The 57,254-nt window shown below is 55.6% G+C and carries 53 protein-coding genes and 4 pseudogenes (2 of these 57 running past the window's edge); 34 read left to right on the forward strand and 23 right to left on the reverse strand.

Annotated features, from left to right (window positions below; all coding sequences use genetic code 11):
• Positions 1–557, forward strand: partial view of a DUF927 domain-containing protein gene (locus FY206_RS18775; RefSeq protein WP_077064245.1) — the final stretch only. 1,510 nt of this gene lie to the left of the window's left edge; only the last 557 of its 2,067 coding nucleotides appear in the window; its start codon lies beyond the left edge, outside the window; it ends in the stop codon at positions 555–557.
• A gap of 385 nt (positions 558–942) precedes the next feature.
• On the opposite strand, the gene FY206_RS18780 is transcribed toward FY206_RS18775, so the two are convergent.
• A complete protein-coding gene (locus tag FY206_RS18780; protein ID WP_077064244.1) occupies positions 943–1,350 on the reverse strand; it encodes a helix-turn-helix domain-containing protein in 408 nt (135 codons plus the stop codon).
• Between the two features lie 371 nt (positions 1,351–1,721).
• On the opposite strand from FY206_RS18780, the gene srlA reads away from it, so the two are divergent.
• From srlA to FY206_RS18810, 5 genes are all read left to right on the forward strand, one after another.
• Complete coding sequence (gene srlA, locus FY206_RS18790; protein ID WP_077064242.1) at positions 1,722–2,243, forward strand: PTS glucitol/sorbitol transporter subunit IIC; 522 nt, start codon at positions 1,722–1,724, stop codon at positions 2,241–2,243.
• Positions 2,240–2,614, forward strand: a complete 375-nt coding sequence (locus FY206_RS18795; protein WP_077064241.1) for a PTS glucitol/sorbitol transporter subunit IIA — start codon at positions 2,240–2,242, stop codon at positions 2,612–2,614. The genes srlA and FY206_RS18795 overlap by 4 nt, the downstream gene beginning before the upstream one ends.
• Positions 2,611–3,591 carry a PTS glucitol/sorbitol transporter subunit IIB gene (gene srlE / locus FY206_RS18800; RefSeq protein WP_077064240.1) on the forward strand — a complete coding sequence of 327 codons (981 nt, stop codon included), beginning with the start codon at positions 2,611–2,613 and terminating at the stop codon, positions 3,589–3,591. Before FY206_RS18795 ends, srlE begins: the two co-directional genes overlap by 4 nt.
• A 10-nt stretch (positions 3,592–3,601) precedes the next feature.
• The gene (locus tag FY206_RS18805; protein WP_077064239.1) at positions 3,602–4,624 is read left to right on the forward strand and encodes a Gfo/Idh/MocA family protein; all 1,023 of its coding nucleotides are present in this window, start codon (positions 3,602–3,604) and stop codon (positions 4,622–4,624) included.
• Positions 4,625–4,900: 276 nt separating this feature from the next.
• Positions 4,901–5,908 (forward strand): lipase family protein, encoded by a 1,008-nt coding sequence (locus FY206_RS18810; RefSeq protein ID WP_077064238.1) that lies wholly within the window; start codon positions 4,901–4,903, stop codon positions 5,906–5,908.
• 206 nt (positions 5,909–6,114) lie between these two features.
• Here the strand turns inward: FY206_RS18810 and FY206_RS18815 are convergent, their stop codons facing one another.
• The 3 genes from FY206_RS18815 to FY206_RS18825 form a co-directional block, all read right to left on the reverse strand.
• On the reverse strand, positions 6,115–7,131 hold the full coding sequence (locus FY206_RS18815) for a zinc-dependent alcohol dehydrogenase family protein (RefSeq protein WP_077064237.1): 1,017 nt from the start codon (positions 7,129–7,131) through the stop codon (positions 6,115–6,117).
• A gap of 116 nt (positions 7,132–7,247) precedes the next feature.
• The gene (locus tag FY206_RS18820) at positions 7,248–7,790 is read right to left on the reverse strand and encodes a carboxymuconolactone decarboxylase family protein (protein WP_077064236.1); all 543 of its coding nucleotides are present in this window, start codon (positions 7,788–7,790) and stop codon (positions 7,248–7,250) included.
• Between the two features lie 18 nt (positions 7,791–7,808).
• Positions 7,809–8,627, reverse strand: coding sequence for an SDR family NAD(P)-dependent oxidoreductase (locus tag FY206_RS18825; RefSeq protein ID WP_374206932.1), 819 nt, complete (start codon positions 8,625–8,627; stop codon positions 7,809–7,811).
• Positions 8,628–8,882: 255 nt separating this feature from the next.
• Between FY206_RS18825 and FY206_RS18830 the strand changes: the two genes are divergently transcribed.
• A complete protein-coding gene (locus FY206_RS18830) occupies positions 8,883–9,833 on the forward strand; it encodes a GlxA family transcriptional regulator (RefSeq protein WP_077064250.1) in 951 nt (316 codons plus the stop codon).
• Positions 9,834–10,063: 230 nt separating this feature from the next.
• Here FY206_RS18830 and FY206_RS25645 read toward each other — a convergent pair.
• The 5 genes and pseudogenes from FY206_RS25645 to ptsG all read right to left on the reverse strand — a co-directional run.
• Positions 10,064–10,308, reverse strand: a pseudogene (locus FY206_RS25645) (hypothetical protein); the annotation flags it as partial.
• A 20-nt stretch (positions 10,309–10,328) separates the two neighbouring features.
• Positions 10,329–10,964, reverse strand: coding sequence for a 3-hexulose-6-phosphate synthase (gene hxlA, locus FY206_RS18835; protein WP_077064234.1), 636 nt, complete (start codon positions 10,962–10,964; stop codon positions 10,329–10,331).
• A 23-nt stretch (positions 10,965–10,987) separates the two neighbouring features.
• A complete protein-coding gene (gene hxlB, locus FY206_RS18840; RefSeq protein WP_131825681.1) occupies positions 10,988–11,551 on the reverse strand; it encodes a 6-phospho-3-hexuloisomerase in 564 nt (187 codons plus the stop codon).
• Complete coding sequence (locus FY206_RS18845; protein ID WP_077064232.1) at positions 11,551–12,393, reverse strand: glucose-6-phosphate isomerase family protein; 843 nt, start codon at positions 12,391–12,393, stop codon at positions 11,551–11,553. The genes hxlB and FY206_RS18845 overlap by 1 nt, the downstream gene beginning before the upstream one ends.
• On the reverse strand, positions 12,390–13,916 hold the full coding sequence (gene ptsG, locus FY206_RS18850) for a glucose-specific PTS transporter subunit IIBC (protein ID WP_077064231.1): 1,527 nt from the start codon (positions 13,914–13,916) through the stop codon (positions 12,390–12,392). Before ptsG ends, FY206_RS18845 begins: the two co-directional genes overlap by 4 nt.
• Positions 13,917–14,138: 222 nt before the next feature.
• Between ptsG and FY206_RS18855 the strand changes: the two genes are divergently transcribed.
• The gene (locus tag FY206_RS18855; RefSeq protein ID WP_077064230.1) at positions 14,139–15,818 is read left to right on the forward strand and encodes an SgrR family transcriptional regulator; all 1,680 of its coding nucleotides are present in this window, start codon (positions 14,139–14,141) and stop codon (positions 15,816–15,818) included.
• A 107-nt stretch (positions 15,819–15,925) separates the two neighbouring features.
• Here FY206_RS18855 and FY206_RS25860 read toward each other — a convergent pair.
• Positions 15,926–16,089: pseudogene (locus FY206_RS25860) on the reverse strand (IS3 family transposase); the annotation flags it as partial.
• A gap of 86 nt (positions 16,090–16,175) precedes the next feature.
• A complete protein-coding gene (locus FY206_RS18860; protein WP_049077549.1) occupies positions 16,176–16,712 on the reverse strand; it encodes a dihydrofolate reductase family protein in 537 nt (178 codons plus the stop codon).
• Between the two features lie 228 nt (positions 16,713–16,940).
• Here FY206_RS18860 and FY206_RS18865 point away from each other — a divergent pair, with 228 nt between their 5' ends.
• Positions 16,941–17,783 (forward strand): hypothetical protein, encoded by an 843-nt coding sequence (locus FY206_RS18865; RefSeq protein ID WP_077064229.1) that lies wholly within the window; start codon positions 16,941–16,943, stop codon positions 17,781–17,783.
• 520 nt (positions 17,784–18,303) lie between these two features.
• Here the strand turns inward: FY206_RS18865 and FY206_RS18870 are convergent.
• Together FY206_RS18870 and FY206_RS18875 are read right to left on the reverse strand one after the other, a co-directional pair.
• Complete coding sequence (locus tag FY206_RS18870) at positions 18,304–19,308, reverse strand: IS110-like element IS4321 family transposase (RefSeq protein WP_077064228.1); 1,005 nt, start codon at positions 19,306–19,308, stop codon at positions 18,304–18,306.
• Positions 19,309–19,484: 176 nt separating this feature from the next.
• Positions 19,485–20,138 carry an AbiV family abortive infection protein gene (locus tag FY206_RS18875; protein WP_045890576.1) on the reverse strand — a complete coding sequence of 218 codons (654 nt, stop codon included), beginning with the start codon at positions 20,136–20,138 and terminating at the stop codon, positions 19,485–19,487.
• A 1,251-nt stretch (positions 20,139–21,389) separates the two neighbouring features.
• Between FY206_RS18875 and FY206_RS18880 the strand changes: the two are divergent.
• The 7 genes and pseudogenes from FY206_RS18880 to FY206_RS18910 form a co-directional block, all read left to right on the forward strand.
• Positions 21,390–21,698 (forward strand): annotated as a pseudogene (locus FY206_RS18880) (integrase arm-type DNA-binding domain-containing protein); the annotation flags it as partial.
• 222 nt (positions 21,699–21,920) lie between these two features.
• Positions 21,921–22,402: pseudogene (locus FY206_RS18885) on the forward strand (Hcp family type VI secretion system effector).
• Positions 22,399–22,875: a DUF2778 domain-containing protein gene (locus tag FY206_RS18890; RefSeq protein ID WP_077064227.1), complete on the forward strand. Its 477-nt coding sequence runs from the start codon at positions 22,399–22,401 to the stop codon at positions 22,873–22,875. Before FY206_RS18885 ends, FY206_RS18890 begins: the two are co-directional and overlap by 4 nt.
• Before the next feature lies 1 nt (position 22,876).
• Positions 22,877–23,116 carry a hypothetical protein gene (locus FY206_RS18895; protein WP_032642925.1) on the forward strand — a complete coding sequence of 80 codons (240 nt, stop codon included), beginning with the start codon at positions 22,877–22,879 and terminating at the stop codon, positions 23,114–23,116.
• A 117-nt stretch (positions 23,117–23,233) separates the two neighbouring features.
• A complete protein-coding gene (locus FY206_RS18900) occupies positions 23,234–23,419 on the forward strand; it encodes a hypothetical protein (RefSeq protein ID WP_045890575.1) in 186 nt (61 codons plus the stop codon).
• A 423-nt stretch (positions 23,420–23,842) separates the two neighbouring features.
• Positions 23,843–24,199, forward strand: coding sequence for a hypothetical protein (locus FY206_RS18905; RefSeq protein ID WP_032642927.1), 357 nt, complete (start codon positions 23,843–23,845; stop codon positions 24,197–24,199).
• A gap of 103 nt (positions 24,200–24,302) precedes the next feature.
• Positions 24,303–24,863, forward strand: a complete 561-nt coding sequence (locus FY206_RS18910) for a YceI family protein (protein WP_032642929.1) — start codon at positions 24,303–24,305, stop codon at positions 24,861–24,863.
• On the opposite strand, the gene FY206_RS18915 is transcribed toward FY206_RS18910, so the two are convergent.
• The 3 genes from FY206_RS18915 to FY206_RS18925 are packed head-to-tail and all read right to left on the reverse strand — an operon-like array spanning position 24,855 to position 26,708.
• A complete protein-coding gene (locus FY206_RS18915) occupies positions 24,855–25,646 on the reverse strand; it encodes an anti-sigma factor family protein (RefSeq protein ID WP_032642931.1) in 792 nt (263 codons plus the stop codon). The genes FY206_RS18910 and FY206_RS18915 overlap by 9 nt on opposite strands.
• Positions 25,643–26,173, reverse strand: a complete 531-nt coding sequence (locus FY206_RS18920; protein WP_045890574.1) for an RNA polymerase sigma factor — start codon at positions 26,171–26,173, stop codon at positions 25,643–25,645. The genes FY206_RS18915 and FY206_RS18920 overlap by 4 nt, the downstream gene beginning before the upstream one ends.
• A 7-nt stretch (positions 26,174–26,180) precedes the next feature.
• Entirely contained in the window at positions 26,181–26,708 is a 528-nt protein-coding gene (locus tag FY206_RS18925; RefSeq protein ID WP_032642933.1) for a tetratricopeptide repeat protein, read from the reverse strand.
• Between the two features lie 758 nt (positions 26,709–27,466).
• On the opposite strand from FY206_RS18925, the gene FY206_RS18930 reads away from it, so the two are divergent.
• The 6 genes from FY206_RS18930 to FY206_RS18955 all read left to right on the forward strand — a co-directional run bounded on the left by FY206_RS18930 (position 27,467) and on the right by FY206_RS18955 (position 43,371).
• Entirely contained in the window at positions 27,467–37,597 is a 10,131-nt protein-coding gene (locus tag FY206_RS18930) for a BapA/Bap/LapF family large adhesin (RefSeq protein WP_045890573.1), read from the forward strand.
• A 78-nt stretch (positions 37,598–37,675) separates the two neighbouring features.
• A complete protein-coding gene (locus FY206_RS18935) occupies positions 37,676–39,079 on the forward strand; it encodes a TolC family outer membrane protein (protein ID WP_032642938.1) in 1,404 nt (467 codons plus the stop codon).
• The gene (locus FY206_RS18940) at positions 39,076–41,274 is read left to right on the forward strand and encodes a type I secretion system permease/ATPase (protein WP_032642940.1); all 2,199 of its coding nucleotides are present in this window, start codon (positions 39,076–39,078) and stop codon (positions 41,272–41,274) included. Before FY206_RS18935 ends, FY206_RS18940 begins: the two co-directional genes overlap by 4 nt.
• Before the next feature lie 10 nt (positions 41,275–41,284).
• Entirely contained in the window at positions 41,285–42,454 is a 1,170-nt protein-coding gene (locus tag FY206_RS18945; protein WP_100249862.1) for an HlyD family type I secretion periplasmic adaptor subunit, read from the forward strand.
• 259 nt (positions 42,455–42,713) lie between these two features.
• Complete coding sequence (locus tag FY206_RS18950; RefSeq protein ID WP_032642944.1) at positions 42,714–43,013, forward strand: type II toxin-antitoxin system RelE/ParE family toxin; 300 nt, start codon at positions 42,714–42,716, stop codon at positions 43,011–43,013.
• A gap of 10 nt (positions 43,014–43,023) precedes the next feature.
• Complete coding sequence (locus tag FY206_RS18955; protein ID WP_032642946.1) at positions 43,024–43,371, forward strand: HigA family addiction module antitoxin; 348 nt, start codon at positions 43,024–43,026, stop codon at positions 43,369–43,371.
• A gap of 20 nt (positions 43,372–43,391) precedes the next feature.
• On the opposite strand, the gene FY206_RS18960 is transcribed toward FY206_RS18955, so the two are convergent.
• The 3 genes from FY206_RS18960 to FY206_RS18970 all read right to left on the reverse strand — a co-directional run bounded on the left by FY206_RS18960 (position 43,392) and on the right by FY206_RS18970 (position 46,085).
• Entirely contained in the window at positions 43,392–43,910 is a 519-nt protein-coding gene (locus tag FY206_RS18960; RefSeq protein ID WP_032642948.1) for a DUF6622 family protein, read from the reverse strand.
• An 85-nt stretch (positions 43,911–43,995) separates the two neighbouring features.
• Positions 43,996–45,177 carry an aminotransferase-like domain-containing protein gene (locus tag FY206_RS18965; RefSeq protein WP_032642950.1) on the reverse strand — a complete coding sequence of 394 codons (1,182 nt, stop codon included), beginning with the start codon at positions 45,175–45,177 and terminating at the stop codon, positions 43,996–43,998.
• Positions 45,178–45,197: 20 nt separating this feature from the next.
• Positions 45,198–46,085, reverse strand: a complete 888-nt coding sequence (locus FY206_RS18970) for a LysR family transcriptional regulator (protein ID WP_032642951.1) — start codon at positions 46,083–46,085, stop codon at positions 45,198–45,200.
• Positions 46,086–46,182: 97 nt separating this feature from the next.
• Between FY206_RS18970 and FY206_RS18975 the strand changes: the two genes are divergently transcribed.
• On the forward strand, positions 46,183–46,785 hold the full coding sequence (locus tag FY206_RS18975) for a short chain dehydrogenase (protein WP_032642952.1): 603 nt from the start codon (positions 46,183–46,185) through the stop codon (positions 46,783–46,785).
• Here the strand turns inward: FY206_RS18975 and FY206_RS18980 are convergent.
• Both FY206_RS18980 and FY206_RS18985 read right to left on the reverse strand, forming a co-directional pair.
• Positions 46,782–47,513 carry a class I SAM-dependent methyltransferase gene (locus FY206_RS18980; protein ID WP_032642953.1) on the reverse strand — a complete coding sequence of 244 codons (732 nt, stop codon included), beginning with the start codon at positions 47,511–47,513 and terminating at the stop codon, positions 46,782–46,784. The two genes, FY206_RS18975 and FY206_RS18980, sit on opposite strands and share 4 nt — an antisense overlap.
• 122 nt (positions 47,514–47,635) lie before the next feature.
• Positions 47,636–47,794: a YqaE/Pmp3 family membrane protein gene (locus FY206_RS18985; protein WP_032642954.1), complete on the reverse strand. Its 159-nt coding sequence runs from the start codon at positions 47,792–47,794 to the stop codon at positions 47,636–47,638.
• 179 nt (positions 47,795–47,973) lie between these two features.
• On the opposite strand from FY206_RS18985, the gene FY206_RS18990 reads away from it, so the two are divergent.
• The 3 genes from FY206_RS18990 to FY206_RS19000 all read left to right on the forward strand — a co-directional run bounded on the left by FY206_RS18990 (position 47,974) and on the right by FY206_RS19000 (position 49,063).
• Positions 47,974–48,273: an ArsR/SmtB family transcription factor gene (locus FY206_RS18990; RefSeq protein ID WP_032642955.1), complete on the forward strand. Its 300-nt coding sequence runs from the start codon at positions 47,974–47,976 to the stop codon at positions 48,271–48,273.
• Positions 48,274–48,282: 9 nt separating this feature from the next.
• On the forward strand, positions 48,283–48,804 hold the full coding sequence (locus FY206_RS18995; protein ID WP_077064225.1) for a rhodanese family protein: 522 nt from the start codon (positions 48,283–48,285) through the stop codon (positions 48,802–48,804).
• Positions 48,805–48,883: 79 nt separating this feature from the next.
• A complete protein-coding gene (locus tag FY206_RS19000) occupies positions 48,884–49,063 on the forward strand; it encodes a YodC family protein (RefSeq protein ID WP_032642957.1) in 180 nt (59 codons plus the stop codon).
• Positions 49,064–49,101: 38 nt separating this feature from the next.
• On the opposite strand, the gene stpA is transcribed toward FY206_RS19000, so the two are convergent.
• Positions 49,102–49,506, reverse strand: coding sequence for a DNA-binding protein StpA (gene stpA / locus FY206_RS19005; RefSeq protein ID WP_032642958.1), 405 nt, complete (start codon positions 49,504–49,506; stop codon positions 49,102–49,104).
• Positions 49,507–49,999: 493 nt separating this feature from the next.
• Between stpA and alaE the strand changes: the two genes are divergently transcribed.
• The gene (gene alaE, locus FY206_RS19010; RefSeq protein WP_032642960.1) at positions 50,000–50,449 is read left to right on the forward strand and encodes an L-alanine exporter AlaE; all 450 of its coding nucleotides are present in this window, start codon (positions 50,000–50,002) and stop codon (positions 50,447–50,449) included.
• 32 nt (positions 50,450–50,481) lie between these two features.
• Here alaE and FY206_RS19015 read toward each other — a convergent pair whose 3' ends face one another.
• Positions 50,482–50,826: a DUF2002 family protein gene (locus tag FY206_RS19015; protein ID WP_023333165.1), complete on the reverse strand. Its 345-nt coding sequence runs from the start codon at positions 50,824–50,826 to the stop codon at positions 50,482–50,484.
• Positions 50,827–50,986: 160 nt separating this feature from the next.
• Between FY206_RS19015 and FY206_RS19020 the strand changes: the two genes are divergently transcribed.
• From FY206_RS19020 to proW, 7 genes are all read left to right on the forward strand, one after another.
• On the forward strand, positions 50,987–51,313 hold the full coding sequence (locus FY206_RS19020; protein WP_032642961.1) for an ElaB/YgaM/YqjD family protein: 327 nt from the start codon (positions 50,987–50,989) through the stop codon (positions 51,311–51,313).
• A 243-nt stretch (positions 51,314–51,556) separates the two neighbouring features.
• A complete protein-coding gene (gene nrdH / locus FY206_RS19025) occupies positions 51,557–51,796 on the forward strand; it encodes a glutaredoxin-like protein NrdH (protein ID WP_032642962.1) in 240 nt (79 codons plus the stop codon).
• Positions 51,793–52,203, forward strand: a complete 411-nt coding sequence (nrdI, locus tag FY206_RS19030; protein WP_032642964.1) for a class Ib ribonucleoside-diphosphate reductase assembly flavoprotein NrdI — start codon at positions 51,793–51,795, stop codon at positions 52,201–52,203. The genes nrdH and nrdI overlap by 4 nt, the downstream gene beginning before the upstream one ends.
• Positions 52,176–54,320 carry a class 1b ribonucleoside-diphosphate reductase subunit alpha gene (nrdE, locus tag FY206_RS19035; protein ID WP_032642966.1) on the forward strand — a complete coding sequence of 715 codons (2,145 nt, stop codon included), beginning with the start codon at positions 52,176–52,178 and terminating at the stop codon, positions 54,318–54,320. Before nrdI ends, nrdE begins: the two co-directional genes overlap by 28 nt.
• A 9-nt stretch (positions 54,321–54,329) precedes the next feature.
• The gene (gene nrdF / locus FY206_RS19040) at positions 54,330–55,289 is read left to right on the forward strand and encodes a class 1b ribonucleoside-diphosphate reductase subunit beta (protein ID WP_032642967.1); all 960 of its coding nucleotides are present in this window, start codon (positions 54,330–54,332) and stop codon (positions 55,287–55,289) included.
• A gap of 333 nt (positions 55,290–55,622) precedes the next feature.
• Positions 55,623–56,834 carry a glycine betaine/L-proline ABC transporter ATP-binding protein ProV gene (gene proV, locus FY206_RS19045; RefSeq protein ID WP_032642969.1) on the forward strand — a complete coding sequence of 404 codons (1,212 nt, stop codon included), beginning with the start codon at positions 55,623–55,625 and terminating at the stop codon, positions 56,832–56,834.
• Positions 56,818–57,254: the beginning of a glycine betaine/L-proline ABC transporter permease ProW gene (gene proW / locus FY206_RS19050; RefSeq protein ID WP_100249861.1), read on the forward strand. It continues 628 nt past the right edge of the window; only the first 437 of its 1,065 coding nucleotides appear in the window; it begins with the start codon at positions 56,818–56,820; its stop codon lies off the right edge, out of view. The genes proV and proW overlap by 17 nt, the downstream gene beginning before the upstream one ends.

The raw sequence follows: 57,254 nt of genomic DNA on the forward strand, positions 1-57,254 counted from the left end.
CAAAAGAGCTACTTCGCCACTACCAGACCGCCCTGATGCCGGAGAATGCCGGAAACCAGGTGCAGCGCATCGTGGCCCGCTTTGCGCTGCTGGCGGTGGCCGGAGAGATAGCGACGCTGCAGGGCATCACGGGCTGGCAGGAAGGCACGGCGTATGAGGCGGTCCGGATCTGCCTGCACGCCTGGCTGAACGAACGCGGCCATATTGCTAACCAGGAGGATGAAGGCGTGCTGACGCAGATCAAGCGGTTCATTACCGCGCACCAGTACAGCCGTTTTGCCTCGTGGGACGGCCCGGACCGCCCGCTGAATATGGTGGGCTTTCGCCGGGTGGAAAAAGATCCGCTGACGGGTGAAGAGCACACACTGTTTCACATCCTGCCGGAGGGCTGGCGGGAAATGTGCCGGGGATTCAGTCCCGCCAGAGCGGCCAGGTTATGTCAGGAAGCAGAATGCCTGCTGCCCGGCAGCGACGGGAAATACCAGTCGCAGGTTCGCCTGCCGGAGATCGGCAAAGCCAGGGTCTACCGGCTCACCTCCCGCATCCTCAGTATCTGAGTGCAGTCTCGCGTGTCTTAAAAAAAGGTGGTACAGGGTGGGACAAGTGGTACACGCAGAGCTGGCGCGGGTTACAGCGTCCCACTTTAGATAATCTGGTTTAAAAAAGTGGTACAAGGTGGGACCGCCGTTGCTGAATCTGTCCCACTTTTCCGACTGGTATTTTTCAGGTGGTACAGCGCAAAGCCACGGCTGGCGCGGTTGTACCACTTGTCCCACCTGTACCACCTCAAAAACAGAAGGAATGAAAATGGCGAAAAGGGACTGCAAAGGCAAAGGCTGAAAGGAAGGGAGAATAAGGGGAACGGGCTTGCCCTTAAAGAACGGCAAGTAGTAATTTATAACAACGGAAAATCTAAAAGCTGGCAGCAATGATTATTCGAATTTAATCCTGCTTCTTCGCGAGGTATTTTTCTTCCTGTTCAAGCAACTTCGTTACCGTTTCAGATACTTGTTTCAGGACTATTTTACGCTGCATAGCCGATAAGAATTTGAACATGTCGTTTAGAAATTCAAGATCTTTTTCAGCAGAGTCTTCCGGGGTTTGAGTATCTTCCTGCTCTTCAAGTAACCATGCCGTACTGATACCTGTCGCACGGGCGATCTTAAGCAACACATCAGCCTTAGGAAGATTTTGCCCATCCACATACTTCTTAACCATTGGTTCACTGACCCCAATCTTTTGGGCCAATGAGGCATTGGTATGCTTTGTCAGCAGCATGGCCTGCGCCAGTCGTCTGCCAAACTGGATTTTGTGATCTTCTTCGCGATTCTTGTTTTCTGTTTTGTCCATCAATCTAACCAGAAGAACAACTCTTTGATATTCAAAAAGTAATTAAAGATCACCAACAAATAAGAAAGTTAATATTTTTGTTTAAACTTAACTTTCTTATGTTATAGTGATCTGTACAAATTGCAGACTATCACCCTCTGCAAACCCAACTGCTGAGCATCGCACACTCAGGGCTGAATTGCCACGCATCCGCTCGTCCTGAAAACCGCTCAGTTCACAAAAACACGCCACAAGCGGGGATAACAAAGAAAGCAGTATGAGCCATAGCTGTTTATCGCCATTACCGGAGCCCCAGACGCTTACGCCTGTCATGCCTTAACCTCTGTCCGATAAGTCTGTGCGCTCCGGGCCTTTTACCCGGAGGACTCCTTATGTGGACAGTCAGCCTCGCTGAGGCGTTTATTCATGTATTCCAGACCGCAGGCAAAATCTTCCTCGACATGATGACCAGGCTTATCCCGATGCTTATCTGCCTGCTGCTGGCCATCAACTTCCTGATGAAGCTGGTCGGGACCGTCAGAATGGAGAAGGTCGCCGCCCTGCTCGGCCGCTCGCGCATTCTCACCTACGGCGTGCTGCCGGTACTCGGCTGGTTCTTTATGAGCAGCCCCGGCGCGCTGACCCTCGGTAAGCTCCTGCCTGAGAAGAGCAAGCCTGGTTATGAAGATGCCCTCGGCACCACATCCCATCCCCTCACCAGCCTGTTTCCCCACGTGGTGCCGTCGGAGTTGTTTGTCTGGCTCGGCGTCGCCGCCGGGGTTAAGGCGCTCGGCCTGCCCGTTACTTCGCTGGCGCTGCGCTATATCGCCGCCGCTATGCTGATTGGTTTAATCCGCGGGATTATCACCGAGTACCTGTTCCTGCGGCTCAGCAAGCGGGGGAATGCGCCATGATGATTTACTGCGCGCGTATCGTCGCCATCGGGCTGTTTGTCGCCGACGGCCTCACCGACAAGATGCTCATCACCTTCGACAGCAACGGGCCTAAGGACTGTCTGGATTACTCGCTATCACTGGAGCCGTCGTTCCGGGAAGAGATCCTGATGATACTCCCCGGCGACCGCCTGATGCTGGCAGGGCATGATTATCTGATTACTGCCGTCGGCAAGGGGGCACAGCAGGCGCTGTTTGAACTCGGTCATCTGACGCTGGTGTTCAATGGTGACCTGAATCCCTGCCACGTCGGGGCGGTTCATCTCTCCGGCCCGGTGCCGAACCTGCGTGACCTGCACGGTAACCTGGTGATTGAGGAGGGACGCCCATGAACACGGTGCTTATTCCGCCCGGTCCCGGTGGCTACGGTAAAGGGCTGTGGCTGCCCGTTGGCAGCGGCAAAAAAGTGCTGTCGCTGACCGGACGCGAGATTCATCCGGTGGCGATAGAAATTGGCGCACTCACCGAATCGGAAGTGGTGAACGGCTTCGCCGATATCCCGCCGGATAACGACATCCTGTGCGTGGTGATTAACTGCGCCGGGTCCCTGCGCTGCGGCCTGTATCCGCAGAAGGGCATCCCGACCATCAACGTGCTGCCCACCTGGCGCGCGGGGCCGCTGGCGCAGTTTATTAACGAGGATAACTACGTCTCCGGCGTGACGATGGAGCAACTGGTTCTGGTGGATACGGCCGAAGCGCCGGACGGTGAACCGGAGTCCGTGCCTTTCGCTGCACCACGGGTCATCACCACTCCTCCACCTGCGCGTGGCGCGGAGAAGCTGGTGCGCATGGTCGAGCAGACCGGCATCGCCGTCGGCCACGTTATCGCCCTGCTGTTCGCCGCCAGCCGTGAAGCGGTGGACGTGTCGCTGCGCAACGTTATCCCGTTCATGGCCTTTGTCTCGCTGCTGATTGCCCTGGTGCAGGAGACCGCGCTCGGCAGCCTGATAGCCCACGCCCTGACGCCGCTGGCGAACTCGCTGTGGGGACTGGTGCTGCTGTCGCTCATCTGCGGCATTCCGTTCCTCTCCCCGGTGCTCGGACCGGGGGCGGCCATCTCACAGGTGATTGGCGTGATGATTGGCACACAGATTGGCGCAGGGGCGATATCTCCGGCCTTCGCCCTGCCCGCCCTGTTTGCCATCAACGTGCAGGTTGGCTGCGACTTCGTGCCTGTTGGCCTTTCGATGCAGGAGGCAAAACCGGAAACCATCGCGAAGGGCGTCCCCGCCTTCCTGCTGTCGAGACAACTGACCGGACCGCTGGCCGTCATCATCGGCTGGTTGTTTTCCCTGGGCTTATTCTGAGGACTCAATGATGAACAAAATCAGAGCCGCCGTGGTCGGCGCAGGTATCTACGGCAGACACCACATGAACGCGTACCGCCATAACCCGGATACCGTACTGGTCGCCATCTGCGACACCGACACAGAACGCTGCGACGACCTTGCCATGACCTGTGGCGTGATGGGTTACACCCGGCTGGAAACGCTGCTGGAAGAAGAGGCTATCGACGTTGTCTCGGTGGCCACTCCGGACCCGTACCACACCGAATCCATCCTCACCGCCCTGCGCCACGGCAAGCATGTGCTGGCGGAGAAACCGCTCGCCACCTCAGTACGCGAGTGCGAGCTTATCGTGGAGATGGCGCAGCAGCGGGACCTGCTGGTCGGCGTCGATTTCCACAAGCGCTGGGACCCGGCGGTGATGCGCATTAAGGCTGAACTGGAAAAACCAGAAGCCGGGCGTATCCTGCGCGGGCATATCAGCATGGATGATGTCATCAGCGTACCAACGGAGTGGCTGGACTGGGCAGGCGCAAGCTCCCCGGTGTGGTTTCTGGGTTCCCATTGTTTTGACCTGATGCGCCATCTTTCCGGTCAGGAGGTGGTGTCGGTGTTCGCCGTCGGGCAGAAGCGCCTGATGGCTGAATGCGGCCTCGACACCTTCGACAGCGTACAGAGCCTGCTGACGATGGCCGACGGCAGTTCGTGGGTGGTGGAAAACTCGTGGGTGCTGCCGGAGGGCTTTCCGAAGGACAACGACGGGCGTATCGATATTCTCTGCGAGGCAACCTATATCCGCAGCACTTCACAGCATCGCGGGCTGGAAATCACCACGCCGGGCATGACGCTCACGCCTAACAGCTATTTCATCAACTACCGCAACGGCGTCGCCAGCGGCTTTGGTATCGACCCCATCAATGATTTTGTGCGGGCGGTCAGGCATAAAGCGCCGTATCCGGTCACCGCAGTGGACGGACTGGCGATCAGCCGGATTTGTGAGGCGGTGCATCACAGCCTGGAGAGTGGCAAACCTGAACGCCCGATAACGCCATAACTTCAAGGGCTGTACCTTTCTGCTATATCAGACTGGTAAAGCCCTTAACCCTGCAAGCTAGTCAAAGCACAGCAATAATTAGAAAGCATGGTTAGCTTTGAGCGAGGAGCGGAAGTTGGCAGTTGCTCTGACAGCCCGATTGTGGCATCACTCAACCTTGCGCGAATTAATCAACGGAGAGGAGGCAACAATCTCCGATGATTGCAGAACAATAAAATTTTAAAGTTGGGTACAAAATGGCCGATAATAATTTCAAATTGTCAAGAGGAGTCATGTATGAATATTGAGAGCTATGATGACGACATCAGTAAATTAATAGTAGACATCAATAAGGCTAATTGGGATGATGAATGGTTTGATCCAGTAAAAGCACACATCTGCTGTCGCCTATCACAATTATCATATCTTGCAATACCTAAATATGAATTTGAAAAAAGAGGCAGGTTTAAAATCATTCCAAGTGAAGAATTTCAACGTATAATGCGTGGTGGGATTACAAGTGCTATTCTTACAGAAGAAAAAATTTCCAGATTGATATCGCAGATAATAGATAATGATGGAGCACCAAACGCATTTGTTATATCTGGAACACAACTTGTTCATGTTGGTGTGAGAGTTAATAATATAATTTTTGTCGCTGTGCGTGGGACCGCACAACTATATAAAAGCTCCAAATTATATGATATTGGTTTAGATTTAAATGTCAGAAAGGTACGTATATTTGATAACATATTTCTTCATAAAGGGTTTTATTCTGCCGCAATGGAGAACCTTCAATATTTATACAAAAGAATCCACGAACTTGCCAATGGCAGAAGCGACGTAAAGGTCATATTTACTGGTCATTCTCTTGGTGGTGCTATTGCGGCGATTTTAACTAATCATTTCCAGCAATTGTTACCAAATGCAGATCGGGCATATTATCCATTTATCGCCAGGAAATGGACCAAACATGATAGAATACCATATAGATATAATTTATCGTTACATTCATCATATACATTTGGTACTCCACGCATTATGAACCTGGCAGGTGCTTCTTATTTAATGTCTCCATATACAATATGCCATACCGGTGATATCATTGCTAATATGCCACCAAAAATTTTAAACTATGCAGATTTTACATTTCGTCACGAAATGGATTTGGATACTTATTCATCTCGTGAAGTTACAAAAAAATGGTCATGGAAAAACGCACCGTTAGTGAAACGTGTTTTATCGAAATTTAGATACCATGACATTAGTAATTATGTATTAACATGTGAGCATTTAATTAAATGAATCTTGTAAGTAACTGATGTAATTAGCTAATTCAATTCAGTCGCGATTCGCCTGAGTGCGGCAGTTCCCAACGTTATCACGTCCGCTTAGAGCGAACAGCAGACCTTCACAATTTTCTTTCACAACCGACAGGGCAAAACTCATACCTGTGTGTATCCTTGAGCCTGGATCAGCCCAGAGGGGCTTCACATTGGCCCCGCCATCACCTACCACTCCACGGTAATTTTTCCAAAGTGTTTTTTGCCTGCCATATGGCATAAAGCGTCTACTATGGAAGACAAGCCAGTAAACTGGTCTGAAATTACCGGACGAATCCCGGTCTGGTTCATGGCGCTGACCAGATCCTGCTGCATGCGACGGCTGCCAACGATCAGCCCCTTTAGGTTTGCTTGTTTCGCCATTAGCATAGCAGTTGGCACTGTTCCTTCAGTACCGGTCAGCACACCAATCAAAGCAATATGTCCGCCAATCCGTACCGCCTCTATCGACTGCGTCAGCGTCCCCGGGCCGCCAATTTCAACGATAACATCGGCCCCCCGACCGTTGGTTATCTCTTTAACTGTTTTCCCCCACTGGGGGTTGGTGCGGTAATTGATGAGGTGATCGGCACCAAGCTCTCCCAGGCGTGCCAGCTTTTCGTCTGAGGAAGAGGTGGCGATGACTTTTGCCCCCATACTTTTGGCAATCTGCAAAGCTGTAACCGATACGCCGCCCGTTCCTAAGGTGAGAACCGTGTCGCCCGCCTTTAATTTTGCATCTACAACCAGAGCTCGCCAGGCTGTCAGCCCCGATGTTGTCAGCGTGGCGGCTTCCGCATGGCTCCAGCCCTGAGGAGAATGCGTAAAATGCGAGGCTGGCCGGATAACGTATTCTGTAGCAAACCCATCACATCCATCACCGGGTGTAAGCTGGAAGTCACCCACTGATTCAAAAGGGGTGCCGTCAGGCCATTGAGGAAAGAAGGTTGAAATTACCCGGTCGCCCGGTCTGAATTCACTGACGCCTTCACCCGTTGCTTCGACGATTCCGGCACCGTCGGCCATCAGAATGCGCTGATCTGCTGACGGTACCGCTCCGCTGGCAACCAGCAAATCGTGGAAGTTTAACGAGGTTGCGTGTAGTGCTACACGAATCTGACCATAACCCGGTTTTCCAGGATCCGGCAGCTGTTTTAATCTGACATTTTCAAGCCCGCCAGGGGAGTTCAGTACGACTGCTTGCATAATTTACGCTCCGCAATTGCCAACAACTTAGCCGTTGTGACTCTGTCTATGATAACAGGCTAGATTCTTGTTCCGGCCTATGCCGAAGCCGATGCAACCTGTAACGCTAATAACGCTTAAAGAGGCTGAACGGAAGGGAAGTCTATCTCCGTGTCGTTAATGCGATTAATCATATTAGTGAATAATATGGCAGTAACGACGCCCACTGTTTCAACAACCTGCTGGTCGCTGAAACCCGCCACTTTAAATGCACTGACATGCTGTGCAGATACCGTGCCGCGTGTAGAGACCAGCAGCTGCACGAATTTTACCAGCGCATCAATACGTACATCGTCCACCAGAAAACCCTGACGCAGCTCCCGCGTCTGGGCTTCACTGAAACCTGCCTTTACTGCCAGTGGGGTGTGCGCTGCCAGGCAGTAATCACAGCCGCTTTCTTCACTGACCGCGAGGTTTATTGCTTCTCGCTCACGTGCATTCAGGCTGCTTTTAGCCAGAACGGCGTTGAGCTGCAGGGTCTGGGCCAGAAGTGCAGGGGCATTGCTGCCGATAGTAAGGTAGGCGTTTGGTACTTTACCCATCACCTGTTTGATACTGCGATAAAGTTCGTCGGTTTTCCCACTTGCTTCGTTAACGGGGACAGTATGTAAGCGACTCATATATTCGTATCCTGTTAATTAATGTTTTGATGAAGGTGTGAGATAGCGAGCCGCCGGCACGTTGTGTGAAAAGTCTTCCATAATGGCCTGACGCGCCCGCTCCCAGGTCTCAAGACGACTTTCATCATGCAGGGATGGAATTGTGATTAACTCCCCCTGCATAAACCCTGACAGCGCCGCATCGACCATATTTTCAGCCTGCATAACAATGCCGGGATCAACCTGACTCAGAGGAAGGCCGCCGTTTTCCCAGAACGGTGTGGCCGTGGCGCTGGGTAATACTGCCTGAATCTGAATACCTTTATCGGCTAATTCATGGTGCAGTGAACGGGTGAATGCCAGTACGTAGGCCTTGCTGCCACCGTATACGCCATTCAACACTTCCGGCGCTATTCCGACAATGGACGCAATATTGATGATAGCCCCACGCCCACGCGCAATGAAGCCTGGCACCACGGCGTAAGTCAGGCGGGTAAGAGCAACCACGTTCAGGTTAATCATGGCGGTCATCTTTTCAACATCACTGTCAACCAGCGGCGTGTGTGTCCCTATCCCCGCGTTATTGACCAACAGCGTGATGCTTGCATCATTGCGCAGCCTGTTTTCAAGCGCAGCGAGCTGGCCTGAATCATTCAGATCGGCCGCCACCACCTCCACGTTACGCTCGCTGTCAGCCGTGATATGGCTGGCCATCTGGTTCAGGCGGTTGTGATTACGGGCCACAATAATCAGGTCATACCCCATTCTGGCCAGTTTTGCTGCATAGAGCGCCCCCATACCGGTTGAAGCGCCTGTAACAACAGCCGTTCCTTTTGCTGATTCACTCATCGTATTCACCTTATGTGACGTGTGGGATGTAATGAGGCTACGTTAAAGACCAGAAAAGAAACTGACGTATAAGGGTATCTTTTCAGACATGCTGCGTTATAGAGATAGGCAAAGCGAAATCGATGAGGCTTAATTTGAAAGTGCTTTATTTAAACGTATTAAATGGGTTATATCCTGTGAAAGCACAACGTGTGGTCTGATAACGTCACTGAGATAAAACGTTATCAGAAGCCGATTCAGTTAATGGAACAGGAGAAAGTATTCATGCATCGGGTAGGGCTTCTTATTGCAGATCAGTTTCAGTCCCTGGCGTTATCGACCCTGACCATCTTTGAATTTGCTAATCTTGTTTTGAACGAGCCCTTTTATAACTGCACGGTATATTCGGAAACCGGCGGTGAGATAGCCTCCTCCTATGGGATAAAAGTTATCAGCCAGCCGATCTCTGAAGATATGACAGTTGATACCTGGCTGATTGGCGGGGTGCTAACACCCGCGAAGTTGCCGGCATCACCCGGCGTAGTACATTTTTTACAACATCATGCTCAGCGCGCGCGACGCGTTGCGGGTATTTGCACGGGCGCTTTCGTTCTTGCTCAGGCGGGATTACTGAAAGAGAAACGCGCCACAACGCACTGGGCTTATACCCAGAGTTTAAAAGCTCTCCATCCAACCGTAAGAACCGAAGACGATCTGATTTACATCATTGACGATCATTTGTGGACCTCAGCCGGAATGACCGCGGGTTTTGACATGGTACTGGCGATGGTGGAAAAAGATCATGGTACTGATGTCGCGAGAAGCATTGCACACCGGATGGTTATGAATCAACATCGTTCGGGCGGCCAGCGCCAGCATTCTGAGTTGCTAATGCTATCGCCTAAAAGCGATCGCTTACAAATTGCCATAGAGTATGTGCGAAAAAACCTCAGTAAAACTTTATCCGTAGAACACCTTGCGGATGCGATACATTTAAGCACACGTCAGCTTAACCGCCTGTTTTTGAATGAAATGGGTAAATCACCCGCACGCGTCATTGAGCGACTACGGCTGGAAGCAGCCCGAACGATGATTGAACAGACGCGTTTGTCACTTGATGTCATTGCGCGAGAGTCTGGCTTCAGAGATCGCCGGCACATGCGCAATGTATTTGTGAAGGGTTATGGAATTCCTCCACAGTCGCTACGTACTGGAAAAAGTCCGGTTACCCCTTAATGTATTGCGCCAGGCAAAATCAATTCGTGATTTACATCCTTTGACTGCACATCGCCATTTTTTAATGTCTGTTAATGGCACTAATCAGACATTTGAACTCTTCCCTTTCCTGGACATCTGGACCTAGGTACTGGCATGAATTGCAGTAACTAAACCGAGATGTCTATCCCGGAATTTGGATATTGGCAGTATCCTCGCGATACTTATGCTACTGCCGTGTAAGCGACCGTCTCTCTGACATGTCCCTTGGTAAAAGCATGCAGCAGATGGCCTGGGGTTCCGCCAAGCACCCTACGCTGCGCAATGATTTCGTCATAGTAGATAGGGGCTTTGACAATGATAAAATCCATATCGGAGTATTTATCAAATCCGCATGAATAATCGAGCCACTTGCGCGAAGGAAGTGAATCTATGAATCAGATTGAAGGCATAATCTTATGGTTATTCCGGCATCTGATACACAATCGCACCAGATGCCGTCCTTTTCGGCTAATCTCAGTGATGCTGCAACAACACCTGTGAAATCTTCCTAGCTTCACCTGCCGGATCCGCCGAATGCGTGATCGCTGATCCCACAATCACCACATCCGGGCCTAACAGCGCATAATCCTTTACCGTCTGGCTGCTGATGCCACCAGCCACGGCAATCCGGGCTTTCCGGCGCGCCTTAAGCATCGTGACCAAATTATCAATCGGCTTACGCCCCGCAGCCTGCTGATCGGTACCGGTGTGTACCGCCAGCAGATCGGCACCGGCGGCCTCCAGCAAAATAACTCTGGCAGTAAGATCATCGACAGAAATCATATCCACCACCACCTGTTTTCCCGTCTCTTTTGCCGCCAGGATACACGCTTGGATCGTTAAAACATCCGTCACGCCCAGAACCGTAACGTAGTCTGCGCCAGCATCAAATAACAGCCGGGACTCGAAATATCCCCCATCCATAATTTTCGCATCCGCCAGTACTTCCTTATGCGGGTATTTTTCTTTAATGGCTTTAATCGCATTCACGCCTTCCCGAATAAGAAAGGGTGTTCCCACTTCAATAATATCAACGTCATCAACCACCTTATCAATAAATACCATCGCTTCAGGCAGGGTTAACTCGTCCAGGGCAAGCTGTAATTTCATGTTGGTTTCCTTGTGTCGAATGACTATTCGAGGTTGGCGTGCAGCGCAAAGCCTTTGGTTAAGCGATATCCCGTCGACTGCGCCAGATTCACAATCATGGCGTCACCCAGCACCATGACCGCCTCTTCAAACAGGCTGCCGCCGGGCAGAATGCCTTTCACATTCTCGGGTCCATCCGGCAGTTTGTCGGAATAAGCCGGGATCCTGACCGCCACCCCCGCCAGTTTCCCCAGCGTGGACTCGGGGAAAATGGTCAGCAAGGCCACAGTGCCACCCAGTTGCTTCGCTTTCGTAGCTACATTCACCAGCGAAGCCGTTTCGCCCGATGCGCTGGCCAGCAGCAGCAGGTCGCCTTTTTGCAGCGCAGGCGTGACCACATCGCCGACCACATGCACCTTCAGGCCGATATGCATCAGGCGCATCGCAAAAGCCTTCAGCATTAACAGCGAGCGCCCTGCGCCAAAAACAAATATCGCGTTCGCTTCAGCGATGGCCTGCTCCAGACGCGCCAGCGCAGCGCCATCAATCCGCGACATCGCCTGATGCAGGTCGCTACAGGCAACGCCTGCAACAGATTGCGTTTCCATCATGCGTCCTCCTGACAGAGCGGAAATAAATCATCCTGATACTGGAGCATCCCCATGATTTCCCGGACATAGTTATCGACATGTCCCAGAAAGTGAAAACGTTCCGGCGCGGCGCGATAGCGTTGGTAAAGCGGCGTATCGAAGGTGATGCCAAGATGCGGGTTCTCTTTGACGGTGGCGAATTTGATGTGCGGAATATGCGGGTAGTAGTGATTCTTGCGCACGCAGAGCTGCCCGTTCTCCTCCACGATGTAGCAGGCCATACCGTGGTAAAACTGCACCGTGTCGTAGTGAACCGCGCAGGGTTTATACGCCAGGTTGCTGAACACCAGCGGCCCGTCGCCAATATTGATGGAGCAGTGGCCATAATTCGGCGGCACGATAATGCTCTGCCCCTCCTTCACCACCGCCACGATAAGATCGTCGACCACCAGATCTTTTGGCGCGACGGCAAAATCCGGCGACTTTTGCAGGATATACACCGCCGTGCCCTTAATCACTTCATACACTTCCGGATGGGTGTTGCGCCGCGTGTCGTTATAGCCGTGATAGTGACCGCTGGTTTTCTTGCGCTCCTTGCCAATTGTTCCCGGCATGATGATGGTGATGTCGTACTGATACTGGTCAGCAGCAAGCCGTTGCTGATCCTCCGCAAAGCTGAGCCCGCGATAAACATCGTAAGCCGGTTCATCACGCTGCGCTTCGGTGAACTCCGGTAAAACCACGGCCATCTGCCCGGCGCTTTTGCGGCCAAAGCCGAGATAGTTTAGCGGCGGTTTCAGCGCCATTACGCCATCATCATCGAGATACAGCGGCAGGCCGCTGTGGTGTAGCTGTTTCATTTTGCCTCCTGTATATACGTGTTAGCTGCGCGGATCGCCTCTTTCAGCCGATCGGATTTCATACCAAAAACACTCTGAATGTTGTTCCCGACCTCGACGACGCCCGCCGCCCCAAGCTGTTTCAGCAGTGCCTTGTCCACCAGCGTCTTATCCGTCACGTCAATGCGCAGACGCGACATGCACGCTTCAATGCTGGTCATATTCCCCAGCCCGCCATAGGCCAGAATGATGCCGCTCACCAGGTCGTTCTGTTCGTTTTCCTGCACCACCGCGTTTTCTTCGATTTCACGACCTGGCTTCAGCAAGTTCCAGCGGCGGATGGCAAAGGTAAACAGGGCGTAGTACACCGCTCCCATTACCAGCCCGACCGGGAACACCATGTACCAGTGAGGCGCGCGCGGCAGGACGCCAAAGAAGAGATAGTCGATAAGCCCGCCGGAGAAAGAGAGACCGATGTGTACGCTGAACCACTCCATCAGCAGGAACACCAGCCCCGCAAGGACGGCGTGAATGCCATACAGCACGGGCGCAACAAACAGGGAGGAGAACTCAATCGGCTCGGTGATGCCGCAGACGATAGAGGTGATCGCGCCAGAGAGCATAATGCCCTTCACCCGCGCTCTGTTTTCCGGGCTGGCGCAGCGGTAGATCGCCAGCGCAATCGCCGGAATACAGAACATCTTGATAGGCGTCAGCCCGGCCATAAAGGTTCCGGCGGTAATCGGCACCTGGTCTTTCAACTGGGCAAAAAAGATCAGCTGGTCACCATGCACCACCTGCCCGGCCTTGTTCACGTACTCGCCAAACTGCAGCCAGAAGGTCGGCCACCAGACATGGTTAAGACCAAACGGGATCAGCAGCCGCTCGACAAAACCGAACAGGAAGGCGGACACGCCCGGCCCCTGCACCGTCATGGTATTCGACAGGCCATTAATCAGATGCTGAACCGGCGGCCAGACCACCGCCATCACCAGCCCGACAAACAGCGCGGCGAAGGAGGTCACTATCGGCACGAAGCGCTTGCCGGAGAAGAACTCCAGCCACGAAGGAAGCTGGATGCGGTAATACCGTTTATACAGCCAGGCGGCAATAATCCCGATGATGATGCCGCCAAACACGCCGGTCTGCAGCGAAGGAATGCCCAGCACCATCGTGTAGTCACGCACCTGCGCCACCGACTCGGGCGTGATCCCCAGAAACTGGCCGATGGTGACGTTCATAATCAGAAACCCGGCGATCGCCGATAACCCGGCAATGCCCTGATCGTCACTAAGCCCTACCGCCACGCCGACCGCAAACAGCAGCGGCAGGTTAGCGAAAATCGCACTGCCCGCTTCTGCCATCAGCTTCAGCACGTGAACCAGCCAGTCAGCGCCGAGAAACGGCAGGCTGGCGACAATATTGGGATCCTGAAAGCTGACGCCGAAGGCCAGCAAAATACCGGCGGCAGGCAGCATGGCAATGGGGATCATTAACGATCGCCCGATGCTTTGTAACATTTGCAGAAGGTAGAATCTTTTCATCTCGATCTCCTGAGCGCTTCTTTATGACAGGGATTCGCACAACAGCAGGTTCTGCTCCGAACACTTTCAGTATCCGAACCGGAGGTGATTAAAAAAACAGCAATCAAAGACGAAAGTTATTTCCGGTTTTCGCTTAAAATCGGAAAATTTATGAGGACAATCACGCCAGAAGCCATCAGAAAGGGATAAAAGAGGAAATCGCGTTCGGCGGGAGGCCATCACATGAGTATCTTCGAGGCGCATTTTCGCAGACTGCATGCCCGCTACGGCGCAGGTCAGACGCACGAATTACAGATGCACGAGATCGCCGCCATCTTCGGCTGTTCGGTGCGTAACTGCCGGATTGCACTGAAAAAGATGCATCAGGAAAAATGGCTCGACTGGCAGCCGCAGCGCGGACGCGGCAAGCGCTCACGGCTCCACCTGTTAACCTCGCCGGAAAAGCTGTTCAGCCAGAACGTCAACAAGCTGCTGGAGAAGCAGGATTACGGCAACGTGCTGCGGTTTATCGGCAACGAAAAGTATCTGCTGGATCGCCTGAGCCTGTGGCGCTTTGGGGTACAGGATAAAAGCAGCGAAACGCGGGTACGCATCCCCTACTATCGCAATCTGGATCCGCTTAATCCGCTCGTTCCCCTGCGGCGAACCGAACGCCACCTCCTGCGCCAGTGCCTCAGCGGACTGACGCGCTATGACGCCGTTCAGGGCAGGATCGTCCCCGATATTGCCCACTACTGGACCCACAACGAGGACTTTACCCGCTGGGAGTTCTGGCTGAAATCCACCGCCCGCTTTGCCGATGGCAGCGAACTGGATGCCTGCGCCGTTCAGCGCTGCCTGCTCGCCGCCAGCCAGAGCCCGCAGTTCGCCCCGCTTTTCAGCCCAATCAAAACCATCACCGCTGACGCCCCCTGGCATCTGGCGATTGAAACGCATCACCCGGTCAGGCGGCTCGACTGTCTACTCGCCACTCAGCCGACGATGCTGTTCGATTACCAGCGCGGACTCATCCGCTGTACCGGTGCTTTCCACCTGCAGGAGCACAGCGACAACTTTATGGTTTTGCGGCGCAATCAACACTGGCACCAGGCGCGGCCCGGACTGGATGAGATCACCATTTTCACCTGGGCTCCGGAGCATATCAGCATGAGCTTTATCCCCCTGCTACGGGGCGAGGAGGCGCAGGATGACCGCCCGCTCAACGAGCGTAGTCTGGAACAGGGATGCTGTTTTGTTCTGCTCGACTGTGAAGGAGCCTTTGCGGATGAGGCCGGAAGGCGGTTTATCAATTACCTGCTGCAACCTGTCGAACTCCTCAGCCAGACGCAGCTTCCCGACGAATACGCGCGCATCCTCTCCGTTGCTCAGGGCATGCTGCCGCAGTGGAACCACCGCCCGGTAGATTTTGGCGGGATCACAGCGCCGTTTAACCTGCGTCAGCCGGTTATTATCAGCACCTTTCAGCAGCCGGAACTGGTGGAGCTTGCCGGAGCGATTCGCATCCTGCTTGAACGCTGGCATATTCGCGCCGAAATACGGATCGACGCATTTGACCGCTTTAACAACCAGCCGCGCCCTCCCGCGGATATCTGGCTCAGCAACTTTATGCTTGATACCCTTTCGGTTCCGGCGTTTCTGGAATGGCTGGCGTCCACCACGCTGTTTACGCGGCTACCTGAAGCCCAGCGACGAAACCTGAACGCCCTGCTACCGACCATTCTGAACAGCAACGATGAAAAGGCATTCGCCACCATTGCCGCCTTTTTCCATGAGATTACCCATCAGCGATATGTCATTCCTTTGCTGCATCACTGGATGGAATTTGCGACCGAGAAGTCATTTACCTGGCGGGATTTAAATACGCTGGGATGGCCGGATTTCAGCCAACTTTGGCTCGAATAATGCACGCCCGCAAAAGCTCGCTAAAGGGCCTTTAAAGGCCTTTAAGGGTAAGGGAGAGAAGTGCGGGATTTGGGGGGAACGTTTGGCCATCTGCATTGGCTACGTCCTCACGACGGAGACTGTTCATAGTCCTCTGTACTGACGCCCCAATATGGCTTTACCGCCAGCGCCGATTGCTGAACAGGTCAATGTCATCGAAGAGATCTGCACGAGCCAGATCCTGGGTTTTGTAGGCCCGTTTTCTGATGCACTGCTTTTTCAGCGAACTGAAGCAAGGTCGTAGAAGTAAAACAGTACTGCTAGCAACTGGGGCAGTTTCTCGCTTTAGCGGAGGCCAACAGTATGCTTAGATTCAGCTTATGCCGTCAGCCGATAGTGCGACTGCACCAGACCCGAAGGGAAGCTGCGGCTGGATAATAGCGTCAAATCGATATCATGGGGTAATACTCCAAATAGCGGTTTTCCCGAACCGAGCAGAACAGGAACAGTTGTGATAACGATATCGGCAACCAGACCTTCGCGCAGGAAAGACTGTATTAACTGCCCACCATCGATATAGACCCGGTGCACGTTCTTCTCCATCAGGTCAGCAAGAGCCTCCCTTGGCGTGCGGCATGAAAACTGCACTTTTCCCTTCAGCGCCTCGGGCACGGGGGTATCGGTTAGCTGCCGGGAAAGCACCAGCACGGGTCGATCATAAGGCCATTCGTCAAAGGTCAGCACCTTCTCATAGCTGCCTCGCCCCATAATGATCCAATCTTTGTCTGCGATAAATGCGGCATAGCCATGATCTTCTGTCGGGTCATCGCGCTTCAACAGCCAGTCGATATCGCCATCCTGTCGAGCGATATAACCATCAAGACTGACCGCGATGAAAACATGTGTGGTGACCATCAAGTGCTCCGCATTCAGGTTGCATATATCTCGTTGAGTTTAGCAAGCAATGTCAGCACCAGGCACGAAGCGAGCAAGTTACCTAAGCTGAAGGTCCGCTGTGAGCGAACAGCGGAAGTTCGGAATGCATACTTACTACGATGCATGTTAAGCAATGGGGAGCAGGTCACCTCTCCTGTGATAGAATCGGCTGATAATGTAAGTGCAAACACATGCTGAGGGATACTCATGAACGGGATTAGTTGGAAAGGCTCAAATAAGCAAGTTGAAAAACAATTGGTGGCACAATTTGAAAGTCTAGGGATAGATTATTCAAATCCCGGTTTTTGTGATGATCCTAATTTCTTGAGGCAGGAAAAAAAGGACCCACGCTTTCTCGAAAAATATGCTTTGTATGTAGAGTCTAAACATTATGAGGATGAGTACTTAGAAAGGGCGAAGAAATCTATAATAATTTGTGCTGAATCCTTACATAAGGCTATTAAGAAAGATGGAAGACTTGGAGCTTGTGTTGACGTGTCTAGTATGCTGAGTCGAATGCTGGAAGAATTGGGTATTTGGAGTTATGTAACCAATTCAGCGGTTAAGATTGATTTCCCTCAGTCATCAAAAATTAAGCCCATCTGGTTTTGGTCACCCTCCGATGGAAGTGGGATGGCAGCAGCACATGCCATTGTTGTTGCACCACCTTTTGCAATCGTAGATTTAACCATCAAAATGCAACCGTACCAACCAGGAGTCAATAGGTATCTTCCAGAAATAGCATTGGTTACAGATTATACTTACGGTCAATGGGAACCTGAAGACGTTATTGAGCATGACACCCTAAATATGTACGGTTTAAGCGGTGATGCTGCTCGTAAAGCTATTCAGAGCCAACTAAGGCCAATGTATGAAGTGATGAATACATTCCCGTGCCGGATAGCAACATTTGGAGAAACCCATATTAAGTATACGACCATTGCTATCGGAGGTTCATTAGAACCTCTGAGCGGGATCTTAGGCTATAAACCTAATGGCCAAACTGCACTAGAGATTTTTCAAAATGATATTATTCCTCGATTAAGTTGAATAAGTCGTTTAAGGGGTCCGTTAGGATATAGGGCATTATTGTACGTTTAGCGCTTACCAAACTGACCCTGGTTGCTAATCACTTAAGTTCTGATCTTTAAGTTACAGCCCACACGGAATGCTCTTCCTATTTCGAGATATTCAGCTCTCGCGGCACCGGTCAGCTGCTGCGACTGCTCAGTAAACTTGGCCATATTGACCTGCTCCTCGTTGATTAATACACCGCGATGTTAGTAATGTATTGGAGTCCGCTTGGAAAACGGAATCTATGGTCACTCCCGTTTTTGCAACACCGATTTTGACGACAAGTTGGCTTGCTTGAATCTATCCGGCGTCTGAATGGGATTTTATTCCCGCGCCTTGATGAGTTCCGCGCCTGATGAACCTCCAGAAAATATACGGCTTCAATGAGCCTTTCCGTTTTACAGGTTCCTCAACAGGCCGGTGGGCCGTTAGTATCATCAATATCAGTATTCGCAAAACCAGATCAGTAATTCTTTAAACCGGTGTATTTCTGCCGTTATGCTACATAAGTTTGCTGTCGTGCCGTTAGGGCCCAGGCTATTCTGGCCAGCTTGTTTGCCAGAGCACAAGTGACGACAAAGTTGCTTTTCCGGCACAGTAAATCCCTGACCCAATCGGCCAATTTGCCAGACTGGTGTTCCAGTTTTTGTATGAATACCCTGGCACATTGAACCAACAAAGTTCGGATCTTTTTATTACCTCGCTTACTAATTCCCAGCAATGTCGTCCTACCTCCCGTGCTGTACTGCCGAGGTACAAGCCCTGTTGCCGCCGCAAAGTCACGGCTGCTGGCGTACTGCTTCCCGTCGCCAATCTCAGTTGAAATAGTACTCGCTGTCAGTGTTCCGACGCAGGGAATGCTCAGCAAGCGCTGTCCAACCTCATCTTCGTCCAACTTTCGTTTCAACTGGGATTCCAAATCTTTAATCTGCTCAACAAGATAGTGATAATGCTGTTGTAATTTCAGCAATAACTGGCTGAGGTAAAGAGGCAAACTATTATCCTCAAGAATGGTACTCAGTCGGCTAATAACGGCAGCTCCTCGGGGAACGCTAATGCCAAATTCCAGCAGAAAAGCATGCATTTGATTGGTTGTTTTTACCTTATCCTGAACCAGGGATTCACGGACACGATGCAGAGCCCGCATTGCCTGCTGAGATTCCGTTCTGGGCTGCACAAAACGCATAGACGGACGCGATGCAGCTTCACAAATAGCTTCGGCGTCGACAAAGTCGTTTTTATTGCTTTTAACGAACGGGCGGACAAATTGTGGTGATATCAGCTTTGGGGAATGCCCCAACTCTTCCAACTTGCGTGCAATAAAGTGAGAACCGCCACAGGCTTCCATTGCGATGGTTGTAGCGGGGCATGTCGCCAAAAATTCGATCAACTTTGGCCGGGTAAATTTTTTACGGTAAACAGCCTTCCCGCGACGATCCTGGCAATGAATATGGAAAGAGTTTTTACCCAGATCGATACCAATGAGCGCAATGTTTTCCATGATAGTTCTCCGAATGAAAGCCTGTCCTCAGCATAGTACCGGGAAGGAGGGAGTGACCATCTCATTAAATATCCTACGTTAAGCCTGCTTTTTGAGCTGGCATGACGGGCAGCTATGAGCGAGAAGCGGACGGCTGGAGATAGGCGCGGGGAGATAAAATCACAAACAAAAGATTCTTATTTCCGTAGATGGTTTTTCTTCCTCCACCTATTATTTCTCATTCCGCTTTTATGAGGCCATTGCAAAAGATTTTTATATATTTCGTAATCAAACACCTCATCCATCCCTTTGCCTCCCTCGAAATAAAAATCATCCTCCTCAATTCTCGCAATTATCCTTAGTAATTCATCATTGATTACTGATATAAACTGCCTAGCATCTTTTTGTTTAATTCTCCAAGGGGTAGAAACTCGGCTATCGATATCAACACCTCCTTTCATACGAGACAAACCAACATATATAGCATTCTGCTTTTTCTCTTCTAATTCCCTTCTCTGTATCAGTGAAATAAAACCCGGAGAATAATCATCTATTTCTCTTGCTACAAAATTCCACTGTTTTTTGGGATGTAGGTATAAAAGTTTTAACCATGCCTGCTCAAACTGAACATCTGGATAGCCCTCATTAGTTTCAGATGACCAAATGTAGTGATCTACCCAAATGGCTTTTGAGAACTCTTCAAGCGCCAAGACTGAAAGCTGAAATGCACTTGGATACGAACCGTTCTCATAGAGCAAAATTGAGTCAAAATGAAGACGGATACTATTTCTCAAAGACTCTGCAGCTATTTTATTTAGCTTGTATTTTGATATGCCGTCGTGCTTTTTCACTGATACTCCGCTTCGAAAATTTACTCTTGGAATACACACTGTATAGAGCGGGAAAGCCATGTTTTTATAAATTGAATTCTGACGCGTACTATTAATATTATGTAGTCAGCCCCACCCAGTCGTTATTTATGTTGAACTGCAACCAGCTTTGGTCTTTGGCGTAAACAAAGAATCCAACAAAATTATTATCCAGATCAAATTCAATGAAAAAATTCTTCCGACAATTAACAGCAATACCAGTAAATTGACAGAGTGGATCGAATAACAACCAATAGTGCGGAGTTGGCGACACTGTAAACCCTACCGCATTTAGTGCTAGATCAAATAAATATAATCCAGGAATATTAGACGATATATTTGGGTTGATCGATGAGGTTAGCTTAGGATTGATGCTTGACGTGAGATTTGGATTCCTGCTCGACGTGAGCTTGTAGTTGATTGAACTGTTCAACTTAGGGTTTATGCTAGATGTAAGCGCAGGATTGATACTTGAGGTCAGTTTTGGGTTGATGCTTGACGTCAGCTTTGGGTTAATACTGCTAGTTAGTTGAGGGTTGATACTGCTAGTTAGTTGAGGGTTGATACTGCTCGTCAGGTTTGGGTTGAGGCTCGACATCAACCTAGGGTTACGACTAGTTGGAATTCTCATAATGTCTCCGTGACGACTGATAAATTTCAGAGTAGCCTAACGCTTATTTTAACGTCAGCCCATATTTAACCACGTGTTAAACCCCTGAACAAGCTAGTCCAACTTTAAGTAATTATAATTAAATTCACTCGTATAAAGAATGTCTGCTATTGGCACAGAGCGGCCTGTTTGTAAGACCAGCCAGATCTGCTATAGGCGACAAGCCTACATCTTCCACCAAAGCCTCAACCAACACGCAAAACCCAGCCCTCAACATTAAACTTAAAAATCATGACGTTACAAAAATTCCTTCCATATCAACATCATCGCCACTCTTTTTGCGCCTTCCCTTCCCCGCAAAAAATCAAAATCCCTAACAAACTCAACCACCTCCCCCACCAATTACAAGGACGCCAGCAAAATTCTCCATCGGTGATTACCAGAGTCGACTGATGAAGTCCTGAAAGCCCGCACGGCGCAAGCCCTGCGGGCTTATTTGTGCCTTGAATTTGTCCCGCGAAGTCTGATGCCAACTAATTAAATCTGAACCTTTTAGGTCCATTGATAGGCTCAACGAAAAGCTCAATTGTTTTCGTTGGGCCTAAACGCATTGAGACTACCTCATGGCAAGAAAAACCAAGCCGTTAACCGATACGGAAAACAAAGCCGCCAAACCTAAAGATGCCGATTACCAATTGTATGACGGTGACGGGCTTACTCTGTTAATCAAGTCCAGTGGAGGTAAGCTCTGGCAATTCCGTTACTATCGGCCTCTGACCAAGCAGAGAACCAAACAGAGCTTCGGTGCTTACCCTGCCGTCTCGCTTTCTGATGCACGTAAACTCAGAGCCGAATCTAAAGTTTTATTGGCGAAAGAAATTGATCCTCAGGAACATCAGAAAGAACAGGTGAGAAATTCTCAAGAGGCCAAATTCAGCAAACCGCTACAGATCTGGCTGGCTGCGCAAGTGGGCCACAAAGGGCCTGAAATGCTGTTCCGGCATTATGATCGGTATCTCGCGGAATATGACGGCAAAACGGCTATTGCATCATCAAGTCGATAACCCCGCTTCGGCGATTAGCAGTAAGCACGAATCGAACAAAACCATGCAAAGTGTGCGGTTATAGTCTCTTTTTTTATATGGAGATAAATCATGGCTATACCAGCTTATTTGTGGTTGAAGGATGATGGCGGCGCGGACATCAAAGGGTCCGTTGACGTTCAGGACCGTGATGGCAGCATTGAAATTCACAGCTTTGCTCACGGTCTTCATCTGCCCACAGATAATATGACCGGCAAGATAACCGGTACTCGCATGCATAGCGCACTTACTTTCGAGAAAGAATTCGACTCCTCAAGCCCATACCTTTACAAGGCTGTGGCCAAGGGCCAGACACTAAAAAGTGCCGAATTTAAATGGTACAAAATCAACGATGCGGGTCAGGAAGTTGAATACTTCAACATGCTGCTTGAGGGCGTCAAAGTCGTCTCTGTATGCCCGCTGATGCACAACTGCAAAATGCCAGCACGGAAAAACACAATCACCTCGAAGCAATATCCCTGCGTTATGAAAAAATTACCTGGAAGCACTGCGATGGCAACATCATGTTCACTGATGCGTGGAATGAACGATGATAAACTGCACCTTCAGGCTGAACGGTAACGCTCTGTCAAACCTGTCTTGCCCGGGGATAGGTTTTTTCCCTGCATACTCCGGCAATACTGGGCAATACCGGAATAACCCAGATTCAGTCGCGGTGAAGAACGTCGGGCCTCTGCCGCCGGGTAAATATTACATCGTGGACAGGCCGAGAAGCATAGGCACACGGGTAAAAGATTATTTTGCTACCAGGTACACGGGTTCCGATCATTCAATATGGTTTGCCTTGTACCGTGAAGATAACAGCATCGATGATATTACCTTCATAGATGAAGTGACCAGGGGTAACTTCAGGCTGCATCCTGCTGGATATGAAGGTATAAGCAACGGCTGCATAACGCTGCCTTCTCCGGCTCACTTTCACGTACTTAGGGAAGCGCTAATGAGGACACCCAAAACGCTCGTGACTGCTTCGCTGTCCGCCTACGGCACAATACAGGTGTATTAACATGACCCCCGCAACACAGGCTGGAATGTGGCTTATTCAGTTCATTTCGTTTCTGTCCATCTTCTCCATAATTTACATCGCATTCCCCTTTGAGTATTTCTTTGACGTATACAGCGACAAAGTGGGGTTCATAACGGAAACGAGCTGGAGTAACATTGTGCTGTTCGTTATTCTCGCCGTTTCAGTGCTTGTTAATGCCGGGCTGATATTCATAACAGCCACGGCCAGGATGAAAGGTTAAAACTACACTGACCCGCCTCGGCGAGTTTTTTGTTATGTTATTTCCGTGAATACACAACCAGATCGTAGAGCAAAACCCGAATGAAACGCTTCAACTCCGGAGGCATGGTTTTTATATATGCTGGCGCCGGGTGAACATTATCCAGATCCCTACGCAGATAAAGACTATCAGGGTGCTTATGTCATTTTCCCTTATGAGGGGAAATGGCTCACGCAAATTTTCAAAAATGGAAAGTGGATTGACCTGACGGATCGGAGATTTGAGACTGAAAACCAGGCATTTAATTACGCCCATGAGTCCTGAAAGCCCGCACGGCGCAAGCCCTGCGGGCTTTTTTGTGCCTGTTTATTGTCTCCACTGCTGCATGGATTGAATCCACATGGTATCCACTGGCCGGTAGTTTATGTTGTACTCCCCTGGCATTGACAAACATCAGCACCCTCCCCGCCTCTGCTGTAGAAAATAACCCCCCACCCAGCGCTACGGATTAGCCGCCCCCACCCGGAAGGAGCCCCCCCTGTACAAACCCATAACCGTCATCATCTTCATTCTCCTGACCCTCGCCGCCCTCGCAGAAACAGGCATTTTTTCCTTTGGATAATTCTCAGGTGAAATCTCCTTCATCGGGCCACATTGATCTCATTACAGTTTTTTCCTAAAGCCATCCCGCTTCGCCTGTGCCATGCTGAATCACGCTCATAACCGAAAACGTTAAATGAGGATATTATGAAAAAAACAATTATCGCATTATCTGCCGTTCTGCTGGCTTCCCCAGTATTTGCTGCGACCACACATGCAACTGACGATACCGTCGCGGCGGCGAACGCAAACGCCAATGAGGCGAAGCAAAAACTGCACGAAGAGCAGAACAAAGGTGAAGAACTGAAGCTGAAACAGCAGCATGCTGCGGAAGGTAAAAGCGAAAGCCTGGGCAGCAAGGTCAGCGAAGACTCCCAGAAAGCCTGGCATAAAACCAAAGAAGGCACCGAGAAAGGGTGGGATGCCACCAAAGAAGGCGCTGAAAAAGGCTGGAATAAAACCAAAGAAGGTGCCAGCAAGCTGGAAAAGAAAGTCACTGAGTAACCTTTACGTTCACGAAAGGCCGCGCTTGCGGCCTTTTTTATTTCTTCGAATATAATTAGCACTTCAGGCGTTTACGCAGTGCGCGCTTATCGGAGAAACCACTATGTATCGCCTTTTCGCCTTTCTGACTGCCCTGCTGTTAAGCCCGCCCCTGTACGCAGCGCCAAAAAGCTACCTTATCGACACCGATAACACCGCCATTCGGCTTTCGTGGCATGCCTTCGGCGGCATCCTCTCCTGGGCGACGTTCAGCGGCGTGACGGGTTCCGTGACGCTCAACCCGGAAAATGACGTCGACGACCATATCCACGTCACCATTCCTGTGGCAACCCTGGTGGCCTCAAACAAGCTGCTCACCTGGCAGCTGAAAAGCGACATGTTTTTTGAATCCGAGCGCTACCCGACCATCGAGTTTATCAGCTCTCGCGTGGTCGCCCTGGGCGCCGGACGGTTCAGGGTGTTCGGCACGCTGACCGTACGAAACATCGCTCGCCCGGTGATCCTGGAGGCCGTGGTGAAAGACCCCCACGCGCAGGCCCCCACGCTTGATGCCACGACGGCGATCTCGCGCGCGTCCTACGGGATGGATAAATTTGCGCTGGTCGTGGACGATCGTATTGCCATCGCCATTGCGATTAAGACGAACGATGCGCCGTCATCCTGAGATGAGGCGCTGGAGCTGCTCCGCGTTTGCCCGCAGGTGAGCCAGCGGATTGCGGCCAATCAGGACAAACTGGTAGCCCCCATCCTGCCACCACGCCAGGTTCATGCTGTGCCGCTGCTCCTGGCGGAGCGCGGCCGTCGTCTTCTCATCTACGGGCGAGATACAGAGCGCCATCGGGCCGTAGTCGGCGTCGATCCAGGCAATCTGCGCGATAGAGGTCGTTTCATAGCGCAGCATGCGCACCATTTTAAGCTCTGCCCCTCGCAGAATAAGCTGCGGCATAGTTAGCTTCATGCCGATATCCTGCGCCGCCCGTTCCAGCCCGCGCTGCAGGACCGGCGCTGCGCTGTCCATATCCAGCAGCGTCTCGACGCTGTACAGGGACATATATTGCGCTTCGAGGTCGCGGATATGGGCGTTCTCATCTTCTGGCGCGGAAGCGGGCCGCAGCAGGTAGCCCAGCCCGGAACCCACCAGCAAAAAGCTGACCGACGCGGCAATCAGCGCCCGCCTGCTGACGCCAACCGGCGTGGAGGATTGCGGATCGGGAAGCGCCGCCAGGCGCGCCTGCATCGTCGCAAGAGGCGCATCATCCAGCAGGGGGGCAAACGCCCCGGCGTAATCCTGGCTGCTTTTCATCAGTTCGGCGGTTCGCCCGGAAAGGCGTTCGTCACGTTTCAACTGCTCTTCAAATTGCTGCGCGTCGGCGCGGAACATCTCGCCGTCTATCCATGCCACGATAGCGTCGTCGTTATAGGGCGGTGCAAAACGGGGCGCGTTCATGAGCGTTTCTCCTTTACCGGGGGCAGTACGTCAGCGGACCTGGCAAGCCGAGCCCGTGCCGTGGCCAGCCGGCTCATCACGGTACCGATCGGCACTGCCAGCGTGTCCGCCGCCTCCTGGTAGGTAAAGCCTTCGACATAAACTAAAAATACCGCGTTGCGCTGGGCTTCGGGCAAGGCGTTAACGCGCTGCATCACCTTCAGATAATGCAGGCGCGTCTCATCCTGTTCCCGGGTGTCCGGCGCCAGAAGCTCGTCGCTGGCCACGAATCCCTGCCCCTGACGCACGTATCGCGCCCGCAGCTCTGAGATCCAGATGGAGTGCAGGATCGCGAACAGCCACCTGTCGATGCGCGTGCCCGGCGTATACTGGCTGCTTCTTTCAAGCGCACGCACGCAGGTGGACTGAACCAGCTCTTCGGCGATATCCCTGTTGCGCGACAGCACCAGACCATAGCGCCAGAGGCGCCGCAGGTGTGCGGCGAGCTGTTGACGAACCTCACTGGCTGAGATGGGTTTTCCCTCCACGAGAAAATCAGGATTCCGGATGCCCGCTGATGGCGGCCTGCAGGTCGCGATACTCCTCGCAGGACTGGCCACAAATACCGGCAATCACCTTCAGCTGTTCTTTCGCGAGGTCGGGACGTCCTTTCACCATCCACGCTTCACCGAGATACTCCCGGGCTTTGGCATAATCCGGCGCGATAGCCAGGGCGCGCTGGTAGTAACCAATGCCTTCATCCGTACGGCCAAGCTTGCGCGTGGCGAACCCGCGATAGTTCCACGCTTCCGCCGTATTGCCATTTTTCAGCGAATCGAGCAGGTTCAGCGCCGCCTGGTACTCCCCTTTCTTCGCGAGATGGTACGCATAGTTGGTTTTGTCCTGGTCGCTGAGGCTGCTGCTCTTGTCCGGCACGCATTTCTGGGTGGCGCTGTCGTACACCTGCCCGGAAGGGCAGTCGGGCGTTTTGCTCTCGGTACTATTATCGCCCATTGCCAGCGCCAGGGGGGACAGCAGGGAAAAAATGAGCGCCGGGATCAGGCGAAACGAGGTCGTGTTCATAGAAAGCTCCAGGGTAAGAAGGAGGTGACGTCAGTAAACGCCTGACTGGCGATTTTTATTCATTCTCCCCGCGACTTTTTTGCTGCCCCAATCGGGCTCACGCAGTTGCATCAACAGAAATGAATTAGGTTATTCCGCCCTGCCTTAACGTTATTATTTTCGCGTAATAGCAGAATCTTAACTCCGCACAAAAATATATTTCAGTTTATAAGCAACATAATATATCTTATATCAAAAACGTTACCCTAACTTAAACACATATTAAGCACGCTTAAATAATCACCTTTTTCAATATATTCAAAACACTTCCAGGCAATTATCTCACTGAGTGAAGCCCATAAAAAAATAACACTACACCATAAAAACAACCCTATATAAAACAAACAATTAAACCGATAAAATCATTAACAACTTCACTATACCTATGCCCTCTTCATTTTCCCCGCCTTTATTTACCAAAGCTTAAGTTGCACAACCCGTGTTTTCTGTCTATATCATTTTTATATTCGCAAAAAACAATTCTTCTATTAATTACAGGGTTATATAAGACACGAAACACCCATAAAAACGGTTCTATTTTATAAGTCATTAGATTCGCTCTGATGTTGCCACTCTGAATACTGGCGGGCATCGTGCGCGCTAAAAACGACGGTCAGCGCTGCGTATAACAGCGACTGCGCCGGGGGCGCCCTTTACCTTCTGCAGAGATGGCTCGTCTTACTCGCCGTTCATGACACACCTGCTGGAGTAATTACTAAATGAGCCAAATCTCTGTTATATCGAAACTTACTGGCGTGGAAACAACCACGGAAGGCACACAGGTTACCCTGAGCCATTCCTCGATCGTTGAGCTTCATGTCGAGCGGGCTGATATCTCCCACTTCGCGCGAAACGGTAACGATCTGCTGGTGACGTTAAATTCCGGCGAGGTGATCACCCTTAAAAACTTCTACGTTGCGGACGCGCAGGGGGTGAGTCAGCTGGTTCTGCAGGAGAGCAACGGCGCATTATGGTGGATTGAAGATCCTACCGGGGCCGCCACGTACGAATCTATCGCGTCAACGGACGTGCTGCTTGCGAGCTCCGGAAGTGACGCCGGTGGTGCCGCCATCTGGCCATGGGCCCTGGGCGGCATTGTCGCCGCGGGCGGCATCGCGGCGCTAGCAAGCGGTAGCGGTGGTGGAGGTGGCGGCGGCAGCGGCAGCGGCAGCGGAGATGGCGGTAATAACAACGGCAGCACCCCCGCAACACCCGTCGATCCTGCCGATCCGGATACAACCCCGCCGAACGCGCCTTCCGGTCTTATGTTCTCTTCCGATGGCAAAACCGTCACCGGCACCGCCGAACCCGGCAGTACCGTCACGCTGAAAGATGCGAACGGCAATGTCATTGGCACGGGAAAAACGGGCAGCGACGGCAACTTTAGCGTCACCCTCGGCACACCGCTGACCAACGGCGAGCAGGTCACCGCCACCGCTACGGATGCGGCCGGGAACACCAGCCAGGGCGCAACGGTCAACGCGCCGGATCTCACCGCACCCGATGCGCCAACGATAGGCAGCGTCATTGACGATATCGCCCCTCAGACGGGTACGATAGCCAACGGCGGCAGCACCAACGATCGACAACCGCAGCTCACCGGCACAGCCGAACCCGGCTCTACCGTGACGATTTATGACGGCGGGATAGCCATTGGCACAGCGGTCGTGGCCAGCAATGGTACATGGACATTCACCCCGTCAGTCGACCTGAGTGAAAGCACCCACCAGATTACCGTTCGGGCCACCGACGCCGCTGGCAACACCGGGCCGGCCTCCCCGGTGTTCACCTTCACCGTCGATCTTACCCCGCCAGCAACACCGACCGCGATTGTGCTAACCGACAACACGGGCCTCATCAAAGGAACCATTACCTCAGGCATGCCCACCGACGAGTCAAAACCGATCCTGGCGGGAACGGGCGAGCCGGGAGGAACCATCACCATTTACGATAACGGCGTGGTCATTGGCACAACGACGGTGCTGCCCAACGGTACCTGGAGCGTTACGCCCAATGCCCCGCTCCCGGACGGAACACACTCCATAACCGTCACTGAAACCGATGCTGCCGGAAACCAAAGCACGGCATCCACACCTATCACCTTCACCGTGGACACCACCCCGCCGCCAGCCCCTGGAAACCTCGTCGTATCAAACGATGGCGGCACCATCAGCGGCATCGCGGAGGCAGGCAGCACGGTGACCGTCCGTGAAGGCGACGTGACCCTTGGCACGGCGGTTGCCGATAGTCAGGGCAACTTCAGCCTGACCCTGACCCCGCCGAAGCTCAACGGTGAAATCCTGACCGCAGACGCCACCGACGCGGCAGGCAACACGAGCCCAACCACCTCCGCGGCGGCACCGGATATTACCCCACCGCAGACGCCAGCCATCGTGTCAGTCATTGATGACGTGGAGGCTACCACCGGCCCCGTAGGCCCGAACGGGCTCACCAACGACCGGGCTCCGACCGTGAACGGAACGGGCGAAGCGGGCTCGACCATCACGATTTCTAACGGCAGCGTTATCCTCGGCACGGTGGTGGTTCCCGCCTCCGGCCTGTGGAGCTTTACGCCGCCCTCCCCGCTGGCCGACGGCACGTATGTGCTCACGGCAAAGGCGACGGATCCCGCCGGTAACCAGAGCGGAACCTCAGCCGCGTGGATAATTAACGTCGACGGAACGGCACCTGACGCCCCGGTGATTTTACAAGTCGTGGACGATGTGCCCGGGGGAGCCGTTGGCTCGCTCGATCCAAATGCCACGACTAATGACGCCACCCCAACGCTCAGCGGTACCGCCGAAGCCAACGCCACGGTCATCCTCCGCGTAGACGGCGTGGCTATTGGTACGACCGTGGCCGATGGCCTGGGCGTATGGGTCTTTACGCCTTCCTCGCCGATTGGTGAGGGGCCGCATGCCCTGACCGCCGTCGCGACCGATGCGGCGGGTAACGCAAGCGGCGTCTCCAACACCTGGACTCTGACGATTGACAGCGTCGCGCCTGCGGCTCCGGTGATTACCCAGGTGATAGATGATGTGCCCGAGCGCCTCGGAGCGCTTAACTCCAACGACAGCACCAACGATACCACCCCCACGCTCAACGGCACGGCTGAACCGGGCTCGACGGTTACCGTCCGCCTGGACGGAACCGATCTTGCCTCGGTTCCGGTCGACAGCAACGGCGTGTGGACCTATACCCCTACCGTGCCGCTTGGGGAGGGGCCTCATACCTTTACCGTCGTCGCCACCGACGCGGCAGGCAACACCAGCCTGCCGTCAACCGACTTCAACGTTATCGTCGATACCACACCGCCTGGGGCAGTGACCATCACAGCCGCGCTTGATGACGTCGGCGGCGTGCAGGGCCCGCTCAACAGCGGCGATACCACGGATGACACCCAGCCGCTGCTGCAGGGCTCCGCGCCCGCGGATGCGACGATAACCGTCTATGACGGCACCACGCTGCTCGGCACCGCCACCCTCGATGGCATCGGCGGCTGGAGCTTTACGCCGGTCACCCCGCTCACCGATGGCCCGCACTCGCTGACGGTTCACGCCACGGATGCCGCAGGCAATACCACCGTCTCCAGCCCGTTTGTCCTGACGGTGGATACCGTCGCGCCTGCCACGCCGGATACCCCGGCGATTACCGTCAATCCTGACGGCGGCGCAATTCAAACGCCGCTGAACCCGGGCGAAATCACGCGCGACACCACGCCAACCCTGAGCGGCACCGGTACGGCGGGCGATACCGTGACGATCTACAACGGCGGCGTCAAAATCGGCGACACGGTAGTGGACACTAACGGCGACTGGTCCTGGACGCCAGCCACCCCGCTGCCTAACGGCACCTACGACATTACCCTGACCGTGACCAATATGGACGGTACGGGCAACGAAAGCGCCCCGTCGCAGCCGGTCACCATCACCATTGATACCGACCCGCCGGCGACGCCTGCGGCACCGATCGTCACCGACAGCGTCACCCAGATCACCGGCCCCGTTTCCGATGGCGGCACCACCAACGATCCGCGCCCGGTGCTGAGCGGCACCGGCACGCCGAACGACGTTATCAACATCACCGACACCGTCAACGGCACGCCGACCATCGTGGGCACCGTTACGGTAGACAGCAACGGCAGCTGGAGCTGGCGGCCTGACAGTAATATTGCGGAGGGTAGCCACACCTATACCGCCACCGCCACCGACGAGGCAGGCAACGTCTCTGACGCGTCGCCAGCGATTACCATCACCGTGGATACCGTCGCGCCGGATACGCCGGTGATTAGCGCCGTGGGCGGCGCGCCGGATGGTGGCTTGACCACGGACTCAACGCCGACGGTCGGCGGTACCGGCGTCAACGGCGAGACGGTGATCGTCTACAACAACGGCGTCGAGCTGGGCCGCGTTGCGGTGGTTAACGGAGAGTGGAGCCTGACGCTTCCAACGCAAACGGACGGCCCGCTGAACATCACCGTGGCGGGCGTGGACGCGGCGGGCAACGTCAGCGAACCCAGCCCGGTCTATACCGTCACCCTCGATACCGTTGCGCCTGGTATCCCGCAGATTAATACCGTCTCAGACAGCCAGCTCACCAACAGCGTGCTCTACACTCGCGATGGTGTACCTACGCTCACCGGGACCGGCGAACCGGGGGCCACGGTTATCGTCTCCGTGAACGGCACCCCATCGGCAGTACCGGTAACGGTCCAGCCGAACGGCGCCTGGAGCTGGACTGCCGACAGCACCCTGACGGATGGAACCTATACCTTCACCGTATCGGCCACGGATCCGGCCGGTAACACCTCAGGCAGCTCAGCCCCGCTGAGCGTGACGGTAGATACCGCCGCGCCTGCCGACCCGATCAATATGGCACTGGCTCAGGAGGGAACGCCCCTGACCGGCAACGCCGAGGCGGGAAGTACCATTATCGTGAAAGACAGCGGCGGCACGGTCATTGGTAGCGGCGTTACCGCCGGCGACGGCAGCTTCTCCATTGCGCTCTCTCCGGCGCAGCTGGATCCCGCCACGCTGACCGTGAGCGCCACGGATGCCGCAGGAAATGCCAGTCCGGGCGCGTCCTTTATCGTTACCGACTCCCCGCTCGACCTGCCGCAGGTTCCCGTCATTACGGCGATCGTCGACGATACTGCCCCGCTGACTGGCGACGTGAAAGGCCAAACCACCAACGACACCACGCCAACGCTCACCGGCACGGCCGAGGCGGGGAGCCTGATTACCATCTACCTGGACGGTGGCGTGACGCCCGTGTCGACGGTGACCGCCGACGGCAGCGGCAACTGGAGCTATACGCCGGCCGCGCTTGGTGAGGGTCTGCACACCTTTGAGGTCACCGCGACGCTCAACGGTGCAACCAGCGGCCGCTCTCCAGCCGCCAGCGTCACCGTTGATCTCACCGCGCCGGGCACGCCAACCATCGGCGCGGTGATTGACGACGTGGGTCCAGTCACCGGCCCGTTGACCAACGGCCAGTCCACCAACGATAACCAGCCGACGCTGACCGGCAGCGGGGCGGTGGGGGATACCGTCTCCGTTTACAACAACGGGACGCTGCTGGGCAGCGTGGTGATCGGCAATACCGGCAGCTGGAGCTTTACCACGCCGACGCTGACGGACGGCTCTCATGTTCTCACCATTCGCGAGACCGATCCGGCGGGGAATGAGAGCGCGCCTTCGGCGGGATTCACCGTTGTGGTGGATACGATTTCCACCACGCCGGTCATCACTAACGTAACGGATGATGTCGGCAATGCCGCCACTACCGTGGTCAGCGGCACTCCAACCAACGACGCCACGCCAACCCTTTCAGGCACGGCGGAAGCCAACAGCGTGGTGACGATTTTTGATGGCGGCACGCAGATTGCCGTGGTCACGGCTGACCTCAACGGCGCATGGACGTTTACCCCGGACACCGCGCTCGGCGAAGGCTCGCACAGCTTTACCGTTCGGGCGACCGATCCGCTGGGCAACGTCAGCGCGGTCTCTGCACCGTGGAGCGTGGTGGTTGACCTGACGGCACCGACGGTGCCAACGCTGGATACGGTGAATGACGACGTCCCCGGCGGCGTAACTGGCAACCTTACCAGCGGGCAGGTCACCAACGACAACACCCCAACGATCGGCGGTACCGGAGAGGCTGGCAGCACGATTCACATCCTGAATAACGGTACGGAGATCGGTACGACAACCGTAGACGTAAACGGGAACTGGTCCTTCACCCCGACCACACCGCTGAACGACGGCAGCTACGCCCTTCGCGCGTACGCAACGGATGTCGCGGGCAACGCCTCGGCTAACTCGACGGTCTTCGCCTTTACCGTGGATACCGCAGGCCCGGTTGCGCCGGTCGTTACCAGCGTCATTGACGATATCGCCCCGGTCACCGGGACGCTCACCTCAGGCGGCGCAACCAACGACGCGCGCCCGACCTTCAACGGCACGGGCGAAGTGGGTACCACGGTGCATGTCATCGTAGACGGCAACGAAATCGGCACTGCGGTGGTCAATGCCCTCGGCAGCTGGACCTTCACGCCGGGGAGCGATCTGAGCGACGGACCGCACGCCATCGTCTTTAACGCCACCGACCCGGCAGGCAATGCCAGCAGCGCAACCGCGCCGTTTAACCTGACGGTGGATACCAGCGTGCCGTCTGCGCCGGTTATTTCAACCGCGGCAGACAACGTGGGCAGCATCCAAACCCCGCTCTCTTCAGGACAGAGCACCGATGACACTACGCCGACGCTGAACGGCACCGCGACGGCCAACGCCACGGTCACCGTGTATGAGAACGGGCAGCCGGTCGGCACCGCGCAGGCGGACGGCACCGGCGCATGGAGCTTTACGCCGTCAGCGCCGCTGTCCAGCGGCAGCCATACCTGGACGGCCACGGTCACCGATGCCGCGGGGAACGTCAGCCCGGCCTCGCCAGGCTTTACCCTGGTTGTCGATACCACGGCACCGAACGCGCCGGTCATCAGCCAGGCGATAGACGACGTGGGAAGCATCACCGGCCCGCTCACGTCCGGGCAAACAACCGACGATACCGTACCGCGCCTTGTCGGAACCAGCGAACCGTTTGCCACCGTGAAGATCTACGAAGGGACAACCCTGGTCGGCACCGGGGCTTCGGACGCTAGCGGCAGCTGGAGCATCCTGCTCAGCACCACGCTGACGGCGGGCGCGCACAGCTTCACCGCGCAGGCAACGGATGCGGCAGGCAACACCAGCGTGTCGTCCACCAGCTTTAGTCTCACCGTCGACATCACGCCGCCTGCACTGCCGGTGCTGACCAGCATTCTGGATGACGTGGGCAATGCGGCGACGCCGGTTGCCAACGGCGGGATCACCAACGACGCCCAGCCGACGATCTCCGGTACGGCGGAAGCCGGAACGACGGTGAAAATCTTTGATAACGGCGTACAGATCGGCAGCGTGACGGCGACCGGCGGGGCCTGGAGCTATACGCCATCTCCGGCGCTGAGCAACGGTCCGCACACGTTAACCTTTACCGCCACCGATGCCGTAGGTAACGCCAGCGCCCCTACCGCCGGGTATGTGATTAACATTGATACCGTTGCGCCGGGCGCACCGGTCATCACGTCGGTAATCGATGATGTCGGCAGCGTCACCGGTCCGGTGACCGGCACAAATCCGACCAACGACGCGCGTCCAACGCTGAACGGGACCGCCGAAGCGAATGCCACGGTACGGATCTACGATGGCATCACGCTGGTGGGTACGGTGACCGCCGATGGCAGCGGCAACTGGACCCTGCCGCAAACCACCATCGCGCTGACGGAAGGGACGCATAACTTCACCGCCACGGCCACGGATGCGGCGGGCAACACCAGCGCGGCGTCAGCCGTGACGACGATTATCGTCGATACGATCGCCCCAACGGCGCCGACCGGGACCTTCAACGCCGACGGTAGCGTCCTGACCGGTAATGCCGAAGCCGGCAGTACCGTCAGCATCCGCCTTGCGGACGGCTCGACGTTGACCGCGATTGCGGGCAGCAACGGCACCTATAGCTACACCTTTACGAATAAACAGACCGAAGGCCAGACGCTGCAGATCACCGCCACGGACGCGGCGGGCAACACCTCGCAGCCGGGCTCCGCGCTTGCGCCAGCGCTGCCGCTCTCCGCCAGCAATAACGTTGAAGAGCTGAACCTCAGCACCGCGGCAACCGTCACCAACAGCCAGTACAGCGACTACGGCTTCCTGCTGGTCGGCGCCGTGGGCAACGTCCTGACCCTGCTGGGGAATGACACCGCCCAGGTGAACTTCACGGTGGGCAGCGGCGGCAGCGCGGATATCGTGGTGAACGCCAACGCCACGGGCGCGGTGCTCTCTCTGCTCAATACCCTTGAGCTGGTGGTGCAGCACTACGTCAACGGTGCCTGGACCACCGTGGTGGATACCGGCCAGCCGCAGTTTGCCGATCTCCTGACCCTCGGCGCCACCGGCGTATCGCTGAACCTGACCGGGCTGGCTGACGGCAACTATCGCGTGCTCAGCTATAACACCAACCTGCTGGCGACCGGCTCCTACACCAGCCTCGACGTGGCGGTGAAAGAGACCGGTCCGGGTACGGTTACCGGTGAAACCAGCCTCAACGGCAACGTGATCCTCGATACGGACCCGACCGCAGGCAGCGACAACGCGCCGGCCGGAACCACGGTCTCCGCGGTCACGAACGCGCAGGGCGTGACCACCAGCGTCAACGCCGACGGCACGGTGATTCAGGGCCAATACGGCACGCTGACCATCAACCGCGACGGCAGCTACAGCTACAACCTGACGGACACCAGCGCGGCGGTCATTGGCCGGACGGAGAGCTTCACCTACACCATCACCCATAACGGCGTCAGCGCGTCGGCGAACCTGGTGCTGTCTCTGGGCACCGGTACGGTAGTCAACGGCATTGTGGCGGTGGACGATACGGCCTCGCTGACCTTTGACACCACCGTGAGCGAGATTAATAACGGCGCCTCGTCTCAGGGCGGCTTTACCGTGGTGGGCATCAATCTCGGCAACACGCTGGGGCTTAACCTGCTGGACGACATGACCAACCCGATTATCTACAACGTGGAGGAAGGCACCACCCGCACCATGACTATCCAGGCCTCCGTGGGCGGCGTGGCGCTGGCATCGGTGTTCGATCTCTACGTCTATAAGTTCAACAACGCGACCCAGACCTTCGAGCAGGTCCGCGTCGAGTCGGGCTGGCTGCGCGCCCCGCTGCTGGGGGGCACTTCGTCTCAGCTGACGCTGAACCTGCCTGCCGGGGAGTACCTGTTCTTACTCAATACCGCATCGGGGATCGCCGTCCTGACGGGCTATACGCTGAGCATCCTGCAGGATCATGTCTACAGCGTGGCGAGTATCAGCGAAACGACCACGGGCGACGTGCTGGCGAATGACCCGGTTCCAGCAGGCACGCTGGTTACCGAAGTGAACGGCGTGGCGGTCAACAGCAGTGGCACAACCGACATTCAGGGGGAATACGGCACGCTGACCATTAATTCGTCCGGCCAGTACACCTACACCCTGAGAAGCGGCGTGGGAGCGGACCATATCAGCACGCCGGATACCTTCGTCTATACCGTCACCGCGCCAGACGGCACGAAAGACACGGCATCGCTTAACATCACCCCCACCGCGCAGGCGATGAATGCGGTGAACGACGTCAGCGCCGTGATGGACGTGACGTCAGTACACCATACGTCGGCGTACTCGGATACTACCGTGGGTACGGCAAGCTGGACGACGGCCCTGCTCTCGTCAACCCAGGGCAGCGGCAGCGGCACCTTTGTGGTCGACCCGAACACCGCGCTGCACAACGCGTCGCTGCACTTTAACGTGGCCTCGCTGCTGGCGCTGGGTGGGCTGACGGTCAACTGGTCCATTAGCGACGGTTCGGGCACGATCCGCAGCGGCTCCTTCAGCGGCGGCTCGCTGCTGGGCGGCAGTATCGACGTTCCGCTGACCGGGCTGGATCTCAACGCCGGGACCTATACGCTGAACTTTACCGGCAGCGTCCCGGGCCTGAGCGTGGGGAACATCACCATTACCCCAAGCGTGAACGGCACCACCTACTCGCTGACTGATTTCGACGCCACCGGCACCCACACCGTCAACGGCAATATCTTCGACGGCACCGACTCGGGCGGCGTGCTGGATCAGCTGCACTCGGTGGACACCCGCCTGAGCGTGACCGGCTACAACGGCGTGACCACCACGCTGGATCCGTACACCGGCAGCGCAACGGTGAACATTACCGGCCATTACGGCATCCTGGCGATCGGCGCAGACGGCCATTACACCTATACCCTCAACAGCGGGGTATCGCTCTCATCCATCACCTCGAAGGAGACCTTCAACTACACCCTGACCGATGCGACCGGGAAGACGGACAGCGCCTCGCTGACCATCAACATGGCGCCGCAGTTCATCAGCTCTGAACATAACGACGTCATTACCGGCACCGCCTACGGCGACACGCTGATTTACCAGGTACTGAACACTACGGTGGGGAACGCCACGGGGGGGAACGTCAGCAGCAGCGCGGGCGACCACTGGACCGGCTTCTCGCTGGCGCAGGGGGATAAAATCGACATTAGCGACCTGCTGGTGGGCTGGAACGGTAGCGCCTCCACGCTCGGGAATTACCTCCATGTCACTAATAGTAATGGCAATACCGTGATCTCCATCGACCGTGATGGTGCAGGGAGCACCTACACTAATACCACGCTCGTGACGCTTGATGGCGTTCAGACCACCTACGACGAGCTCGTTAACCAGCAACACATCATTACCACATAGCACCTGCAGTACCTAACCCGGGCGCACAGCGCCCGGGCATTAATAATAAAGCTGCACTTATTTTATTAGGGACATGACATGGGAATGAAGATGCCTTACTGGTGGCTCTCGTGCTGCCTGATATCTGTGCCCGCTCTCTGCGCGAACCCGGCGGCAACTATCAATACGGGCCAACTGCGCGAAACGCAGGAACTCCCCTCGCTCAACGGCCGCGTCGCCCCGACGGCTGGCAACGCCGCGCCGGGCTCATTGCAGCTTGGCGAAGCCGTCAACCGCGCCGTTACCTGGCATCCGGCCATCAGCGAAGCCGTGGGAAAACTCTACCAGCAGAGCGAAGAGGTGGACGTCGCGAAATCGAAATACTATCCGCAGATTAATGCCGGCGTGGACAACGGTTACTCCCACGACGGCGACCAGAACGGCTTTACGCCGTCGCTGGTGCTTTCTCTCTCTCAAATGCTCTACGACTTTGGCAAAGTGGCCAGCCAGGTGCGCGCCGAAAGCGCCGGGGTCGCCCAGCAGCAGGCTAACGTGCTGGTGAGTATCGACACCATCGCCCACGACACCGCCGTCGCCATGGTGCAGGTGCAAACCTGGCAGCAGATGGTCGACACCGCCAAAGAGCAGCTCGACGCCCTCTCCTCCATCGGCTCGCTGACCCGCCAGCGTAATGACGAAGGCGCCACCTCGCTCTCTGACGTGGTGCAAACCGATGCCCGTATCGAAGGCGCGCGCGCGCAGCTGATGCAGTACCAGGCCAATCTCGACAGCGCCCGCGCCACGCTGATGAGCTTTCTCGGCTGGAACAGCCTGAACGATATCAGCAATGATTTTCCGCAAAAGCTGGGCCGCAGCTGCGATGTCGCCGAGCCGGACGACCGCCTGGTTCCCGCGGTGCTCGCCGCCTGGGCGCAGGCGAACGTCGCCCAGGCGAATCTCGACTACGCCGACGCGCAGATGACGCCAACCGTCTCGCTGGAGCCGGAGGTACGTCACTACATGAACGATCGCTACGCGGGGAGCGACACGCGGGATCGCACCCAGTATTCCGCCTGGGTAAAAGTGCAGATGCCGCTCTATCAGGGCGGCGGCCTCACCGCCCGGCGTAACGCCGCCGGACACGCGGTGGAAGCGGCGCAGTCCACCATTCAGCGCACGCGCCTTGACGTCCGCCAGAAGCTGCTGGAAGCCCGCAGTCAGGTGATGAGCCTGCAAAGCACGCTGCAAATTCAGGGCCGCCAGGAGGCGCTCAGCGCCCGCACCCGCGAGCTTTACCAGCAGCAGTATCTCGATCTCGGGTCGCGCCCGCTGCTCGACGTGCTCAACGCCGAGCAGGAGGTCTACCAGGCGCGCTTCACCCAGCAGCAGACCCTCGGTCAGCTGCACCAGCTGCAGCTCAACTGCCTGTATAACACCGGCCAGTTGCGCCATGCGTTCGATCTTGATAACCGCACCATCCAGACCGTGGAGATCCAGCCATGACGCAGCGTGAAATCCCGCAAGGTGAAAACATGACGGACGAGGCGCTGGCGCAGTGGGCGCAGGCCTTTGGCTTTGTCGCCACGCGCTACCGCGTCGCCTGCTCTCCCGGCGCGCTGATTGCAGGCGCGCCGTGGCTGAAAGGCAAACCGATGGTTCCCGCGCTCACTCAGCTGGCGCGCGAGGCGGGGCTGTCTTTTCAGCTGCTCACCGCTGACCAGCAGTCGATCAACAGCTGGCGTCTGCCGGTGGTGGTGGCAATGAATGACGGCCGGATCGGCGTAATCGAGCACTTCGACGGCGACGACACGCTGGAAATCAGCTTCTTCGACGAGGAGACCTACACTAACCGCCTGTCGATGACGGCGACGCTGCCCGCCATCCGCCACGTGATTGCCCTGCGTCCACTCGCCGCGCTGAAGGACAGCCGCGTGGATGCCTATATCTCAAAATACCGTCCGGACTGGCTCTACCGGCTGGTGATGCGCGATCTGCGTCCCTACAGCTGGGTGATGCTCGCCGCGCTGTTTATCAACGTGCTGTCGCTCTCCGGGATCGTCTTTTCCATGCAGGTCTATGACCGGGTGATCCCCGCCCAGTCCTACCCGACGCTCTACGTCCTGACCATTGGGGTGCTGATTGCCACCCTGTTCGGTTTTGTGCTGCGCGTGGCGCGCGGGCACATTATGGATCTGCTGGGCAAACGATCGGATATGCGCGTTTCGGATCGCGTATTCGGCCACGCGCTGCGCCTGCGCAACAGCGCGATCCCCCGCTCCACCGGCAGCTTTATCTCTCAGTTGCGCGAGCTGGAGCAGATCCGCGAGATGGTCACCTCCTCTACCATCTCAACGATTGTCGACCTGCCCTTCTTCCTGCTGTTTGTGGTGGTGCTGGCGATCATCGCCCCGCAGCTGGCGTGGATCGCCCCGGTCGCGGCGGTGATTATGGTCCTGCCCGGCCTGCTGCTGCAGAAGAAGCTGGCGGAGCTGGCAAAGCAGTCGGCCCATGAATCGACCCTGCGCAACGCGGTGCTGGTGGAGAGCGTGCAGGGGCTGGAGGACATCAAGCTGATGCAGGCGGAAAACCGCTTTCTGCAGCAGTGGAACAGCTATATCCAGATCACCGCCGAATCCGGCCTGCGCACCCGCGAGCTGACCCAGAACCTGATTAGCTGGGGAATGACCATCCAAAGCCTGGTGTATGCCGCCGTGATCGTGGTCGGCGCGCCGATGGTGATCGACGGCACCCTGACCACCGGTTCGGTGGTTGCCGCGTCGATGCTGGCCTCCCGCATGATCGCCCCCATGGCAACGCTGTGCGGCGTGCTGGCCCGCTGGCAGCAGGTCAAAGCGGCAAAAGAGGGGCTGGACAGCATCATGCAGCTTCCTACCGAAAATCAGCGCGAGGAGACGCCGATCCGCCAGGACGTGCTGCGCGGACACTATCTTTTCGAGCAGGCACAGTTCCGCTATCAGCCGGACGATCCGCGCATGGCGCTACGCATTAACCGGCTGGAGATCCGGCCGGGTGAAAAAGTGGCGATCCTCGGGCGCAACGGCGCGGGCAAATCAACCCTGCTGCAGGCGATGGCGGGCGGGATGGATCTGGCGGCGGGCGAGCTGCGGCTTGATAACTTCAGCCTGCCGCATCTCGACGTCGCCGACGTCCGGCGCAACGTCGGCTTTATGACCCAAAACGCCCGGCTGTTTTACGGCACCCTGCGCGAAAACATCACCCTCGGCATGCCGCGCGCCACCGACGAGGAGATTTTCGGGGCGCTGGAGCTGACCGGCGCGGCGGGCTTCGTGCAGAAGCTGCCCAAGGGGCTGGACTATCCGATCATGGAAAACGGCGTGGGGCTTTCCGGCGGGCAGCGCCAGTCGATTCTGCTGGCGCGGATGCTGCTGCGCGATCCCAATATCGTGCTGATGGATGAACCGACCGCCTCGCTGGACGAGCATACCGAGCGGGAGTTTATCCAGCGGCTGGGCGACTGGCTCGGCAACCGCACCCTCATCGTCGCCACCCACCGCGTGCCGGTGCTGGAGCTGGTGGAGCGCGTGGTGGTGTTGAAAGAGGGGATGCTGGTGATGGACGCGCCAAAAGCCCAGGCGCTCAACAACAGCCGTATGCAGCAGCAACAGCAGCAGGCAGCAACCGGACGGGAGTGGAAAAATGAAAATCAGTCAGCGTGACGTGGCGGCAATGGACGATCTGGATAACGCGCTGGATTCCGAGAGCGGCTACACCGGCGCGCGTCGAATCGTCATCATCTCGCTGCTGATGTTCGTGGTGCTGGGCGTCTGGGCGTGGTTTGGCCTGCTGGACGAGGTCTCAACCGGCTCGGGGAAGGTGATCCCGAGCTCGCGCGAGCAGGTCCTGCAGTCTCTCGACGGCGGGATCCTCACCGAGCTGAACGTTCATGAGGGCGATCAGGTGCAGGCCGGACAGGTGCTGGCGCGGCTCGATCCGACGCGTTCCGAATCGAACGTCGGCGAAAGCGCGGCGCGCTACCGGGCTTCGCTGGCCTCCAGCGCCCGCCTGTACGCCGAGGTGAACGATCTGCCGCTAAAGTTCCCCCCTTCGCTGGCAAAATGGCCGGATCTGATTGCTGACGAAACGCGGCTCTACAACTCCCGCCGCGCGCAGCTGGAGGACACCCAGCGGGAGCTGCGCGCCGCGTTAGATCTCGCCAATAAGGAGCTGGCCATCACCCAGCGGTTGGTGAAAACCGGGGCCGCCAGCCACGTGGAGGTGCTGCGCCTGCAGCGACAGAAAAGTGACCTGGAGCTGAAGCTCACCGACGTGCGCTCGCAGTATTACGTTCAGGCGCGCGAGGCGTTATCCAAGGCCAACGCGGAGGTGGATATGGTTTCCGCCGTCCTGAAAGGCCGCCAGGATTCCGTCACCCGCCTGACGGTAAAATCCCCGGTGCGCGGGATCGTGAAAAACATCAAGGTCACCACCATCGGCGGCGTGATCCCGCCCAACGGCGAGCTGATGGAGATTGTTCCGGTCGACGATCGCCTGCTGATTGAAACCCGCCTCTCGCCGCGCGATATCGCCTTTATCCACCCGAACCAGGAGGCGCTGGTCAAAATCACCGCCTACGATTACGCCATTTACGGCGGGCTGCACGGGGTGGTGGAGACGATTTCCCCGGACACCATCCAGGACGAAGCCAAGCCGGAGGTGTTCTACTACCGGGTATTCATCCGCACCAGCCAGGATTACCTGGTGAACAAGGCGGGCAGGCACTTCTCGATTGTGCCGGGGATGATTGCGACGGTGGACATCAAGACCGGCGAGAAAACGGTGCTGGATTATCTGATTAAGCCGTTTAACCGAGCGAAAGAGGCGCTAAGGGAGCGGTAGTCAATCGCCGGGTGACGGCTCCGCCTTACCCGGCCTACGTTCCCGTAGGCCCGCGCAAGCGCAGCGCCGCCGGGCAGTAAACCGCATGCCAGAACTGGAACCTGCCTCGGAGTATTAACCTTTAGTTATGCATCCCACTTCCCTTCAACCGTTGACCTGGTAATATTAACCGCAGACAGAAATGCACTTGCGCACAGTGCGGGAGTGCGGGAGTGCGCTACCATTCAATCAGCTTCATGGACTGGAGCTCGGCAGCATTATGATTAGTTATTTTCGGGATCAATGGCTTGAGGATTTTTTTCTTTACGGCAGATCGAGCAATGTTAGTCCTTCAAATCTGGAAACAGCGCTTGCGAGAAAGCTCGATATCATCAGGGCAGCAACCTCGCACAGGGATTTGCGATCGCCCCCGGGCAATATGTATGAAGCATTGAATCCGCCGCTGAAGGGATATTCCTCAATCCGGGTAAACAGGCAATACAGGCTCGTATTTCGCTGGATAGAGGGTAAAGCAGAAGATCTCTACCTCTCTCCACACAAGTACACGCAACACAAGTGAGGCATCACCTATGACACTTCAACAGGCACTCCGCAAACCCACCACGCCGGGCGACGTGTTGCAATATGAGTATCTTGAACCGCTCAATCTGAAAATCAGCGATCTGGCGGAGATGCTCAATGTTCACCGCAACACCATCAGCGCGCTGGTCAATAACAATCGCAAGCTTACTGCCGATATGGCGATCAAACTGGCAAAAGCCTTTGATACCTCTATTGAATTTTGGCTGAACTTACAGCTGAACGTCGATATCTGGGAAGCGCAATCTAACGCCAGGACGCAGGAGGAGTTGAGCCGTATAAAGACCGTTGCGGACGTCATGGCTAAGCGAAAATCGGGCCAGCCGGATGTAGCCTGACCCGAACAGACGCGGAGATCTCACCCCGCCGGGCGCGGTGCGGTACGGTTATACACCCCAACATAGCGCGCAAACTTACCGATAAACACGCCCGCAAACACGCCGCCGGAGACGATCGCCAGCGCGCTCATGGCGGGCTGCTGCATCGTCTGAGGCGAAACCGCGCTCATCACCCCCAGCACATACTTCACCCCAAACGCCAGCATCATAAACGGCAGCGCGGTGTAGTCTGCCGGACGGTACAGGCTACGCGGCGCCTCTGCGCGGGTAATCACCGCCTGCTTAATCAGGAAATACCCCAGCGCGGCACCGGCGAAAATCCCCGCCGTCCACAGTGCAACGGTCCCGGGAGTCAGCGTGCGGTAGACCACCAGATCGTAAATATCCCAGATAAGAAAGATCGCCGGGATGATGGCAAGCCGCTCCAGCGTGACGGTGGCGGGCCTGCGGGCTTTAATGCCGCGAGAGATAAGGAAGATAAACAACACCCACACCCAGACGGGCGTATGCGTAACGACACCGAACAGAAATTCAAACATGGAGATCTCCATGGACGATCGCGGCCCGTGCCGCCCTGAACGCGTATTGCGCATAACGGCAGAGAAGCCATTATGCGCAGGTTTTTTACAGCGATTTTTTCAGGCGTTGAACCGCTTCCTTCAGCTCTTCGTCCGTTGGCGTGACAAACGACATGCGCAGCGTCGAATGGTCTGGCTCATGGCAGTAGAAAAATTCGCCCGGCACAAATACTACGCCGTTACTTAAGGTTTTTTCCAGCCAGCGCGTGGTATTCCCCCCATTTTTCATCGTCGCCCACAGGAACATGCCGCCTTTCGGCTTGTGGAAGGACATCACCTCGCCCAGCTCGGCTTCCAGTTCGTTGGCGAAGGTCTGATACTTCTGACGATAGGCTTCGCGGATCGTTTTGATCTGCCCGGCCAGACGCCCGGTTTTCAGATATTCGTACGTCATCAGCTGCGATAGCGTGCTGGTGTGAAGATCGGTGGTTTGCTTCAGGTTCACTACCGCGCGCTTCAGCCACTCCGGTACCAGCACCCAGCCCACGCGGGTGCCCGGCGCGAGAATTTTAGAGAAGGTCGAGGTATAGACCACGTTCTCTTCGTTGCCGATATCTTTGGCATGAGCGATTAACGGACGGAAGACCTCATCGGTATAGTTAATTTCGCTGTACGGATCGTCTTCAATAATGACGAAGTCATAGCGCTGCGAGAGTTCCACCAGCTTTTTGCGACGCGCTTCAGAGAGCGTCACGCCGCCAGGGTTACCAAAGGTCGGAACGATATACACCGCTTTGATGCTTTTCTTTGCCGCCAGCGCTTCAAGTTCGTCGACCTTCATGCCGTCGCCGTCGGTGCCGACGGATTCAAAATTCGCCTGAGCCAGGCCAAAAACCTGCAGCGCGGCAAGATAGGTTGGACGCTCAACCACAACGGTATCACCCGGGTTAATTAATGCACGCGCCAGCACGTCAAGCGATTGCTGTGAGCCAGAGGTCACCACCACGTCATCGGCTTTACAGGCAATGCCGCGTCCTTCGCAGATGCGCTGGATCTCTTCCCGCAGTCCCGGTACGCCTTCGGTCAGGCCGTACTGAAACGCCTCGCCAAAATGCTGGGATAATACGGCATCCGCGGCTATTTTCAGGCCTTCATGATCGAACAAAGCCGGGTTAGGGATCCCCCCACCCAGCGAAATGACGCCGGCCATTTTGCTATGTTTTAATAATTCACGGATGGCAGATGATTGCAGGCCCTGCGCGCTGCTGGCGAGTTTACTCACTGACATTCTTTGCTTACCTTCTGTTTTTATAGTGTGCTCAATCTTAGCAGAATATGGGCGATAAATTCCGTCAGCTTGGGCAGGGGGCGTAAATCCTGACGCCACAATAAATGCACCGGCCTCGGCGCGGGCGTGAACGGCTCCAGCACCCGAATCAGCCTGCCGCTTTCCAGATCTTCGGCTACCAGCACTTCCGGCTGCAGCAGTAATCCCGCCCCGGATCTTGCGGCCATCCGCAGCCCGTAGCCGTCGTTGCATCTTAATACCGCGTCCCGTTTCCAGCGCACTTCGCCTTCCACACCCGGCAGCCGCCACTCGTTGCGTGCGGTCCAGACGCTGTGGGACAAGCAGAGATGATCCACCAGTTCGGCGGGCGATTGCGGCGTGCCGTGTCGCGCTAAATAGTCCGGTGCGGCGCAGATCACCATGTTGTAGGGACACAGGTATTTTGCCACCAGATCGTCGTTATGAACGTCACCAATGCGGATGGCGAGATCGACGCCCTCCTCCACCAGATCGACCATCCGGTTAGTCAGATCCAATTCGACGCGCACCTGCGGGTAGCGCTGTAAAAAGGTTGCCGTCAGCGGGGCAATCACGCAGCCGCCAAACGACGTAGGTGCCGTGACGCGCAGGGTTCCGGCGGGCGCGGCGCGCAGGCGTTCAACCGCGTTTTCGGCAATCGCGACCTGCTCCAACACCCGCTTCGCCTCGTCGAAATAGACGCGCCCGGCATCGGTCAGGCTTTGGCGCCGCGTGTTACGCTCCAGCAGGCGGGTGCCGAGCTGTGACTCCAGCAGCGCAACGTACTTTCCCACCATGACCGCCGACATCTCCAGCCGTGCAGCCGCCCCCGTGAAACTGCCGCTTTCAACCACCGCGATAAACGTTTCCATGCCGCGAAGCTTATCCATATTCCAAACCTCAGGTTAGCAATCTTCTAACTGTGGCCCAGTTTATCTGCATTTTTATTTATTAAAGAATGAAGGCTCACAACATAAGGAGTCGGCTATGAAAATCGTCATTATTGGTGCCAGCGGTACGGTCGGTCGGGCAGTAGCGGAAGAGCTGAGTCGTCGCCACGAGGTCATCCGCGTCGGCCGCACGCAGGGCGACTATCGGGTAGATATCACCTCGCAGGCGAGCGTGCAGGCGCTGTTTGAGAAAATCGGCAGGGTGGATGCCATTGTGTCCGCCAGCGGCGGCCTCCACTTCGGCCCGCTCGCGACCATGAAGGACAGCGACTTCAACCAGGGCCTGCAGGACAAGCTGCTGGGGCAGGTGCGCCTGGCGCTGACCGGCCAGCACTACCTCAACGAAGGCGGCTCGATTACGCTGATAAGCGGGATTGTCGCGCACGAGCCGATTGCGCAGGGGGTGAATGCCACCACGGTGAACGCCGCGCTGGAAGGGTTCGTTCGCGCCGCCGCCTGCGAACTGCCGCGCGGGATCCGCATCAACCTGATTAGCCCGACGGTCCTGACGGAATCCGCTGAAGCATACGACGGCTTCTTCCCGGGCTTTGAGAGCGTCCCCGCCGCAACCGTGGCCCAGGCCTACCGTCGCAGCGTGGAAGGAGTGCAGAGCGGGCGGGTGTATAAGGTCGGGTATTAAGCCTTGCGGGCGGCCATCAGCACCAGCATCGGGCGCTCCGCCTCTTCGGCCAGCGCGGGCCAGGCATCGACCTGCGCCTGCGTGGGTCCCCACTCATTGACGTCGCTTATCGTTAACCCGGCCTTGATCAGCGCGTTAAGCGTAGTGCCCAGCGTGCGGTGATACTTAATCACCCCGTCCGCCAGCCAGTTGCTGACGCGCTTGCCTTCGTCCTGATAGTGATTCACGCCCCAGAACCGCTCGCCGTTATCGTCGGTCAGCCAGCCCTGACGCGTGGCGCTGGTGTAAATGGGGTGCTCCATCGAAAAAACCAGGCTGCCGCCGGGTTTGAGCGCGCGCTGAACGTTGGCGAATAGCGTGTCCAGTTCCTGGAGGTAGTGCAGCGCAAGCGAGCTGTAAACAAGGTCGAGGCTGTTTTCGTCGAGCCTGAGCGACTCCAGATCGCTGTGCTGATACCGGATCTGTGGGTCCGCGGTAAGCTCTGCTGCCCGGGCAAGCATCTTTTCGGAAATATCAACGCCCGTGACGTCAGACGCGCCCAGTTCACGGGCGGCACGGCAGAACCAGCCGTAGCCGCAGCCGAGATCGACAACCGATTTACCGGTTAAATCAGGCAGCATGTTTTTCAGCGCGGGCCACTCCGGCGCGCCGTCCAGGCCCTGCACCGAGCGCGGAAGCTGGGCGTAGCCTTCGAAAAATGCCGGATTGTCGTAGATGTTTTGTGCCATGGCAGATCCCTCTTAAAGAACGTGCATAGCAGTATACTGCATTGTCGGGCGGCGGCCTCGCCTTACCCGACCTGCAAAACGCGCCCAGAATTCGCGTATGCCAACCGACAGCTAAGGCGGGCCTAGCTTTTAGTTTGTACCCAAAACGCGTGGATAAGACCGGGGATGTAGCCCAGCAGGGTCAGAATAATATTCAGGATAAACGCCCAGCCAAACCCCTTGCCGAGCAGCACCCCCAGCGGAGGGAGAATAATCGTAAAGACAACACGCCAAAAACCCATAAACACTCCGTATACGCTAACCAGTTGAAAATAAAAAAGAGTAATGACTGTAAGCGTAGCCAGCTTATCGGCTTCTGCCATTCAGACCCGTCCCATTTACCCTCTTTTACGCTTTTAACGCTGGCGTAACGTGCGATATTACTTTAGAATTAACTTAATTAAGATAATGCTAAAATAATATGACCGAACTTGAACAACTCCAGGCCAGCGCCGAGCAGGCGGCCGCACTGCTGAAAGCCATGAGCAACTCCCGTCGGCTGCTGATCCTCTGCACGTTATGCGGGGCGCCCGGCACCAGCGCGGGCGACCTGGCGCGCGCGACGGGGCTGAGTCCTTCCGCCACGTCGCAGCATCTGGCGCGCATGCGTGAGGAAGGGCTTATCGACAGCACCCGCGAGGCGCAGCGCATTCTGTACTTCATTAAAAACGATGCGGTACATCAGCTCATCAGCACCCTGAAAACCCTTTACTGCCCGTAAGGAGCGCCCATGTCACTTCCTCTTCTTTCGCCTCGCGAAGCCAATGCCCGCATCGCCGAAGGCGCAATACTGATTGATATTCGCGATAGCGACGAGTACGCCCGCGAGCATATTCCCGCCGCGAGGCTGGTGCCGCTGGAAACCTTACCCGGCGGTCTGAACGCGCAGGCGGGTGAGACGGTGATTTTTCACTGCCAGTCTGGCGCCCGAACGTCGGGGAATGCCGACCGCCTTGCTCAGGCCGCCGCGCCCGCTCGGGCATTTGTGGTCGAAGGTGGCATTCAGGGCTGGAAGCAGGCCGGACTGCCGACCGTCGAAGACAGATCCCAGCCGCTGCCGCTGATGCGTCAGGTGCAAATTGCCGCCGGGCTATTGATACTCTGCGGCGTGGTGCTGGGCTATGGCGTCTCCAGCGGCTTTTTCCTGCTCAGCGGTTTTGTAGGAGCCGGACTGCTGTTCGCCGGAGTGACGGGCTTTTGCAGCATGGCGAAACTGCTCAAGGTTATGCCCTGGAACCGTCGTACCTCATAAGCAGTAATTGGTGAAAGTCACTGTACCCGGCGCCACGCGTGGGCTAAGGTGAAGATCGCTAAAACGATGAGGAGGTAATATGTTTTCTGTCGGTGACTATGTGCAGCCGCGTAAAGGCGGCCCGAAACTGAAAGTGCTCGAAGTGAACGGTGACACCCTTGTGGCGGTTCAGGCCAGCAATGAACAAGGCGAGAAATATACGCTGAAAGCGGCCGATGTAGCGCCGTATACCGAAGAAGGTGATTTCGGCGTCTGCTAAACAGACAGCCGGGCGGAATATTCCGCCCGGTTATCGCCTTAGATCAGAAAATCATCCAGTGATTTCCCGTTTGCCAGCGCGCTGGCAATAGGCTTCGGCGTGCGGCCCTGGCCGGTCCACGTTTTTTCTTCACCGTTCTGGTCAATAAAGCGATATTTCGCTTCACGCGGCTTACGCTTTTTCGTGGGCTTACCCGCCTGCGCAAGCTCAGAACCCAGCAGATCGGTCGGTGAAATACCATCGGCTTTCATCAGCTCCAGCAGGGTATTAATTTTTTCCTGCTGCTCAGCGCGCTGCTGCTCTAATTCCGCCTGCTCACTCCGTTTCTCTTCAGCAACGACCCTGACCTTTTCCAGCATTTCCTCAAGAACGTCCAGGGTTAATTCGCGCGCCATGGCGCGCAGAGTTCGGATATTATTAAGATTCTGTAACGTCAAAGACATATTATTTGAAAACCTTCTCTTTAGGGTAAATAGATAAATCACCGTCAGAATAATTCATTTTCGTGGAAATATCTACCCGCGGGGTCGTTATGCCAATAATGTGAATAGCGTTTACTGTAACCCTTAATATTATCTTAGCCGCTTGTAGAATTCGCACAGATTCAATCACCATACCAATATAAATGGCCAACTTTAATCCAAATCTCAGCATTCCTCGCCCCTTACGGGCGGATTGATTTAACCTGCAACGCCAAAAACATTAACTATATGATTTTTATATAAAATACTTTAAGCGAGACAGATTATAACGAACCGAACAAAAAACAACCAAATTTAGAGAATTTTGTGGACAAAATGCGATTAAATAAAAATTAATCACTAGTTGTTAGTTCAAACATAGAGATATACGCTATACACGCCAAACAAACCAACCTAAAGCACTAGACGCTTCGGGAAAATCGTTTCTTTTGTGTTCTTCTCAAGGAGTTCAGACATGTTCTCACCGCAATCACGCCTTCGCCATGCCGTGGCGGATACTTTCGCGATGGTTGTCTACTGTTCCGTTGTGAACATGCTGATCGAAATATTCCTCTCAGGAATGACCTTCGAGCAGTCACTTTCTTCTCGTCTGGTGGCTATCCCGGTCAATATCGTTATTGCCTGGCCTTATGGTTTATATCGCGATGCCGTTATGCGTTTCGCGCGTCGTATCAGCCCTGCAGGCTGGGTGAAAAACCTGGCGGACGTGCTGGCGTATGTGACGTTCCAGTCTCCGGTTTACGTGGCCATTCTGCTGACGGTGGGTGCGGACTGGCACCAAATCGCGGCGGCGGTCAGTTCGAATATTGTGGTTTCAATGCTGATGGGCGCGGTATACGGCTATTTCCTCGACTACTGCCGCCGCCTGTTCAAGGTCAGCCAGTACAGCCAGGCAAAAGCATGATGTGGGGCGACTGGCGCAGGCCAGTCGCGAATTTACTGTACGTCGCCGAACAGCCCCTTCAAAAAGCGCTCCAGCGCCATACGCGAACTGAAACCATGCGGAATACCATAATGCTCATGCCGCTCCCCGCCTAAATAGAGCGGAAATTGCTGATAGTGATCGCAGGTTTTAATATCCGAGGCAGGTTCAGCAAATGACAGACTTCTGTCTTTCAGCGTCGGGTGAATAATGAGCGCGGTACGTCCCATTCTTGCTTCGCGATTAACGTAAACATAATTCTCGCCGCGGCGATATCCATACGCTTTTGACGTCACCTCATCCATGGTGAATCCCTCTTTTTCAAGAACGCGCGCCACCTCATCAGGTCGTAAATACATATCTTTTCCTCGTTATCTTTTCCTGCCCGGCAACCTTACAGTATTCAGCATTGGCTGGGCTTTCAGAATAGTCCATAAACTGGCGATTAACGCGTGATGCGCTTCAGATATTAAATTTCTGAACTAAACTAAACGGGAACACAAAATTACGGAGGATCGTATGTTTAACAGACCGAACCGAAACGATATTAATGACGACGCTCAGGATATTCGTAATGATGTCAGCCAATTAGCGGATACGCTGGAAGAAGTGCTGAAGTCCTGGGGAACTGACGCAAAGGACGAAGCGGATGCCGCAAAACGTAAGGCTCAGTCTCTGCTCCGTGAAACCCGTGCTCGCATGAACGGACGCTCACGCGCCACGCAGGCTGCCTGCGATATGGCAAGCTGTGCTACGACCTTCGTGCGTGAAAAACCGCTATGCACTCTGGGAACCGTCGCGGCGGTCGGCATCTTCGTGGGTGCCCTGCTCAGCCTGCGTAAATAAGCCTGCGTTTTCGGCCCCGGTAGCTTCAGGCTCCGGGGCTTTTCTTTGTCTTCTCGCCTGAAAAGCCCGCACAGAGCGCCCTGCCCCGCTGTGCTCATCACATGGGCAATATCAATCTAAATTTCCCATATCTTGTATGGTTGAAACTTAAGGCAACTACATCTAGTATCCCTCTTAGCAAGACAGACACAACCTGACGCGATGATTCGCGCCGCCTTCTCATTTTAAATGGAAATACGAATCATGAGCATTATTATTTACACACGTAACGATTGTGTTCAGTGCCACGCCACCAGGCGGGCGATGGAGAGCCGCGGCGTGGCGTTTGAGATGGTGAATATTGACCAGGTACCCGAGGCCGCCGATACCCTGCGCGCCAGGGGTTTTCGCCAGCTTCCGGTGGTCGTTGCCGGGGAGACAAGCTGGTCTGGCTTTCGCCCGGACATGATTAACCGCCTCGCCGCACAGGTCACCCGGGCGTGAGTGGGCTGGTTTTCTTCTCCAGCAGCTCGGAAAACACGCTCCGCTTCATCGAGCGCGTCGGGCTGCCCGCGGTTCGCATCCCGCTCAACGAGCGGGAGCGGATCCGGGTAGAAGAGCCTTACATTCTGGTGGTGCCCAGCTATGGCGGTGGCGGTACGGCAGGTGCCGTGCCTCGTCAGGCGATCCGCTTTCTGAACGATCCCCACAATCGCGGGCTAATCCGCGGCGTTATTGCGGCAGGGAATCGCAATTTCGGCGATGCCTTTGGCCGCGCCGGGGACGTCATCTCTCAAAAATGCGGCGTGCCGTATCTCTATCGTTTTGAGCTGATGGGGACACAGCAGGACGTCGAAAACGTGCGTAAAGGAGTGAACGAATTTTGGCAACGACAACCGCAGAACGGGTGATTCAGGCGACACCGGATTACCACGCGCTCAACGCAATGCTTAACCTCTACGATCGCGAGGGGCGCATTCAGTTTGATAAAGACAGGGAGGCGGTGGACGCCTTTTTTGCCGCCCACGTGCGGCCCAACAGCGTGGCTTTTGCAAACCAGAATGAGCGTCTCGACTATCTTGTGAACGAAAGTTACTACGACGCGCGCACGCTCACCCGCTACGACCGTTCCTTCGTGGTGAAGCTGTTTGAACGCGCGCACGCCAGCGGCTTTCGTTTCCAGACGTTTCTTGGCGCGTGGAAGTACTACACCAGCTACACCCTGAAAACCTTCGACGGCAAACGCTATCTGGAAAGCTTTGAAGATCGCGTTGTGATGGTGGCGCTGACGCTGGCGCAGGGCGACGAAGCGCTGGCGGAGCAGCTCACCGACGAGATCCTCGCCGGTCGCTTCCAGCCCGCCACGCCCACCTTCCTCAACTGCGGCAAAGCCCAGCGCGGGGAGCTGGTTTCCTGCTTCCTGCTGCGCATCGAAGACAATATGGAGTCGATTGGCCGCGCGGTGAACTCGGCGCTGCAGCTTTCCAAACGCGGCGGCGGCGTGGCGTTTCTGCTCTCTAACCTGCGTGAAGCGGGCGCGCCGATCAAGCGCATCGAAAACCAGTCCTCCGGCGTGATCCCGGTAATGAAGATGCTGGAGGATGCGTTCTCCTATGCCAACCAGCTTGGCGCGCGTCAGGGAGCGGGGGCGGTTTACCTGCACGCGCACCACCCGGACATTCTGCGTTTTCTCGATACCAAACGCGAAAATGCCGACGAAAAGATCCGCATTAAAACCCTGTCGCTTGGCGTGGTGATCCCGGATATCACCTTTAAGCTGGCCAAAGAGAATGCCGGGATGGCGCTCTTCTCGCCGTATGACGTTGAGCGAATCTACGGCAAAGCCTTTGGCGACGTGGCCATCAGCGAGCGGTACGAGGAGCTGCTGGCCGACGATCGCATCCGCAAAAAATATATCAACGCCCGCGATTTCTTCCAGACGCTTGCGGAGATCCAGTTTGAGTCCGGCTATCCGTACATCATGTATGAAGATACGGTAAACCGCGCGAACCCGATTGCCGGGCGCATCAACATGAGCAACCTGTGCTCGGAGATTTTGCAGGTCAACAGCGCGTCAGCCTACGACGAAAACCTGGACTACGCGGATATCGGCAAAGATATCTCCTGCAATCTCGGGTCGCTGAATATCGCCCACACCATGGATTCCCCTGACTTTGGCCGCACGGTGGAGACCGCCATCCGCGGGCTGACGGCGGTGTCGGACATGAGCCACATCCGCAGCGTGCCGTCTGTTGAAGCGGGCAACGCCGCCTCGCACGCCATCGGGCTGGGGCAGATGAACCTGCACGGCTATCTGGCGCGGGAAGGCATCGCCTACGGCAGTCCGGAAGGGCTGGATTTTACCAACCTCTATTTTTACACCATTACCTGGCACGCGCTGCACACCTCGATGATGCTGGCGCGCGAGCGCGGCCAGCGGTTCGCGGGCTTTGAGCAGTCGCGCTACGCCAGCGGGGCCTATTTCAGCCAGTATCTGGAAGGCGACTGGCAGCCAAAAACCGAAAAAGTGCGCGATCTCTTTGCCCGCGCGGGGATTACCCTGCCGACGCGCGAGATGTGGCAGCAGCTGCGTGACGACGTGATGCGCTACGGCATTTATAACCAGAACCTGCAGGCCGTGCCGCCGACCGGATCGATTTCCTACATTAACCATGCCACGTCGAGCATTCATCCGATCGTGTCGAAAATTGAAATTCGTAAGGAAGGCAAAACCGGCCGCGTTTACTACCCTGCCCCGTTTATGACTAACGACAACCTGGCGCTGTATCAGGATGCGTATGAGATCGGCCCGGAAAAAATCATCGATACCTACGCCGAGGCGACAAAACACGTGGATCAGGGGCTGTCGCTGACGCTGTTCTTCCCGGATACCGCCACCACGCGGGATATCAACAAAGCGCAGATCTACGCCTGGAAGAAAGGCATCAAAACGCTCTACTACATTCGCCTGCGCCAGCTTGCGCTGGAAGGTACCGAAATTGAAGGCTGCGTGTCCTGCGCGCTGTAAGGAGAAAGGATGAAACTGTCACGCGTGAGTGCCGTAAACTGGAACAAAATCCAGGACGATAAAGATCTGGAGGTGTGGAACCGCCTGACCAGCAACTTCTGGCTGCCGGAAAAGGTTCCGCTCTCCAACGATATTCCGGCCTGGCAAACGCTCGACCCCGCCGAACAGCAGCTGACGATCCGCGTCTTTACCGGCCTGACGCTGCTGGACACCATTCAGAATACCGTCGGCGCACCGGCTCTGATGAGTGACGCGCTGACGCCGCACGAAGAGGCGGTGATGTCGAACATCAGCTTTATGGAGGCGGTGCACGCCCGCTCCTACAGCTCGATATTTTCCACGCTGTGCCAGACCAAAGACGTGGACGCGGCCTACGCCTGGAGTGAAGAGAGCGAGTCATTACGGCGAAAGGCAGATCTTGTGCTGGAATATTACCGGGCCGACGAGCCGCTGAAGAAGAAGATCGCCAGCGTGTTTCTGGAATCCTTCCTCTTCTACTCCGGCTTCTGGCTGCCCATGTACTGGTCGAGCCGGGGCAAGCTCACCAACACCGCCGATTTGATTCGCCTCATCATTCGGGATGAAGCAGTGCACGGGTATTATATCGGCTATAAGTATCAGAAAGGGCTGGAGAAAGTCAGCGAGGCAAAGAGAGAGGAGCTTAAGGGCTTTGCGCTCGATTTGCTGATGGATCTGTACGATAACGAGCTGAGCTATACCGAGGAGCTGTACGCCGGAACGGGCTGGGAAGAGGACGTCAAAGCCTTCCTGTGCTACAACGCCAACAAGGCGCTGATGAACCTGGGTTACGACGCGCTTTTCCCGCCGGAGATGGCCGAGGTGAACCCGGCAATTCTGGCCGCGCTGTCGCCTAACGCTGACGAAAACCACGATTTCTTCTCCGGTTCGGGATCGTCGTACGTGATGGGTAAAGCGGTGGAAACGGAAGACGAGGACTGGGATTTTTAATGAGTGAATTAACGTTCATTAATTAAATATAAATCCCTTTATTTCTACCAGAATATTCCCCTGAGAACTACACTGTAATTCCCCCGTCATATTCGCCTGAATCACTCCGATCCAGGCGAAATTCCCCGATGCAGCAGCAAAAATTTAAGAAAAACTCAAATGACGCTCAGCCCTTTACTCATGGGAAATTCAGCCGTTTCGCTTACCTGAAAATGCCTGGCATAAGCAAACGCAGGGTTGTCTCAGATTCTCAGTATGTTAGGGTTATGCCCGTTAACAATTTACCATGGTAATCATATTGGCATAAACAAATAACAGGACACTCTCTATTGCATGGCAATTAAATTAGAAGTGAAAAATCTTTATAAAGTATTTGGCGAGCACCCGCAGCGCGCATTCAAATATATTGAAAAAGGCCTTACCAAAGAGCAAATTCTGGAAAAAACCGGGCTGTCGCTTGGCGTTAAAGACGCCAGTCTGGCCATTGAAGAAGGCGAGATTTTTGTCATCATGGGATTATCCGGTTCGGGTAAATCCACTATGGTTCGCCTTCTCAATCGCCTGATTGAACCCACCCGCGGACAGGTGCTGATTGACGGCGTAGACATCGCCAGAATATCAGACGCCGAGCTCCGCGAGGTGCGCAGAAAGAAGATCGCAATGGTGTTCCAGTCCTTCGCGCTGATGCCGCACATGACGGTGCTGGATAATACCGCTTTCGGGATGGAATTAGCCGGCACGCCCGCTCAGGAGCGTCAGGAAAAAGCCCTGGATGCACTGCGTCAGGTCGGGCTGGAAAACTATGCGCATGCTTACCCGGATGAACTTTCCGGCGGGATGCGTCAGCGCGTGGGATTAGCCCGCGCATTAGCCATTAATCCAGATATTTTATTAATGGATGAAGCCTTCTCCGCCCTCGATCCGTTAATTCGCACCGAGATGCAGGATGAGCTGGTAAAATTACAGGCTAAACATCAGCGAACCATTGTCTTTATTTCTCACGATCTGGATGAAGCCATGCGTATTGGCGACCGTATTGCCATTATGCAAAACGGTGAAGTGGTGCAGGTCGGCACGCCGGATGAAATACTCAATAATCCGGCGAATGATTATGTGCGCACCTTCTTCCGCGGCGTGGATATTAGCCAGGTCTTTAGCGCTAAAGATATTGCCCGTCGAACGCCAAACGGCATTATCCGTAAAACGCCAGGTTTTGGCCCGCGCTCGGCGCTGAAGCTGCTGCAGGACGAAGACCGGGAATACGGTTATCTGGTTGAACGCGGCAATAAATTTGTCGGCGTTGTCTCCATCGACTCCCTGAAATCCGCGCTTGGTGAAAACCAGGGAATCGATGCGGCGTTAATTGACGCTCCGCTTGCCGTGGACGCCGAAACGCCGCTCAGCGAGTTGCTCTCTCACGTGGGCCAGGCGCCGTGCGCCGTGCCGGTCGTCGGTGAGGAACAACAGTACGTCGGCATCATCTCAAAACGGATGCTGCTGCAGGCTTTAGACCGCGAGGGGGCAAACAATGACCGTTCAAACTAATCCGTGGGGCACCACAGAAGCCGCGGACAGCGCTGCGCAATCCGCCGATGCGTGGGGTTCCACGCCAGCACCCGCCGACGGCGGCGGCGCGGCGGACTGGCTCAACAGCGCACCCGCGCCTGCGCCGGAACACTTCAACATCATGGACCCGTTCCATAAAACCCTGATCCCGCTCGACAGCTGGGTCACGGAAGGGATCGACTGGGTGGTCACGCACTTCCGTCCGGTCTTCCAGGGGATCCGCATCCCGGTGGATTACATCCTCAACGGCTTTCAGCAGCTGATGCTGGGCATGCCGGCGCCGGTGGCGATTATCCTGTTCTCCCTGATCGCGTGGCAGTTTGGCAGCGCGGGGATGGGGGTCGCCACGCTGATTTCGCTGATTGCCATCGGCGCGATTGGCGCCTGGTCGCAGGCGAT

Origin of the sequence: Enterobacter chengduensis (genome assembly GCF_001984825.2) — a bacterium.
GTDB lineage: Bacteria > Pseudomonadota > Gammaproteobacteria > Enterobacterales > Enterobacteriaceae > Enterobacter > Enterobacter chengduensis.

What these genes read in the sequence shown, in the direction of transcription:
- FY206_RS18780 (WP_077064244.1), bottom strand. Translation starts at nt 1,350, where the DNA reads ATGGACAAAACAGAAAACAAGAATCGCGAAGAAGATCACAAAATCCAG.
- srlA (WP_077064242.1), top strand. Translation starts at nt 1,722, where the DNA reads ATGTGGACAGTCAGCCTCGCTGAGGCGTTTATTCATGTATTCCAGACC.
- FY206_RS18795 (WP_077064241.1), top strand. Translation starts at nt 2,240, where the DNA reads ATGATGATTTACTGCGCGCGTATCGTCGCCATCGGGCTGTTTGTCGCC.
- srlE (WP_077064240.1), top strand. Translation starts at nt 2,611, where the DNA reads ATGAACACGGTGCTTATTCCGCCCGGTCCCGGTGGCTACGGTAAAGGG.
- FY206_RS18805 (WP_077064239.1), top strand. Translation starts at nt 3,602, where the DNA reads ATGAACAAAATCAGAGCCGCCGTGGTCGGCGCAGGTATCTACGGCAGA.
- FY206_RS18810 (WP_077064238.1), top strand. Translation starts at nt 4,901, where the DNA reads ATGAATATTGAGAGCTATGATGACGACATCAGTAAATTAATAGTAGAC.
- FY206_RS18815 (WP_077064237.1), bottom strand. Translation starts at nt 7,131, where the DNA reads ATGCAAGCAGTCGTACTGAACTCCCCTGGCGGGCTTGAAAATGTCAGA.
- FY206_RS18820 (WP_077064236.1), bottom strand. Translation starts at nt 7,790, where the DNA reads ATGAGTCGCTTACATACTGTCCCCGTTAACGAAGCAAGTGGGAAAACC.
- FY206_RS18830 (WP_077064250.1), top strand. Translation starts at nt 8,883, where the DNA reads ATGCATCGGGTAGGGCTTCTTATTGCAGATCAGTTTCAGTCCCTGGCG.
- hxlA (WP_077064234.1), bottom strand. Translation starts at nt 10,964, where the DNA reads ATGAAATTACAGCTTGCCCTGGACGAGTTAACCCTGCCTGAAGCGATG.
- hxlB (WP_131825681.1), bottom strand. Translation starts at nt 11,551, where the DNA reads ATGGAAACGCAATCTGTTGCAGGCGTTGCCTGTAGCGACCTGCATCAG.
- FY206_RS18845 (WP_077064232.1), bottom strand. Translation starts at nt 12,393, where the DNA reads ATGAAACAGCTACACCACAGCGGCCTGCCGCTGTATCTCGATGATGAT.
- ptsG (WP_077064231.1), bottom strand. Translation starts at nt 13,916, where the DNA reads ATGAAAAGATTCTACCTTCTGCAAATGTTACAAAGCATCGGGCGATCG.
- FY206_RS18855 (WP_077064230.1), top strand. Translation starts at nt 14,139, where the DNA reads ATGAGTATCTTCGAGGCGCATTTTCGCAGACTGCATGCCCGCTACGGC.
- FY206_RS18860 (WP_049077549.1), bottom strand. Translation starts at nt 16,712, where the DNA reads ATGGTCACCACACATGTTTTCATCGCGGTCAGTCTTGATGGTTATATC.
- FY206_RS18865 (WP_077064229.1), top strand. Translation starts at nt 16,941, where the DNA reads ATGAACGGGATTAGTTGGAAAGGCTCAAATAAGCAAGTTGAAAAACAA.
- FY206_RS18870 (WP_077064228.1), bottom strand. Translation starts at nt 19,308, where the DNA reads ATGGAAAACATTGCGCTCATTGGTATCGATCTGGGTAAAAACTCTTTC.
- FY206_RS18890 (WP_077064227.1), top strand. Translation starts at nt 22,399, where the DNA reads ATGATAAACTGCACCTTCAGGCTGAACGGTAACGCTCTGTCAAACCTG.
- FY206_RS18895 (WP_032642925.1), top strand. Translation starts at nt 22,877, where the DNA reads ATGACCCCCGCAACACAGGCTGGAATGTGGCTTATTCAGTTCATTTCG.
- FY206_RS18900 (WP_045890575.1), top strand. Translation starts at nt 23,234, where the DNA reads ATGCTGGCGCCGGGTGAACATTATCCAGATCCCTACGCAGATAAAGAC.
- FY206_RS18905 (WP_032642927.1), top strand. Translation starts at nt 23,843, where the DNA reads ATGAAAAAAACAATTATCGCATTATCTGCCGTTCTGCTGGCTTCCCCA.
- FY206_RS18910 (WP_032642929.1), top strand. Translation starts at nt 24,303, where the DNA reads ATGTATCGCCTTTTCGCCTTTCTGACTGCCCTGCTGTTAAGCCCGCCC.
- FY206_RS18915 (WP_032642931.1), bottom strand. Translation starts at nt 25,646, where the DNA reads ATGAACGCGCCCCGTTTTGCACCGCCCTATAACGACGACGCTATCGTG.
- FY206_RS18925 (WP_032642933.1), bottom strand. Translation starts at nt 26,708, where the DNA reads ATGAACACGACCTCGTTTCGCCTGATCCCGGCGCTCATTTTTTCCCTG.
- FY206_RS18930 (WP_045890573.1), top strand. Translation starts at nt 27,467, where the DNA reads ATGAGCCAAATCTCTGTTATATCGAAACTTACTGGCGTGGAAACAACC.
- FY206_RS18935 (WP_032642938.1), top strand. Translation starts at nt 37,676, where the DNA reads ATGGGAATGAAGATGCCTTACTGGTGGCTCTCGTGCTGCCTGATATCT.
- FY206_RS18940 (WP_032642940.1), top strand. Translation starts at nt 39,076, where the DNA reads ATGACGCAGCGTGAAATCCCGCAAGGTGAAAACATGACGGACGAGGCG.
- FY206_RS18945 (WP_100249862.1), top strand. Translation starts at nt 41,285, where the DNA reads ATGGACGATCTGGATAACGCGCTGGATTCCGAGAGCGGCTACACCGGC.
- FY206_RS18950 (WP_032642944.1), top strand. Translation starts at nt 42,714, where the DNA reads ATGATTAGTTATTTTCGGGATCAATGGCTTGAGGATTTTTTTCTTTAC.
- FY206_RS18955 (WP_032642946.1), top strand. Translation starts at nt 43,024, where the DNA reads ATGACACTTCAACAGGCACTCCGCAAACCCACCACGCCGGGCGACGTG.
- FY206_RS18960 (WP_032642948.1), bottom strand. Translation starts at nt 43,910, where the DNA reads ATGTTTGAATTTCTGTTCGGTGTCGTTACGCATACGCCCGTCTGGGTG.
- FY206_RS18965 (WP_032642950.1), bottom strand. Translation starts at nt 45,177, where the DNA reads ATGTCAGTGAGTAAACTCGCCAGCAGCGCGCAGGGCCTGCAATCATCT.
- FY206_RS18970 (WP_032642951.1), bottom strand. Translation starts at nt 46,085, where the DNA reads ATGGATAAGCTTCGCGGCATGGAAACGTTTATCGCGGTGGTTGAAAGC.
- FY206_RS18975 (WP_032642952.1), top strand. Translation starts at nt 46,183, where the DNA reads ATGAAAATCGTCATTATTGGTGCCAGCGGTACGGTCGGTCGGGCAGTA.
- FY206_RS18980 (WP_032642953.1), bottom strand. Translation starts at nt 47,513, where the DNA reads ATGGCACAAAACATCTACGACAATCCGGCATTTTTCGAAGGCTACGCC.
- FY206_RS18985 (WP_032642954.1), bottom strand. Translation starts at nt 47,794, where the DNA reads ATGGGTTTTTGGCGTGTTGTCTTTACGATTATTCTCCCTCCGCTGGGG.
- FY206_RS18990 (WP_032642955.1), top strand. Translation starts at nt 47,974, where the DNA reads ATGACCGAACTTGAACAACTCCAGGCCAGCGCCGAGCAGGCGGCCGCA.
- FY206_RS18995 (WP_077064225.1), top strand. Translation starts at nt 48,283, where the DNA reads ATGTCACTTCCTCTTCTTTCGCCTCGCGAAGCCAATGCCCGCATCGCC.
- FY206_RS19000 (WP_032642957.1), top strand. Translation starts at nt 48,884, where the DNA reads ATGTTTTCTGTCGGTGACTATGTGCAGCCGCGTAAAGGCGGCCCGAAA.
- stpA (WP_032642958.1), bottom strand. Translation starts at nt 49,506, where the DNA reads ATGTCTTTGACGTTACAGAATCTTAATAATATCCGAACTCTGCGCGCC.
- alaE (WP_032642960.1), top strand. Translation starts at nt 50,000, where the DNA reads ATGTTCTCACCGCAATCACGCCTTCGCCATGCCGTGGCGGATACTTTC.
- FY206_RS19015 (WP_023333165.1), bottom strand. Translation starts at nt 50,826, where the DNA reads ATGTATTTACGACCTGATGAGGTGGCGCGCGTTCTTGAAAAAGAGGGA.
- FY206_RS19020 (WP_032642961.1), top strand. Translation starts at nt 50,987, where the DNA reads ATGTTTAACAGACCGAACCGAAACGATATTAATGACGACGCTCAGGAT.
- nrdH (WP_032642962.1), top strand. Translation starts at nt 51,557, where the DNA reads ATGAGCATTATTATTTACACACGTAACGATTGTGTTCAGTGCCACGCC.
- nrdF (WP_032642967.1), top strand. Translation starts at nt 54,330, where the DNA reads ATGAAACTGTCACGCGTGAGTGCCGTAAACTGGAACAAAATCCAGGAC.
- proV (WP_032642969.1), top strand. Translation starts at nt 55,623, where the DNA reads ATGGCAATTAAATTAGAAGTGAAAAATCTTTATAAAGTATTTGGCGAG.